56 protein-coding genes (2 of these 56 only partly in view) are annotated in these 54,466 nt (G+C 65.6%); 31 read left to right on the top strand and 25 right to left on the bottom strand.

The window, feature by feature from the left end:
* The 4 genes from WDJ57_RS07055 to WDJ57_RS07040 all read right to left on the bottom strand — a co-directional run.
* A protein-coding gene (locus WDJ57_RS07055; protein WP_338905110.1) for a zinc-dependent alcohol dehydrogenase crosses the window boundary here: on the bottom strand, window positions 1-392 show its beginning. Its footprint begins 712 nt before the window's first position; 392 of the gene's 1,104 nt are visible here — the first part of the coding sequence; its start codon is at window positions 390-392; the stop codon falls past the left edge of the window.
* A 38-nt stretch (window positions 393-430) separates the two neighbouring features.
* Window positions 431-823 carry a RidA family protein gene (locus WDJ57_RS07050; protein WP_338905109.1) on the bottom strand — a complete coding sequence of 131 codons (393 nt, stop codon included), beginning with the start codon at window positions 821-823 and terminating at the stop codon, window positions 431-433.
* A gap of 162 nt (window positions 824-985) precedes the next feature.
* Entirely contained in the window at window positions 986-2,662 is a 1,677-nt protein-coding gene (locus WDJ57_RS07045) for a thiamine pyrophosphate-binding protein (RefSeq protein ID WP_338905107.1), read from the bottom strand.
* Window positions 2,663-2,906: 244 nt separating this feature from the next.
* Window positions 2,907-4,565, bottom strand: coding sequence for an AMP-binding protein (locus WDJ57_RS07040; RefSeq protein WP_338905105.1), 1,659 nt, complete (start codon window positions 4,563-4,565; stop codon window positions 2,907-2,909).
* A gap of 157 nt (window positions 4,566-4,722) precedes the next feature.
* Between WDJ57_RS07040 and WDJ57_RS07035 the strand changes: the two genes are divergently transcribed.
* From WDJ57_RS07035 to WDJ57_RS07015, 5 genes are all read left to right on the top strand, one after another.
* Window positions 4,723-5,928, top strand: a complete 1,206-nt coding sequence (locus tag WDJ57_RS07035; protein ID WP_338905104.1) for a phenylacetate--CoA ligase family protein — start codon at window positions 4,723-4,725, stop codon at window positions 5,926-5,928.
* 69 nt (window positions 5,929-5,997) lie between these two features.
* Entirely contained in the window at window positions 5,998-6,414 is a 417-nt protein-coding gene (locus tag WDJ57_RS07030) for a cobalamin B12-binding domain-containing protein (RefSeq protein WP_338905103.1), read from the top strand.
* A 201-nt stretch (window positions 6,415-6,615) separates the two neighbouring features.
* On the top strand, window positions 6,616-7,476 hold the full coding sequence (locus WDJ57_RS07025; RefSeq protein WP_338905102.1) for a hypothetical protein: 861 nt from the start codon (window positions 6,616-6,618) through the stop codon (window positions 7,474-7,476).
* Between the two features lie 94 nt (window positions 7,477-7,570).
* Window positions 7,571-8,044 carry a nuclear transport factor 2 family protein gene (locus WDJ57_RS07020; protein ID WP_338905101.1) on the top strand — a complete coding sequence of 158 codons (474 nt, stop codon included), beginning with the start codon at window positions 7,571-7,573 and terminating at the stop codon, window positions 8,042-8,044.
* Between the two features lie 44 nt (window positions 8,045-8,088).
* Complete coding sequence (locus tag WDJ57_RS07015) at window positions 8,089-8,898, top strand: enoyl-CoA hydratase/isomerase family protein (protein ID WP_338905100.1); 810 nt, start codon at window positions 8,089-8,091, stop codon at window positions 8,896-8,898.
* Between the two features lie 2 nt (window positions 8,899-8,900).
* On the opposite strand, the gene WDJ57_RS07010 is transcribed toward WDJ57_RS07015, so the two are convergent.
* Both WDJ57_RS07010 and WDJ57_RS07005 read right to left on the bottom strand, forming a co-directional pair.
* Window positions 8,901-9,224, bottom strand: a complete 324-nt coding sequence (locus tag WDJ57_RS07010) for an EthD family reductase (protein WP_338905098.1) — start codon at window positions 9,222-9,224, stop codon at window positions 8,901-8,903.
* Between the two features lie 62 nt (window positions 9,225-9,286).
* Window positions 9,287-10,414 carry an acyl-CoA dehydrogenase family protein gene (locus WDJ57_RS07005; RefSeq protein ID WP_338905097.1) on the bottom strand — a complete coding sequence of 376 codons (1,128 nt, stop codon included), beginning with the start codon at window positions 10,412-10,414 and terminating at the stop codon, window positions 9,287-9,289.
* 114 nt (window positions 10,415-10,528) lie between these two features.
* On the opposite strand from WDJ57_RS07005, the gene WDJ57_RS07000 reads away from it, so the two are divergent.
* Both WDJ57_RS07000 and WDJ57_RS06995 read left to right on the top strand, forming a co-directional pair.
* Window positions 10,529-11,701, top strand: coding sequence for a thiolase domain-containing protein (locus WDJ57_RS07000; RefSeq protein ID WP_338905095.1), 1,173 nt, complete (start codon window positions 10,529-10,531; stop codon window positions 11,699-11,701).
* Window positions 11,698-13,122 (top strand): zinc ribbon domain-containing protein, encoded by a 1,425-nt coding sequence (locus WDJ57_RS06995; protein ID WP_338905094.1) that lies wholly within the window; start codon window positions 11,698-11,700, stop codon window positions 13,120-13,122. Before WDJ57_RS07000 ends, WDJ57_RS06995 begins: the two co-directional genes overlap by 4 nt.
* 6 nt (window positions 13,123-13,128) lie before the next feature.
* On the opposite strand, the gene WDJ57_RS06990 is transcribed toward WDJ57_RS06995, so the two are convergent.
* Window positions 13,129-13,914 carry an SDR family NAD(P)-dependent oxidoreductase gene (locus WDJ57_RS06990; protein WP_338905092.1) on the bottom strand — a complete coding sequence of 262 codons (786 nt, stop codon included), beginning with the start codon at window positions 13,912-13,914 and terminating at the stop codon, window positions 13,129-13,131.
* Between the two features lie 1,167 nt (window positions 13,915-15,081).
* On the opposite strand from WDJ57_RS06990, the gene WDJ57_RS06985 reads away from it, so the two are divergent.
* The gene (locus tag WDJ57_RS06985) at window positions 15,082-15,837 is read left to right on the top strand and encodes an IclR family transcriptional regulator (protein ID WP_338905091.1); all 756 of its coding nucleotides are present in this window, start codon (window positions 15,082-15,084) and stop codon (window positions 15,835-15,837) included.
* Between the two features lie 8 nt (window positions 15,838-15,845).
* Here the strand turns inward: WDJ57_RS06985 and WDJ57_RS06980 are convergent, their stop codons facing one another.
* Window positions 15,846-16,706, bottom strand: coding sequence for an amidohydrolase family protein (locus WDJ57_RS06980; protein ID WP_338905089.1), 861 nt, complete (start codon window positions 16,704-16,706; stop codon window positions 15,846-15,848).
* Between the two features lie 115 nt (window positions 16,707-16,821).
* On the opposite strand from WDJ57_RS06980, the gene WDJ57_RS06975 reads away from it, so the two are divergent.
* Window positions 16,822-17,211 carry a cupin domain-containing protein gene (locus WDJ57_RS06975; protein WP_338905087.1) on the top strand — a complete coding sequence of 130 codons (390 nt, stop codon included), beginning with the start codon at window positions 16,822-16,824 and terminating at the stop codon, window positions 17,209-17,211.
* Window positions 17,212-17,214: 3 nt separating this feature from the next.
* On the opposite strand, the gene WDJ57_RS06970 is transcribed toward WDJ57_RS06975, so the two are convergent.
* Window positions 17,215-18,150 carry a TIGR03619 family F420-dependent LLM class oxidoreductase gene (locus tag WDJ57_RS06970; protein WP_338905083.1) on the bottom strand — a complete coding sequence of 312 codons (936 nt, stop codon included), beginning with the start codon at window positions 18,148-18,150 and terminating at the stop codon, window positions 17,215-17,217.
* Window positions 18,151-18,285: 135 nt separating this feature from the next.
* On the opposite strand from WDJ57_RS06970, the gene WDJ57_RS06965 reads away from it, so the two are divergent.
* Together WDJ57_RS06965 and WDJ57_RS06960 are read left to right on the top strand one after the other, a co-directional pair.
* The gene (locus WDJ57_RS06965) at window positions 18,286-18,447 is read left to right on the top strand and encodes a DUF7559 family protein (RefSeq protein ID WP_338905080.1); all 162 of its coding nucleotides are present in this window, start codon (window positions 18,286-18,288) and stop codon (window positions 18,445-18,447) included.
* A gap of 37 nt (window positions 18,448-18,484) precedes the next feature.
* The gene (locus WDJ57_RS06960; protein ID WP_338905078.1) at window positions 18,485-18,919 is read left to right on the top strand and encodes a cupin domain-containing protein; all 435 of its coding nucleotides are present in this window, start codon (window positions 18,485-18,487) and stop codon (window positions 18,917-18,919) included.
* On the opposite strand, the gene WDJ57_RS06955 is transcribed toward WDJ57_RS06960, so the two are convergent.
* A complete protein-coding gene (locus tag WDJ57_RS06955) occupies window positions 18,916-19,167 on the bottom strand; it encodes a glutaredoxin family protein (protein WP_338905076.1) in 252 nt (83 codons plus the stop codon). The genes WDJ57_RS06960 and WDJ57_RS06955 overlap by 4 nt on opposite strands.
* A 102-nt stretch (window positions 19,168-19,269) precedes the next feature.
* Between WDJ57_RS06955 and WDJ57_RS06950 the strand changes: the two genes are divergently transcribed.
* Window positions 19,270-19,746 (top strand): redoxin domain-containing protein, encoded by a 477-nt coding sequence (locus WDJ57_RS06950; protein ID WP_338905075.1) that lies wholly within the window; start codon window positions 19,270-19,272, stop codon window positions 19,744-19,746.
* A 6-nt stretch (window positions 19,747-19,752) separates the two neighbouring features.
* Here the strand turns inward: WDJ57_RS06950 and WDJ57_RS06945 are convergent, their stop codons facing one another.
* Window positions 19,753-20,919: an acyl-CoA dehydrogenase family protein gene (locus tag WDJ57_RS06945; RefSeq protein WP_338905074.1), complete on the bottom strand. Its 1,167-nt coding sequence runs from the start codon at window positions 20,917-20,919 to the stop codon at window positions 19,753-19,755.
* A gap of 213 nt (window positions 20,920-21,132) precedes the next feature.
* On the opposite strand from WDJ57_RS06945, the gene WDJ57_RS06940 reads away from it, so the two are divergent.
* From WDJ57_RS06940 to WDJ57_RS06930, 3 genes are read left to right on the top strand one after another with little or no spacing between them, the layout of a single operon-like run.
* A complete protein-coding gene (locus WDJ57_RS06940; RefSeq protein WP_338905073.1) occupies window positions 21,133-21,630 on the top strand; it encodes a Zn-ribbon domain-containing OB-fold protein in 498 nt (165 codons plus the stop codon).
* 46 nt (window positions 21,631-21,676) lie between these two features.
* The gene (locus tag WDJ57_RS06935; protein ID WP_338905071.1) at window positions 21,677-22,816 is read left to right on the top strand and encodes a thiolase family protein; all 1,140 of its coding nucleotides are present in this window, start codon (window positions 21,677-21,679) and stop codon (window positions 22,814-22,816) included.
* Window positions 22,813-23,982 carry a thiolase family protein gene (locus WDJ57_RS06930; protein WP_338905070.1) on the top strand — a complete coding sequence of 390 codons (1,170 nt, stop codon included), beginning with the start codon at window positions 22,813-22,815 and terminating at the stop codon, window positions 23,980-23,982. The genes WDJ57_RS06935 and WDJ57_RS06930 overlap by 4 nt, the downstream gene beginning before the upstream one ends.
* 50 nt (window positions 23,983-24,032) lie before the next feature.
* Here WDJ57_RS06930 and WDJ57_RS06925 read toward each other — a convergent pair whose 3' ends face one another.
* A complete protein-coding gene (locus tag WDJ57_RS06925; RefSeq protein ID WP_338905067.1) occupies window positions 24,033-25,172 on the bottom strand; it encodes a lipoate--protein ligase family protein in 1,140 nt (379 codons plus the stop codon).
* A 236-nt stretch (window positions 25,173-25,408) separates the two neighbouring features.
* Complete coding sequence (locus tag WDJ57_RS06920) at window positions 25,409-26,779, bottom strand: ABC transporter substrate-binding protein (RefSeq protein ID WP_338905066.1); 1,371 nt, start codon at window positions 26,777-26,779, stop codon at window positions 25,409-25,411.
* A 278-nt stretch (window positions 26,780-27,057) separates the two neighbouring features.
* Here WDJ57_RS06920 and WDJ57_RS06915 point away from each other — a divergent pair, with 278 nt between their 5' ends.
* From WDJ57_RS06915 to WDJ57_RS06900, 4 genes are read left to right on the top strand one after another with little or no spacing between them, the layout of a single operon-like run.
* Window positions 27,058-27,918 carry a branched-chain amino acid ABC transporter permease gene (locus WDJ57_RS06915; protein WP_338905065.1) on the top strand — a complete coding sequence of 287 codons (861 nt, stop codon included), beginning with the start codon at window positions 27,058-27,060 and terminating at the stop codon, window positions 27,916-27,918.
* A gap of 3 nt (window positions 27,919-27,921) precedes the next feature.
* The gene (locus tag WDJ57_RS06910; RefSeq protein ID WP_338905063.1) at window positions 27,922-29,061 is read left to right on the top strand and encodes a branched-chain amino acid ABC transporter permease; all 1,140 of its coding nucleotides are present in this window, start codon (window positions 27,922-27,924) and stop codon (window positions 29,059-29,061) included.
* A complete protein-coding gene (locus WDJ57_RS06905; RefSeq protein ID WP_338905061.1) occupies window positions 29,058-29,846 on the top strand; it encodes an ABC transporter ATP-binding protein in 789 nt (262 codons plus the stop codon). The genes WDJ57_RS06910 and WDJ57_RS06905 overlap by 4 nt, the downstream gene beginning before the upstream one ends.
* Window positions 29,843-30,580 carry an ABC transporter ATP-binding protein gene (locus WDJ57_RS06900; protein WP_338905059.1) on the top strand — a complete coding sequence of 246 codons (738 nt, stop codon included), beginning with the start codon at window positions 29,843-29,845 and terminating at the stop codon, window positions 30,578-30,580. Before WDJ57_RS06905 ends, WDJ57_RS06900 begins: the two co-directional genes overlap by 4 nt.
* Here the strand turns inward: WDJ57_RS06900 and WDJ57_RS06895 are convergent.
* The 3 genes from WDJ57_RS06895 to WDJ57_RS06885 all read right to left on the bottom strand — a co-directional run bounded on the left by WDJ57_RS06895 (window position 30,577) and on the right by WDJ57_RS06885 (window position 33,742).
* Window positions 30,577-31,515 (bottom strand): amidohydrolase family protein, encoded by a 939-nt coding sequence (locus tag WDJ57_RS06895; RefSeq protein ID WP_338905057.1) that lies wholly within the window; start codon window positions 31,513-31,515, stop codon window positions 30,577-30,579. The genes WDJ57_RS06900 and WDJ57_RS06895 overlap by 4 nt on opposite strands.
* Window positions 31,516-31,621: 106 nt before the next feature.
* A complete protein-coding gene (locus WDJ57_RS06890) occupies window positions 31,622-32,383 on the bottom strand; it encodes an SDR family NAD(P)-dependent oxidoreductase (protein WP_380629428.1) in 762 nt (253 codons plus the stop codon).
* Window positions 32,384-32,509: 126 nt separating this feature from the next.
* Window positions 32,510-33,742: a cytochrome P450 gene (locus WDJ57_RS06885; protein ID WP_338905052.1), complete on the bottom strand. Its 1,233-nt coding sequence runs from the start codon at window positions 33,740-33,742 to the stop codon at window positions 32,510-32,512.
* 138 nt (window positions 33,743-33,880) lie between these two features.
* On the opposite strand from WDJ57_RS06885, the gene WDJ57_RS06880 reads away from it, so the two are divergent.
* Together WDJ57_RS06880 and WDJ57_RS06875 are read left to right on the top strand one after the other, a co-directional pair.
* A complete protein-coding gene (locus WDJ57_RS06880) occupies window positions 33,881-34,777 on the top strand; it encodes a branched-chain amino acid ABC transporter permease (RefSeq protein ID WP_338905051.1) in 897 nt (298 codons plus the stop codon).
* A complete protein-coding gene (locus WDJ57_RS06875; protein ID WP_338905050.1) occupies window positions 34,777-35,757 on the top strand; it encodes a branched-chain amino acid ABC transporter permease in 981 nt (326 codons plus the stop codon). The genes WDJ57_RS06880 and WDJ57_RS06875 overlap by 1 nt, the downstream gene beginning before the upstream one ends.
* A 25-nt stretch (window positions 35,758-35,782) precedes the next feature.
* Here the strand turns inward: WDJ57_RS06875 and WDJ57_RS06870 are convergent, their stop codons facing one another.
* From WDJ57_RS06870 to WDJ57_RS06860, 3 genes are all read right to left on the bottom strand, one after another.
* Entirely contained in the window at window positions 35,783-36,529 is a 747-nt protein-coding gene (locus WDJ57_RS06870; RefSeq protein ID WP_338905048.1) for an ABC transporter ATP-binding protein, read from the bottom strand.
* Complete coding sequence (locus tag WDJ57_RS06865; RefSeq protein WP_338905046.1) at window positions 36,526-37,236, bottom strand: ABC transporter ATP-binding protein; 711 nt, start codon at window positions 37,234-37,236, stop codon at window positions 36,526-36,528. The genes WDJ57_RS06870 and WDJ57_RS06865 overlap by 4 nt, the downstream gene beginning before the upstream one ends.
* Window positions 37,237-37,297: 61 nt before the next feature.
* Window positions 37,298-38,560 (bottom strand): amino acid ABC transporter substrate-binding protein, encoded by a 1,263-nt coding sequence (locus WDJ57_RS06860; protein WP_338905045.1) that lies wholly within the window; start codon window positions 38,558-38,560, stop codon window positions 37,298-37,300.
* Between the two features lie 219 nt (window positions 38,561-38,779).
* Between WDJ57_RS06860 and WDJ57_RS06855 the strand changes: the two genes are divergently transcribed.
* Window positions 38,780-39,181, top strand: a complete 402-nt coding sequence (locus tag WDJ57_RS06855; RefSeq protein WP_338905044.1) for an acyl-CoA thioesterase — start codon at window positions 38,780-38,782, stop codon at window positions 39,179-39,181.
* A gap of 9 nt (window positions 39,182-39,190) precedes the next feature.
* Here the strand turns inward: WDJ57_RS06855 and WDJ57_RS06850 are convergent, their stop codons facing one another.
* Window positions 39,191-40,219, bottom strand: a complete 1,029-nt coding sequence (locus WDJ57_RS06850; protein WP_338905043.1) for an LLM class flavin-dependent oxidoreductase — start codon at window positions 40,217-40,219, stop codon at window positions 39,191-39,193.
* 106 nt (window positions 40,220-40,325) lie between these two features.
* Between WDJ57_RS06850 and WDJ57_RS06845 the strand changes: the two genes are divergently transcribed.
* The 3 genes from WDJ57_RS06845 to WDJ57_RS06835 are packed head-to-tail and all read left to right on the top strand — an operon-like array spanning window position 40,326 to window position 43,499.
* Window positions 40,326-40,640, top strand: coding sequence for an EthD family reductase (locus tag WDJ57_RS06845; protein WP_338905042.1), 315 nt, complete (start codon window positions 40,326-40,328; stop codon window positions 40,638-40,640).
* Between the two features lie 58 nt (window positions 40,641-40,698).
* Complete coding sequence (locus WDJ57_RS06840) at window positions 40,699-41,859, top strand: lipoate--protein ligase family protein (RefSeq protein WP_338905040.1); 1,161 nt, start codon at window positions 40,699-40,701, stop codon at window positions 41,857-41,859.
* Window positions 41,856-43,499, top strand: coding sequence for an FAD-dependent oxidoreductase (locus tag WDJ57_RS06835; RefSeq protein WP_338905039.1), 1,644 nt, complete (start codon window positions 41,856-41,858; stop codon window positions 43,497-43,499). Before WDJ57_RS06840 ends, WDJ57_RS06835 begins: the two co-directional genes overlap by 4 nt.
* Before the next feature lie 99 nt (window positions 43,500-43,598).
* On the opposite strand, the gene WDJ57_RS06830 is transcribed toward WDJ57_RS06835, so the two are convergent.
* The 4 genes from WDJ57_RS06830 to WDJ57_RS06815 form a co-directional block, all read right to left on the bottom strand.
* Entirely contained in the window at window positions 43,599-44,774 is a 1,176-nt protein-coding gene (locus tag WDJ57_RS06830; protein ID WP_338905038.1) for an acyl-CoA dehydrogenase family protein, read from the bottom strand.
* Between the two features lie 73 nt (window positions 44,775-44,847).
* The gene (locus WDJ57_RS06825; RefSeq protein ID WP_338905037.1) at window positions 44,848-46,482 is read right to left on the bottom strand and encodes a class I adenylate-forming enzyme family protein; all 1,635 of its coding nucleotides are present in this window, start codon (window positions 46,480-46,482) and stop codon (window positions 44,848-44,850) included.
* 12 nt (window positions 46,483-46,494) lie between these two features.
* Entirely contained in the window at window positions 46,495-46,911 is a 417-nt protein-coding gene (locus WDJ57_RS06820) for a nuclear transport factor 2 family protein (protein WP_338905036.1), read from the bottom strand.
* Between the two features lie 69 nt (window positions 46,912-46,980).
* On the bottom strand, window positions 46,981-48,192 hold the full coding sequence (locus tag WDJ57_RS06815) for a cytochrome P450 (RefSeq protein WP_338905034.1): 1,212 nt from the start codon (window positions 48,190-48,192) through the stop codon (window positions 46,981-46,983).
* 179 nt (window positions 48,193-48,371) lie between these two features.
* Here WDJ57_RS06815 and WDJ57_RS06810 point away from each other — a divergent pair, with 179 nt between their 5' ends.
* On the top strand, window positions 48,372-49,553 hold the full coding sequence (locus WDJ57_RS06810; RefSeq protein WP_338905032.1) for an MFS transporter: 1,182 nt from the start codon (window positions 48,372-48,374) through the stop codon (window positions 49,551-49,553).
* On the opposite strand, the gene WDJ57_RS06805 is transcribed toward WDJ57_RS06810, so the two are convergent.
* Window positions 49,554-50,747, bottom strand: a complete 1,194-nt coding sequence (locus tag WDJ57_RS06805) for a cytochrome P450 (protein ID WP_338905030.1) — start codon at window positions 50,745-50,747, stop codon at window positions 49,554-49,556.
* Window positions 50,748-50,948: 201 nt separating this feature from the next.
* On the opposite strand from WDJ57_RS06805, the gene WDJ57_RS06800 reads away from it, so the two are divergent.
* The 5 genes from WDJ57_RS06800 to WDJ57_RS06780 all read left to right on the top strand — a co-directional run.
* Window positions 50,949-51,407 (top strand): MaoC family dehydratase, encoded by a 459-nt coding sequence (locus WDJ57_RS06800; protein WP_338905028.1) that lies wholly within the window; start codon window positions 50,949-50,951, stop codon window positions 51,405-51,407.
* 1 nt (window position 51,408) lies between these two features.
* Window positions 51,409-51,822 (top strand): MaoC family dehydratase, encoded by a 414-nt coding sequence (locus tag WDJ57_RS06795; RefSeq protein ID WP_338905026.1) that lies wholly within the window; start codon window positions 51,409-51,411, stop codon window positions 51,820-51,822.
* Between the two features lie 68 nt (window positions 51,823-51,890).
* Entirely contained in the window at window positions 51,891-53,216 is a 1,326-nt protein-coding gene (locus WDJ57_RS06790; RefSeq protein ID WP_338905024.1) for an aspartate aminotransferase family protein, read from the top strand.
* A gap of 132 nt (window positions 53,217-53,348) precedes the next feature.
* A complete protein-coding gene (locus WDJ57_RS06785) occupies window positions 53,349-54,134 on the top strand; it encodes an SDR family NAD(P)-dependent oxidoreductase (RefSeq protein WP_338905022.1) in 786 nt (261 codons plus the stop codon).
* An 82-nt stretch (window positions 54,135-54,216) separates the two neighbouring features.
* Window positions 54,217-54,466: the start of an electron transfer flavoprotein subunit beta/FixA family protein gene (locus WDJ57_RS06780; protein WP_338905020.1), read on the top strand. Its footprint extends 545 nt past the window's final position; 250 of the gene's 795 nt are visible here — the first part of the coding sequence; it begins with the start codon at window positions 54,217-54,219; the stop codon falls past the right edge of the window.

Raw genomic sequence — 54,466 nt, 5'->3', positions numbered from 1 at the left:
CAGATGCCCGCACCGACGGACAGCGAAGTCGTCCCGTAGATGAACCGCTGGTCGCAGATGGTGTACTCGCCGCGGGTACAGTGTTCGCAGACGCCACACGGCGCGAACGGCTCGATTGCGATGCGGTCGCCCGCGTCGACGCCCCATCGGTCGCCGGCGTCGGCACCGATCTCCTCGACGACGCCGACGGGTTCGTGGCCCAGGACGACGGGGTACTCGAAGAGGCCGCTGTCGTCCATCTCGCCGACGTACCGCTCGTAGTCGGCACCGCAGATACCACAGCCCTCGACGCGGACCAGCGCCTCGCCGCCGCTCACGCTGTCGGGCACGTCCAGGTCGCGCAGTTCGAGTTCCTCCGCGGCCGTCTGGACGGCGGCGCGCGTCGTCGTCATCGACGCCCCTCCCGCCGCCGGCGCACAGCCACCGGCATCTAGTCCTCCACGGGGACGTCGACCTCTATCTCGACGAGGTACTCCGGCCCCGCCAGTTGCTCGACGCCCAGCACGGTGTGGCAGGGATACGGCGCGGCGAACCGCTCCTGATAGACCTCGTTGTAGTCCGCGAAGCGGTCGTGGGGGTCGACGATGTGTGCCTTGACCTTCACCACGTCGTTCAGGTCGCGGTCGATTTCGGCCAGAATCGCCTCGACGTTGTCGAAGGCCTGTCGCGTCTGGGAGGTGATGTCCTCGCCGGCGAGGTTCCGGTCGCCGTCCATCCCGACCTGCCCGGAGATGTAGAACGTTCCGTCGGCGACGATCGCGTGGCTGTAGCCGTGTTCGGTCGAGTCCGGTGCTGACTCTGGATTGATGTGTCGATGCTCCATACTACCTCATTTCGGAGCGAGCCCAAAACGTTGCTGGTCATCGTCACCGTGGCACACTGTTACTGTCGACGACGCTCGGTGCCGACCGGGCGACCCGCCCGCGCTGTGTCACCCGTTGTGCGTGACGGCCCTACGGCTCGTGACCGCTGTACGTGACGCTCCCTACTCGTGAAAGGAGTCGTAGAACCGGTGTTTCACGTCCGGGTTCACCTTGCAGTCGACGACGACCAGCCCCTCCGGCGACGAGAGGTCGGGGGCGATGTCGTCCACGTCGCCGGGTGCCGTCACGGTGTGGCCCGTCGCGCCGAAGCCCTCGGCGACGGCGGCGATGTCCGGCGTCTCGACGAGCGCGGCGTCCGTGTACCCGTCGCGAGCGGCGAGTTGCTGGTACTCGGAGCCGAGGGCGTCGTCGTTCATCACGAGGATGACGGTAGACATTCCGTGGCGGGCCGCCGTGTTCAGTTCCTGGAGCGTCATCGTGAAGCCGGCGTCGCCACAGACGATGACCGGCGTGCGGTCGGTGACGGCCGTCGCCGCGCCCAGGCCGATTGGCAGTCCCATCCCCACCGCACCGAAGTCGATGGTCCAGATGTAGTCGTCGGGGTGGGCGATGGTCATGCCGTCGAGGACCCAGTTGACGAAGTGGCCGCCGTCGGTGACGAGCAACCGGTCCTCGGGCAGGTGTGCGTCGAACTTCGGAATCACGTCGCGCGGGTCGACACGTCCCTCCCTCTCCGGGAAGGTGCGCTGGTCGAACGGCGACGTCGTGGCGATTCGCCGCTTCCGGTTCGCGGTCCAGAACGCGTCGCCGAAGTCGATGTCACGTCGGTCGAGTTTCGCCCGCAGCGCGGCGGCCGTCGCCTTCGCGTCGCCGACGACGGGCACGTCGACCGGCGTGAAGCGACCGATGCTCGCAGGGTCGCTGTCGACGTGGACGACCGTCGCGTCGGCGACGAGTCGCCCGTCGTCGGTCGTGTGCTCGTTGAGGCTACAGCCGACGGCGAGGACGAACTCGCTCCGGGCGAGGAACTCGTTGGCGAGGTTCGTCCCGAAGGTGCCCACGAAGCCGATGCCGAAGGGGTGGTCGGCGAAGTAGCCCTGCGCCTGCAGCGTCGTCGCCAGCAGCGCGCCCGTCCGCTCCGCGACGGCGACCAGTTCCTCGCGGGCGTCCGCCTCGACGGCCCCCTCGCCAGCGAGAACCACCGGCGGCACGGTCGCGTCAGAGTCCAGGTAGGCCTCGACTGCCGCCTCGACGTCCGTCTCCGGGGGCGGACAGCGAGTCGGTGCCGCCGTCGTCTCCGGCGACCCCAGCGGCCCCGCCCGCCAGTCGTCGTCCAGTTCGACCGTCGCGTCGATGACGTCCCACGGAATCTGGACGGCGATGGGGCCGCCCTCGTGCCGGAGGCGGCGAACGACGTCGGCGAACGTGGGGACGAGCGTTCCGGTGTCCCTGACCGATTCGACAGCGCCGACCATCGTGTCGAGGTAGCTCTGCTGCTGGAAGGATTTGACGTCGCTCGTCGCCGACAGCGGCGTCTCGGGGACGACCAGGAGGACCTTCGAGCCCTTCTCGCGCGCGGTAGCGATGGCCGTTCCCGTCTGTGCGATGCCCGGCCCGCGGCCGATTGCGGCGACGCCGATGTCGCCGGACGCCCGCGCGTAGCCGTCGGCCATGGCGACCGCTGCCTGCTCGTGTCGCGCCTCGACGACTTCGATGTCCGCCGCCCACTCCGACTCGATGGTCGACGTGAGGCCCATGATGTCTTCGGCCATCAGCGTGAACACCGTGTCGACGTCCTGTGCGTCGAGAAATTGGATAATCGCGTCGTGTACGTGCATGGTGGGGGTGGCTTCGACCAGTCACACCGGACCGACACCTCGACAGCAACGTCGACACGACGCTCGTCAGTGGACTGGTATCGACTGTCTCCAACCCCCGGCCGCTACTTAGTGATTTCCCCGGTGGCGGCGGATGTGGCCGCGGCAATCTAGGTCGGTGCCTTCGACGGAATTGACGCCAACGTCGTGAGAAAGCGAACCTAGACGCCGTGGCCGCCGTCGACTCCCCGGATGCGACCCCGTCTCAGTCCTTCGTGATGGTCACGTCGGAGTCCTCTCTGTCCCACGTGTCCGCGGAGTTGCCCCACTCGCGGAGCTTGGCCTTCTGTATCTTCTCGTTTTCCGTCTTCGGGAGTTCGTCGACGTACTCCAGGTACCGCGGAATCATGAAGTAGGGCATCCGGTCGTTGCTCCACTCGATTAGCTCCTCGGGGCTCGCCGAGGCCCCTTCCTCGAAGACGACCCAGGCCTTGACCTCGTCCTCGCCGCCCTCCTCCTCGGCCGTTTCTCCGACGACGGCGACTTCCTGCACCGCAGGGTGTTCGAGAATCGGCTGCTCGACCTCGTAGGTGGAGATATTCTCGCCGCGGCGGCGCAGCGTATCGCCCATCCGGTCGACGAAGTAGAACCAGCCGTCCTCGTCGCGCCGGAGGCCGTCGCCCGTGTGGAACCAGCAGTTCTTCATCGCGTCGACGGTCTTCTCGGGCATCCCGTAGTAGCCCGGTGTCATGATGGACGGAATCGACGGCCGGATGGCGTACTCGCCCATCGTGCCGGTCTCGACGGGCTGGTCTGTCTCGGGGTCGACCAGGCGGACGTCGTAGTACTCGTCGAGGAGCAGGCCAGCGGCCCCCTCCGGTCGCTCGACGCCGTAAGGCGCGAGTACCGGCATGCACGTCTCTGTCGTTCCGATGACCTCGGTGGTGTACTCGATGCCGTAGCGTTCCTCGAACTCATCCTGGATGCCGTAGGCGGTCGGCGCGGCGAACAGACACCGGAGGTCGTTCTGGTCGTCGACGTCGCGTTCGGGTTGCTGGTAGACGAAGTCCATCATCGACCCGAGGAAGTTACAGACCGTCGCCCCGGTCTCGTTCAGGCGGTCGACCCACGCCGACGCGGAGAACTTCTCGAAGAGACAGACCGTCGCGCCGGCGATGAGCGCGGGGTAGACGACGAGCACCTGCGCGTTGCTGTGAAAGAGCGGGTTGCCGGTCATGTAGACGTCCTCGTCGGTCAACTGGACGAGGTTCCGGCACTGCTCGGAGAAGAAGTACTGGTGGGAGTACGTCTTCTGGATGGCCTTCGACGGGCCTGTCGTCCCCGAGGTCATGATGATGGAGGCCACGTCGTCGAAGTGCAGGTCCGCGTCGGGATTCGAGTCGTCGCCGGAGACGAGGTCGTCGTAGGCAAGCACGCCGAGGTCGCTGTCGCCGGTATCCTCGCTGGCTTCGTCGCCGAGGACGGCGACCCGCTCCAGGTAGTCCAGGTCCGCTTCCACGTCCAGCACGCGCGAGAGGAACGAGTCGTGGAAGACGCCGAACTCGGCCTCCGTCAGGTTCGCGACGTGGGTCAGCGTCCCCTCCTTGTAGCTGGTGTTGACGGGCACCTCGACCGCCCCGATCTTCGCTAGCGCGAACCAGAGATAGAGGTACTCCAGGGAGTTCGGCAGCATCAACAGGACGTGGTCGCCCTTCCCGATGCCGGCGTCGCGGAGTCCGTGCGCGAGCCGGTTGACGATGCGGTTCGTCTCGGCGAAGGTCACCGTCTCGTCGGTCGTCTCCCACTGGAGGAAGGTTTCGTCGGCGCGCTCGCGGGCCTGCGTCTCCAGCACTGTCGGCAGGAGCCAGTCCTCCTGGTCGTCCCACTCGAACGTAAAGTCCGCAAAATCGTCGTAGGTTTGCATCGTCGTACCACTCGACTGGCGAGCATATATAATCCACGACCGTCTAGCCGGGCGAGGGCCGCCGTCCGGTCAGAGACGCTCCTCTCGGAAATCTTGCATAGTGTTTAATGGGCGAAGCCGGGCTGTGTGTACACATGCGACACTGGACTGATGCGGCATGAAGCTCTACGAGTGCTACGGCCAGGAGACGTTCGACGCGCTGCAAGCGCAACTGCGACGGTTCGGTGACAACCCACTCTACGACGACGTCTTCGCCGAAGCGGGACTCGAAGCGGACGACGTCACTTCGTGGGCGGAGTTCCGGCAGCTCCCCTTTACGAAGACGGAGGACCTGCTCGACGACGTCCACGAGCGCCCTCCGGAGGGCTCGCTGTACGAACCCGGGTCGATGATATCGTTCACGCCGGCCGGCGACGAGCAACTGCCGGTCTTCGAGACGCCGCGGGACCTGGACCGCTACGCCGAGGTCCACGGGGAGATATTCGACCGCCTCGGCATCGAACCCGGGATGCGGGCGATGGTCGCGCTCAGCTACCACGGCTTCGGCACGGGCTATCTCCTGCATCGCGCCCTGGAGGACAACGGCGTCGAGGTCATCCCTGCCGGCCCCGGCGAGGCCGAACAGAAGGCCGCGACCATCGACGAGTACGACGTGGACATCCTCTGGGGGAATCCGAGTTTCGCGCTCGAAATCGCGGAGTACGGTGGCGAGGCGCTGGACGTCTTCATCGGCGGCGGCGAGCCGTTCACCAGCATCCCGGGGCAGCGCCAGCGCGTCCACGACGCCTTCGGTGACCTCCAGTGCGCCGTCGACTACTTCGGGCTCCGGCAGGCCTGGCCCGTCTCCGTCGAGTGCGCCGCCGAGTCGGGGCTGCACGTCATCGACGACTACATGATTGCCGAGATAATCGACCCCGACTCCGGCGAGGTGTTGCCGATGGGCGAGCGCGGCGAGGTGGTCCTGACACACGTCGACCGCGAGGCCGGCGGCCTGCTCCGGTACCGGACCGGCGACCTCAGCATGCTCGAAGCGGGAACCAGTCCACACGTCGACGGCTCGACCGTGATGATGCCGAAAGGCGTCTTCGGACGCACTGACGGGCAGCTGAAGATAAAGGGCGTGAAGGTCTATCCCGGCGGCATCCTGCTCGTGCTCGCGGGTATCGACGGCGTCTCGACGAACTACCAGCTCCGGGTGACAAGGCCGGAGAACACCGACCACGTCTCGCTCACCGTCGAGGGCGAGGCCGACCCGGCGCGTGTCCGGGAGGAACTCCACGAGCAACTGCTCATCACCCCCGATGACATCGAGTTCGTGGACGAACTCGGCGACGTGGTGCCGGTCGTCGACGAGCGATACTAGCCGGACCGCCGGGAGCCACGGCGCGGGTGACCGGTAGAATAATCAGCCTCTACCTCGACGAATCTGCACATGAGCGGCGACCAGACACAGCGGAGCACTCGGTGTTTGATTGCGAAGGTCGGCCTCGACGGCCACGACCGGGGGGCACACGTCATCTCGCGCGCCTTCCGGGACGCGGGCTTCGAAGTCATCTACTCCGGACTGCACCAGTCCCCCGACGCCATCGTCCAGGCGGCGGTCCAGGAGGACGTGGACGTCCTCGGCGTCTCGATTCTCTCGGGCGCACACGGCACGCTCGTCCCGAAAATCGTCGACGGACTCGACGACTACGGCGCGCTGGAGGACACGCTGCTCGTCGTCGGCGGCATCATCCCCGACGACGACCAGCCCGAACTGTTCGACCTGGGCGTGGACGCCATCTTCGGGCCCGGGGCGTCCATCGACGAGATGGTCGACTTCGTCCGCGAGAACCGCCCCGACCGCTGACAGGGGCACACTCGCAGACCGGCAGTACAGGGTGCAGGTCGCCTTCCGGCACCCGGCGCGTTCCGGTCTGGGGGTCCGCTTCGGGGCCGGGGTCGCCGTCTAGGTCGCTTCCGCGCGTGTCCAGCCAGAACGTTACAGAGAGCTGCCACGTCCCCTAATCTATTTATCTCTTGCTGGTGTCTTGACTGTCAAGGGGAGACTATGATACGTGGTAGCGCATTCCAGAACCTAGGCACAGTCATCGACGAACTAGAGGCCCAGGAGATGACTGTTCTCGATGTGGCAGCACAGCGCAGTTCGCTCGTCTCCGGCGGCGACCTGTCCGTGGAACTCACGGTACGCTTGAACAACCTCTCCGGAGTCGCGACGAACCAGAACGTGAAAATCGGTCCCTGCGACGCGGCGGACGAGGACGGCCAGGTGACGACGACGTTCGTGGTGGAGATTCCCGTCGACGGCGACGAGTCGGCCACCACGACGCTGTCGGACGGCCAGGAGTCGGCTGTCGGCGACGACGAGAGCGCCGCCGCACGGGACGCGGCGGAGTCGGAGCGGCCGGACGTCCAGACGCTGACCCAGCGGTCGGAGGAGAGCGACGGCGCGGACGACGTTCCATACTACAAGAACTACGACCTGCTCGCCGAGGTCTACGAGGAGTACGACACCTTCGCCGAGATGACGGAGGCCCTGGGCGTCGACGTCACGCCGGCGACGGTCCGGGAACACATGGTCAACCACGGGATTCACCCGACCTCGGACGAGAACGAGGACGACGAGGACGAGTCCGACGTGGACGCCCGCGACGACGCGCACTCGGTCACCATCGAGGCGGACGGCTACGGACTGCCGGACGGCGTCTCGATGGAGTCGCTCGTCGACGCCGTCCGCCGCTCGCGGACGCTGTACGAGACGCAGTCTGCACTCGGTCTCGACCGGTCGACGACGCGGACCATCCTGTGCGACCTCAACCTCCTCGACCTGGTGACCGGTCGCATCACCAACGGGGGCCCCACCGACATCGACGAAGTCGTCGAGCGCATCCACTCGGCGAGCACCGCCTGACCTGCCGTCTCTGCCCCGCCTGCCTGCTCGTTTACTGTTTCGTGTTGTCGACCCTGGGAAACACATTTGTCGTCAGGGACAGTCTTGGACGTGTATGAGTCTCGAACAGCGAGTGCAGCGACTGGAACACCGGGAAGCCATCAAGCAACTGCGCTACGAGTACGGCCTCTGCATCGACCACCAGCGGTTCGACGACTTCGTCGACCTGTTCACGACCGACGCGACGTGTACCTACGCCGGCGTCGGGACCTTCGAGGGCCACGACGGACTCCGCGAACTGGCGGAGGACTTCATCGCCGCGAACTTCGTCTACTCCTGTCACCTGTTCCACCACCCGACCATCGACGTCGACGGCGACACGGCCACGGGCACCTGGCTCCTGGAGGCGCTGATGGCCTATGACGACGGTCGGATGGAGTGGCGCCAGGGCCGCTACACGGACGCCTACCGGCTGGTCGACGGCGACTGGAAGTTCGCTTCGATTACGCTCGAATCCGAGGCGCAGGGGTACGACGAGTACGAACTGGTCGACCACGACGCCTACGGGCAGATTCCCCGCATCGGCTGACGGCGGGCAAGGTTCTTTGAGGGAGCCCCGACTGAGTGTAGGTGATGACACCCGAAGACACAGCAGCGGACTGTGAGACGATTGTTCTGCGAGCGGACGACCCGGTCGACCACGTGGCGACCGTCGTCATCGACAGACCGGAGGCGCGCAACGCGATGAACGACCAGCTACGCGACGAACTGAAGGCGGTGCTGGACGCGCTCGACGACTCCGACGTCCGCGCGGTGGTCCTCACCGGGTCCGCCGACACCGGCACGTTCGTCTCCGGTGCCGACCTGACAGACCTGCAGGACCGGTCGGTCGTCGAACAGCGCGCCTGGAGCAACCGGCGCAAGGTCTACGACGTGGTCTCGGAGCTGTCCAAGCCGGTCGTCGCGCGCATCAACGGCCACGCCTTCGGGGGCGGGCTGGAGCTCGCGCTCGCGTGTGACATGCGCGTCGCCGACGCCGACGTCCGCATCGGGTTCCCCGAAATCGGGCTGGGGCTCATCCCCGGCGGTGGCGGCACGCAGCGACTCCCCCGGCTGGTCGGCCAAGGGCAGGCGATGCGCTTGATTACGACCGGCGAGGCCATCACCGCTGCGGAGGGCGCGGAACTGGGCATCGTCGACGTCCTCGCCGACGACGAGTCCCTGGACGACGCGGTCGCGGACCTCGTCGGCGGCATCGCACAGCACAGCCCGCTGACGCTCGAATACGCGAAGGAGGCGGTCGCGGCGAGTTCGCGGCTCGACCTCGAGGCCGGTATCGAGTACGAGAAGGAGCTGTTCGTCCAGCTGTTCGCCACCGAGGACAAGGCCGAGGGCATCGCCGCGTTCCTGGAGGACCGCGAACCCGAGTGGACCGGGAAGTAGCGCTACTCCGTCTCGTCCAACTGTACGATCGGCTCGACGAACATCCGGTCGGCCGGCACCTGCGACAGGAAGGTCTTCGAGTCCTCGATTGCCTCCTCCTGCAGGTCGGACTCGCCCGCCTCCTCGGCGTCGGCCAGGCTCTCGAAGTACAGTTCCGCGATGCCGTCGTACATCGACTCCTCGGGGTCGACCGGGACCGAGGTGACGTACTTCTGCAGGTTCGGCATCTCCTTCGCCATCTCGACGTGCGGGCCGTGCCAGTGCTCCAGGAATTCGTCGTGTGTCATGTCCGCCTGCTTTTCGAGAAAGACCACGAGCTTGTACATCGTGTGCTACCGCACACCAAGGAGGGGTATAAGCGTTCCCCCGGCCCGACTGACGACCCCGCTCAGACGAGGTCCGGGAGGCCGGACTCCTTCATCACCGACGCGATCTGGTTCTTCTGGATCTCGTCGGTGCCGGCGGCGAGGCGGCGGCCGCGAGCCATCCGGTAGAGATACTCCAGCGGGTGGCCCTGCTGGTAGCCGTTGGCGCCGTGAATCTGGAGGGCTTCACTGACGATGTGCTCGGCCCGTTCCGTCGAGAACAGTTTCGCAATCGACGTGTCGAGGCGGTCGGGGACCCGACCCTGCTGGTGGGCGTTCATCGCCGCGCGGTAGGTCAGCATCCGGCCGGCTTCGAGTTCGGTGAGCATGTCCGCCAGTTTCCACTCGATGCCCTGGAAGTCGCCGATGGGCTGGCCGAACTGCTCGCGCTGCTGGGCGTAGTCCAGCGCCTTCTCCAGGGCGTTGCGCGAGAAGGAGTTCGCCAGCGTCGCACACCCCAGCCGCTCCCAGTTGAGCGCCTTGAGCTGGTCGACGAAGCCGTCCTTGCCGCGGGTGAGGATGTTCTCCTCCGGGACGTCGACGTCGTCGAAGCGAATCTGGCTCTGGGTCCCGCCGTGCATGTTGGTGTAGTGCTCCTGAATCTCGACGCCGTCCCAGTCGAACTCGATGATGAGCGAGCCGAGTCCCTCGGGATATTTCACCCAGACGACGGCGGCATCGGAGTGTTTGACGTTGCTGACCCATATCTTCTCGCCGTTGAGGACGAGGTCGTCGCTCACGCTGGTCCGCATCGACCCGACGTCGGAGCCGGATTCCGGCTCGGAGATGGCGATGGCGATGGCCGTCTCGCCGTCGATGACCGGCGGGATGTACTGGTCTTTGGCCTCCTCTGTCCCGAACATCTCGATGGCGCGGGGGGCGACCATCTGCTGGTTGTAGAGGAACTCGGCGGTGTCGGGGCAGACGCTCCCGACCGCCTCGATGCTGAGCATGGCCTCGAACTCGCCCATCCCGCCGCCGCCGTACGCTTCGTCGAAGTTGATGCCCAGAAAGCCCTGCTTGGCCAGCAACTCGACGTTCTCCCACGGGGGCTCGCCGTGCCACTCGAAGGCCCTGTCGGCGAACTCCTGTCGTGCGATATCCTCCAGCGCCGACAGCACCATCTCCTGTTCGTCAGTCAGGTCGAACATTGCTGTCCGGTAGTCGGAGCAGAGCATACAAAAAGCCATCGAGAGTGCGGGTTTTCCGGGCGGGACACCGCGACTGAGGGACAGGTTTACATTCCGAGGCGGACTCGCTCAACCATGCGCGACGCATATCTGATTGGCGCAGGGCAGAGTGACTTCGGTGCCTTTCCCGACGAGAGCTACCGGTCGCTGTTTCGCACTGCGTTCGAGGAGACGACTGCGAGCGTCCCGAAGGGCATCTCGCGGGACGACATCGACGAGGCGTACATCGGCATGGTGAGCATCGGCGGCCGACAGATCGGCCTCCCCGGCCCGGCCGTCACCGAACACGTCGGCCTCGACGGGGTTCCCTGCGTCCGCCTGGAGAACGCCTGCGCTGCCAGCGGGTACAGCGTCAGACAGGCGATTCAGGCGGTCAGAAGCGGGATGGCCGACGTCGCGCTCGCTGGCGGCACGGAGGTCATGAACGACCTCGGTCGGGACCGCGCCCGCTACTGGCTGGGGGTCAGCGGCGAGATGGAGTGGGAGCGCATGGCCGGGACCACCTTCTCGGGCGTGTTCGCACAGATTGCCAGCGCCCACATGGCCGAGTACGGGACGACCAGCGAACAGCTCTCCCACGTTGCGGTCAAGAGCCACGAACACGGCGCGAAGAACCCGCACGCCCATCTGGGCTACGAGTGCTCGCTCGAAGACGCCGAGTCCGCGCCCACTATCGCCGCGCCGCTCGGTCTCTACCACTGCTGTCCGATGTCCGACGGCGCGGCCGCGGTGCTGGTCGCCAGCGAGGACGTCGTCGACGAGTACACCGACGACCCGATTCGCGTCGCCGGTGCGGGCGCGGCCAGCGGCGGAATCGGCCTGTTCGAGCGCGATTCCTACACGTCGATTCCGGCGACCAGGGACGCAGCGGCGGCAGCCTACGACGAGGCCGGTATCAGTGCCGACGACCTGGACTTCGCCGAGGTCCACGATTGCTTCTCCATCGCGGAAATCGTCGCGTACGAGGACCTGGGCTTTTGCGACCCCGGCGAGGGCGGCGCGTTCGCCGAGAGCGGTGAGACCAGGCTGGGCGGGGACCTCCCCGTCAACACCTCCGGCGGGCTGAAGTCGAAGGGCCACCCCATCGGCGCGACCGGCGCGAGCCAGATGGTCGAGGTGTTCGAGCAGTTGAGCGGCCACGCCGGCGACCGACAGGTCGCGGACGCCACCGTCGGCCTGGCGCACAACATCGGCGGGAGCGGCGGTGCCGCGACCGTTCACATCCTCGAACGGGAGGGGTCGGCATGACGCCGGGCATCGCTGCCGCTGGAGCCTACGCGCCCCGGAGCCGTCTCACCGGCGACGCCATCGCGGACGCGTGGGGGCAGTTCAAGGCCGGCGGCATCGAGGAGACGGCCGTCCCGGGTCCCGACGAGGACGTGCTGACGATGGGCTACGAGGCGGCCCGGAACGCGCTTGACGCGGCCGCAGTTTCGGGTGCGGACGTCGGCTGGGTCGGGTTCGCGACGACGAACCCGCCGGTCGAGGAGGAGGCGCTGCTCCCGCGCTTCGGCGAGATGCTGGCGGTCCCGGAGACGGCCGAGACGACCATGTTCACGGGGTCGCTGACCGCCGGCGTGCGTGCGCTGCGGGCGGCCGCCCGGGCGGTCGACTCGACGGGGCCGGCGCTCGTCGTCGCCAGCGACGCGCCCCGCGGGGCGCTCGACGAGGCGCTCGAACAGGGTGCCGGTGCCGGCGCGGCTGCCTTCGTCGTGACCGCTGACGGTGCGGCGACGCTCGACGCGTTCGCGTCCGTCGCGGAACCGGCGGCCGGCACGCGCTTTCGCGAGCGCGGCAGCGACCGCTCGGCGGGGCTGGGTATCACGCCCTTCGACCGCCAGGCCTTCGAGTCGACCGTCACCCGCGCGCTGGGGTCGCTCGACTACGACGAGGCGGCCGTCGACGCCGCCGCCGTCCAGGCGACGGACGGCCGGCAGCCGTACCGCGTGACCGGCGCGCTCCCGGTCTCGGGGGAGGACCTGAAAGCACACGCGACCGTCCACACGCTCGGCGACACGGGCGCGGCGAGCGTCCCGCTCAGCATCGCCATGGCGCTGTCGGACGACGTGTCGGGCATCGTCGGCGTCGCCGCCGGGTCCGGTGCGACCGCGGAGGCGGTTGCCATCGACGTGACCGAGACCGTCCCGACCGGCGTCTCGCTCGACGGCGAGGTGGACCTCGACTACGCTTCGTACCTCCGCCAGCGCGGCGAGGTGACCGGCGGCGCGCCACAGGGCGGTGGCGGCTACGTCAGCCTGCCCGCGTGGCACCGCTCGCTCGCCCAGCGATACCGGCTCGAAGCGGGTCGGTGTCCGGCCTGCGACCGGCTGAACATGCCACCGCGCGGTGCCTGCAGCCACTGCAACGCGCTGGCGGAGTACGAGCCGGTCGAACTCTCGCGGACCGGGAGCGTGGAAGCCTCGTCGATAATCTCTCAGGGCGGTGCGCCACCCGAGTTCGCGGAACTGCAGGGGCGCTCCGGCGAGTACGCCACCGGTATCGTCGCCTTCGACGGGCCGGACGGCGGGTCGGCCAGTCTCCCGGCGCTGTTCGTGGAGGTCGACCCCGAGGACGTCGCCGTCGGGGACGAGGTGGAGATGACGATTCGCCGCATCTACACGCAGGAAGGCGTCACCCGCTACGGGTTCAAGGTCAGGCCGTCGGCCTGAGCGCGGTCACTCCTCGTGGTGGCTCGTGCGCGCGATGCGCGGGACGCCCTCGACGGTAATCGTCTCGCCGAGAACGTAACTCGCCGCCGGACTGGCGAGGAACTGCGCCACAGAGGCGAGTTCGTCCGGGGTCCCTATCTGCCGGTCGACTTCTTCCCTGTCGATGTCGTCCGCGCCGATTCCCTCCTGGCTCTCCAGGCCCTCCGTCGCGATGAGGCCCGGCATGATGCCGTTGACGCGGACGCCGTACTCGGCCCACTCGTAGGCAAGCGTCCGCGTGAGGTTGTTCATGCCGGCCTTCGACGCCGCGTAGTGGGCCATCCCCGGCGCGCCGTCGCGGGCCGCGACGCTGGAGATGTTGATGATGGTCCCTTCGCCCCGGTCGCGCATCTGCTCGCCGACGACCTGCGCGCAGTTGAACGCGCCGTGGAGGTTGATGTCGACGATGGTCTTCCAGCCGTTCTCGCTGATGTCCTCGAAGGGGGCGACGAAGCTCGCACCGGCGTTGTTCACCCAGACGTCGATGGGTCCGAAGTGGTCCGTCGTCGCCTCGACGAGCGCTTCGATGGCGTCCCACTCGGTGACGTCGCACTCGACGGCGAGCGCGCGCCCGTCGTGGTCGGCCTCGTTGATGGCCTCCGCGACGGGGTCGACGTTCTCCTGTGACCGCGAGCAGACGACGACGTCGACGCCGTCGCGGGCGAAGCGTTCTGCGATTGCGCGACCGATACCGGAGGACGACCCCGTGACGACGGCCGTCGAGCCACGGACTGTGAAATCTGTCGTAGTCATTCGCGAGCGAAGCTAACAGCAACAGACTTGTAAATCTATCTGGCCCCGGCGACCCCCCACGCAGGGGTGAAACGACCCGTTCGAGATTGTCGGAGGTCGTTCCTGGTGGCTGTCAGGTGGCTCGCCGACCCGAGTCAGGAAACACCCGTCGGCCACGCGGTATCACACCCGCGCCTGCCGTGGGCTGGGCCGGGACGTGTCGGCGAATTAGACATAATAAACCATGAGGAATACAACGCCGGTTGTTTCCATCGGTGTCTGCGGGTGGCCATCTTCGCGTGGACGTTCGACACAACATTTGCCGCGTTCCGGTATATCCGAACGCGTGGGCGGAATCCGGCACATATATATACTGGAAATGGGGCTGGGGGAAATTTTTGCCTCTGATTTTCTCACTTCACTGTCCTGTCGACCGTGGGCCGGGAGTGAAACCAGCCTTGCGGTGGCACTTCGCTTTCGAGTTCGAGCGTCTGGCAGCATTTGCCGCGGTATCTCGGTGTCGGGAAGGGCCGTCACCCCCAGTCCGGCCAACTCGGAAAATTTTGCCGGGCACCGCGAACGTCAGACCAGCAACCACCCCTTCGCAGGGGCGGGGCCGGGTGGAGTTCCTGCTCGACAGTCCCCACGGTGACTACCATATGTTTGTAATGGGGGGCGACTCGGGGAGTACACCTGTCTGAGCGTTGTTCGCCGCGGACGTCAGTTACAGACATACGACTGTAATGGGGTTCGTGACAGCTTGTCGCCCAGTGACAGGTCCGACCGTCGCGGGGGCGTGGGTCGTTTGTCACTGCTGTCTCCGGGTTATCCGAATCCCATTTCTGCACATATTCTCTCGATTAGTGGTCGCAAATCGGCCTATAGCTCGTGTCGCTCGCTTACGACCGCCAGATTTTCTCTCCGGCTACCCCGGAAGAATACTGTTGCGCGTTAGTGTGTGACTTGTTACCAAAATTGTCCAGGTTCGGATTTTGTCAGTAGACAGGTCTCAGCTGAATATCTGTATATCACACGATACGGCGCTATAGAGCATACTTCACACCGATTCTACGTGATTATTGTACATATATTCGAAAAGGGCGTAATTGACACCGGTCTCGGTCCTGACTCGTTACTATTCCGGCTATTTCGGATAGATTTATGAGACTCCACAACATGCCACAATCCATGAGCAACCGAATGCCGGTCAAAACGACCGAAGTCGCCTTCGGCGTCGTGGAGGCGTTGCTCGAACTCGGGGGGGCGAGGTTCACGGAACTGGTGGACCACATGGACATGCCCAAGAGCACGCTCCACGACCATCTCCGGACGCTGGAGTCGATGGGCGTCGTGGTCAAGACGGACAACGTCTACCGGGTCGGTTCGCGGTTCCTCGAAATCGGCGCCCAGGCGCGGCGGCAGCAACCGATATACGAGGCCGGCCGACCCGAGGTGGAGGACCTGGCGGAGGAGACGGGCGAGCACGCGAGTCTCTCCATCGAGGAGCGCGGCCGCGCGGTCCTGTTGCACGTCGCGAAGGGGGCCAACGCAGTCAATCTAGACGCCTACGCCGGCCGGCCGACCCCGCTGCACGCCAACGCGGCGGGCAAAGTCATGCTGGCGCACCTCCCCAAGCCACGCATCGACGCCATCATCGAGGAGCGCGGCCTGACAGCGTACACGCCGTACACCATCACCGACCCGACGCCACTCAAGCGGGAACTGGAGGAGATCCGCCGCCAGGGGTACGCGACGGACACGAACGAACTCGTCGAGGGGGTCAAAGGCGTCGCCGCACCCATCCTCGACCGCGGCGAGGTCGTCGGCGCCATCGCCGTCGGCGGTCCGGCGAACCGGATGCGCGGCGAGCGCTTCGAGGAGACGCTGCCCGACCTCCTGCTCAGCGCGTCGAACATCGTCGAACTCAACCTCACCTACGGGTAACCGCCGACCTAGAGGTCGAACAGGTCCCGTGCGTTCTCCGAGAGCAGTTTCCGCTCGACGTCCGCGCCGAGGTCCAGCGCCTCGACCTGGGCGAGCGTCTCCTCGTACTCCAGCACGGGGTAGTCGGTCCCGAAGACGGCCTTGTCCCTGCCGCGGGTGCGGATGAACTGGACGATGTTCTCGTCCCAGTACTTCGGTGCGTGCGCCGTCGCGCCGAGGTAGAGGTTGGAGTGTTTCCAGACGAGCGCTTCGAGTTCGGACGACCACGGCCAGCCGGTGTGGCCGCCGACGATTTGCAGGTCGGGGAAGTCGAGCGCGATGTCGTCCAGCAGAAGCGGTTTGCCCATCTTGCTCGGCATCTTCATCGCCGAGTGACCGACCTGCATCACGACGGGGACGTCGAGTTCGGCGCACTTCGCGTAGAACGGGTAGTACTGCCGGTGGTTGATGGGCCGGTTCCAGCCGTACGGTTCCAGCAGCGCGCCGACGAACCCGTGGTCCTCGACGTACTCCTCCAGCCTGGCGACCCCGTCCATCCCCTCGCGGGGATTGATGCCCGCCAGCCCCTTGATGCGGTCGGGGTACTCGCTCGCGACGTCGGCGACCAGGTCGTGGGGGACGTCTATCTGCATCCCGCCCTCCAGAGCGCCGAACTTGAGCGCGGGAATCAGCACCGTGTCGACGCCGTTTGCGTCCATCACGTCGACGAACGCGTCGGCGTCCATCCCCTTCTCGGGGTCGTACATGTCCTCTTTCCCGAAAATCCGGGCCGCGACGGTCTGTGCCTCCGAGTCGAAGTAAATCTCCATCCCCTCCCTGGTGAACAGGTTACACCAGATGTCGACGATGTCGCCGTCTGCCGCTACCATGGACCGCTCCCTCGCTGTTGCATGTTCCTACACGTCGGAGACGACTCGTTTAACCCTACCGGTGCGGGGCACCGACCGCGAGGTTTTATGACCGCGGGGGCAGAGTGACGGACGTATGTCCTACTCGAAAATCAACCTGGAGGAGGTCGACGAGAGCACACGCACAGACGCCGAGCCGGCGGTGAAGATGATCGGCTACGACCTCAAGACGCGCGGTGACGACCGGCCCAACGAGATGCGGTTCAACTACTTCTACTACGACGAGGGCGACACCGTCCGCCGCCACTACCAGAAGGAACAGGAGGAGATTTTCTTCGTCCTGTCCGGCCACGCTGTCATGGAGGTCGGCGGCGAGGAGTTCGAACTCGAACCCAACGACTTCGTGGTGGTCGACCCCGGCCCGATGCGCCAGATTCACGCCCTCGAAGACACCGAAATCTTCGCCGTCGGCGCACCGAACCTCCGCAACGACGCCGTCTTCGAGGAGGACTTGGACGAGGAGTGACGCTCAGAACGCGTCGATAATCTCGTCGCCGAACTGTTCCATCAGCCGCACCTGCTCGTCGATGTCGGTCGTGAAGAAGTCGACGATTATCCGGGTCGCACCGGCGTCCCGGTACGTTTCGACGTCCTCGACGATGTCCGCCGGTTCCCCGGAGAGGAGTCTGTCCGGGTCGGCGTCGGCGCTGAGGTTCACCGGCCGGAGCACGGCGATTTCCGGGTCCCCCTCGCGCTCGAAGTCCGTCCACGCGTTCATGATGCGGTCGCGTGTCCCCGCGACGTCGTCCGGGTAGTCCCACAGCGTCGACCAGCCGGTGCCGAACTGCCCGACGCGGCGGATGGCCGCGCCGGATTTCCCGCCGATCCAGACCGGGATGTCGTGGGCCGGTCGCGGGTGGAAGCCGACCTCGTCGAACTGGTAGAACTCGCCCTCGTAGCTCGCGATGCCGTTCTCGCACGCCAGCTCGAAGATTTCGAGGAACTCGTCGGTTCGCCGGCCCCGCTCCTCGAAGGGCGTGCCGAGCGCGTCGAACTCCGTCTTCATCCAGCCGGGTGCGACGCCGAAGTCGAAGCGGCCCTGCGAGAGCGCGTCGATGCTGAGGATGTTCTTCGTCAGAACGAGCGGATGTCGGTACGGCGCGGCGACGACGTTGGTCCCGAGGTCGATGTCGTCGGTGACCGCGGCGAGGTGGGCGAACACCTGGAAGACGTCGAAGACGCTGGTCTCCGTGTCGAACGGCGGTTCGCCGGAGGAGGAGTACTCGTAGTCGCTCGGAATCTCCTTGGGATAGACGATGTGGTCGCCGGCGACGACGACGTCGAACCCGCTGTCTTCGGCGACCTGCCCGCTGCGGCGGAAGACCTCCGGGAGGTCCTCGTCGGGGATGCCGTACGTGTTGCTCGTCGCCGAGAGCATCACGCCGAACTCCATCTCGTCACTCATCGGTATCGCCCTGCCCGTCGGTCTGGGTACGCGAACATATACAGTAGCGAATACGGTGGCTGGCAATTAGGTCTTGTGGTGCCCGGTACCACCCCAGTACGAGCCTTTAATACACTGACCCGTCGTATGGCTGGTATGCCGCGCCCACCACACGACGTGGTCTGTCACAATCCGGACTGTGCGATGGACATGTTCGAGGTTCACCACTCCCACGAGATGCCCGACGACGTCGGCGTCGACGACTACACGTGCCCCTACTGCGGCAGCGACGACCTGGAGGAAATCTGGCCCGAGTGACGCCGAGGTTTTTATCGGGGGAGCGCGAGAGACGACTATGGAGTTCATCGACGAAGACGACATCGAGAAGGCGGACCCGAAAGTCGTCCACGCCGACGACGTCCCGCTCGTCGACTTATCGGAGGTCGACGAGGTACACCCGACTGTCTCCATCCGTCCGGTCGACGAGGTGTTAGACCTGGGGGAGATGGCCGCGAAACTCTGGTACTTCGAACCCGGCGAGGAAGTCGGCTTCCACGCCCACCCCGAGGAGGAAGAACTCTACTACGTCATCGAGGGGGAGTTCTCGCTGAAGCTGGGCGACGCCGAGGACCCGGAGTACGTCACCGTCGGGCCGGGCACGTTCTTCGCGGCGGGGCCGTACGAACCCCACGGGCACCGGTGTGTGGGCGACGAGGACGGCGTCGTGCTGGCACTCGGCGCGCCGGCCGACGCCGGCGACGACGTCATCGACCCCCACGACCTGTCCTAGTTCGCCTGATCCCCGTAGGACGCGTCGAGGTATTCGAGGATGCGGGCCGATTCGGCCATCGTGACGCCGTACTCGTCGTCGACCAGCACGGGCACCTGGCGCTGCCCGGAGACCTCCTTCACGCGGTTGCGCCGGGAGTGCATCGCTTCGACCCAGATGCTGTGGTAGTCGATGCCCAGTTCGTCCAGACGGTCGACCACCCGCTCGCAGTACGGGCAGCCTTCGAGGCGGTACAGTGTTCGGGACATTCGTGTTCCCGTTGTTCACAGCCCCTCAAAAAGATGTCGCGGGGCGCGAGGGCCACGTCGGTGTGGGGAATACTTATACGCTCGCTCGAAGTACATCGTCGCATGCCTCCCGAAAACGGCGAGACTGCGCCAGGTTTCGAAGCGCTCCTCTGTGACGGCGAAGTGTTCGAGGACACCCACGTCGACGACGCCCTCGGCGACCGCGGTGCCGTCCTCTACTTCCAGGGCTTCGTGTTCAGCGCGATTGCACGCCACTGGTGGAAACGCTTCGATCGCGGCGGGTGGGACGAGTTCGATGGCGTCCCGGTCGTCGGCGTCGGCCGCGACGGACCCTTCGCACAGAACGCCTTCCTGCGACGCATCGACAGCCCGTTCAGCGTCTACGCGGACGTCGACGGGTACGTGACCGACGAGTTCGACCTGCGCATCGAGCGCGACGGGATGGCTCACGTCACGACGCCCCAGCGGTCGGTGTTCGTTCTCGACGCCGACCGCGAGGTGCAGTACCGCTGGATTTCGCCGGACACCGTCTCGCCGCCGCCCGTCGACGAAATCGAAGACGCAGTTGCAGAACTCTGAGCCGGGCTATTCGTAGAGGTGTCTGGCGATGACCGACCGGTTGACCTCGTTGGTCCCCTCGTAGATCTGTGCCCCCTTCGCTTCGCGCATGTACCGCTCGACGGGGTAGTCCGTCGAGTACCCGCGGGAGCCGTGAATCTGGACGGCCTCCGTCGCGGCCTCCATCGCGGCGTCCGAGGCGAACGTCTTCGCGATAGCGGCGTCCTGCGTCACGCGCTCGCCCTCGTCTAGCCGGGCCGCGGCCTGGTAGGCGAGCAGGCGGGCGGCCTCAAGGTTCATTTTCATATCGGCCAGTTTGAACGAGACGCCCTGGAACTCGCGGATGGGCTGGTCGAACTGCTCGCGCTCGTCCGCGAACTCCGCGCTGGCGTCCAGCGACCCCTGCATGATGCCGACGCCCTGTGCGGCGACGCCGATGCGCCCGAGGTCGAGCGCCTCCATGATGTACCGAAAGCCCCGGCCCTCCTCGCCGACGAGGAACTCCTGTGGGACGCGGAGGTCGTCGTACTCGATTTCGCTCTCGATGACCGCGTCGCCCTCCATGCAGGGGATGTCCCGGACGACCTCGAAGCCGTCCCGTTCCTGCGGGTTCGGGACACCGATGATGCTCACGTCGTCGTGACTCCCGGTCTGTTCGGTGCGAGCGACGACGAAGACGAGGTCGGCCACCTCGCCGTGGGACGTCCAGACCTTGTGTCCGTTGAGGACGTACTCGTCGCCGTCCTTCTCGGCGGTCGTCTCCAGGTTGTTCGCGTCGCTGCCGGCCTGGGGTTCGGTCAGGGAGACGGCGGTAATCTGGTTCTCGGTGAAGATGTCGGTCAGCCACTCCTCCTTCTGCCAGTCGTCGGCGAACTTCTCCAGGGTGTTGCCGATGAGACCACAGGACAGCGAGACGACGCCCGCTGGAATCTTCCAGACCCGCGCCAGTTCCTCGACCGCGATGACGAAAGAGCGGTGGTCCAGGCCGGCCCCGCCGTACTCCTCGGGGACGGTGACGCCGTAGAGGCCGGCGTCGCCGAGTTCGTCGATGACGTCGACGGGGAACTTGCCGCGCTCCTCGTAGTCGTCGACGAGCGGTTCGATTTCGGTTTCGACGAACGACCTGACCCGGTCGCGGAAGTCGTGGTGGTGCGGTTCTAGACCGATCGTGTGCCGCGTAGTAGAGTCTGTCATCGGTAGTCAGTGATACCGATATTTACGGTACGACGCGCTTATACCTTTTGTCGGGCGCGACCCCGCCACCGCCGCTCTCGCCGGCAGCGACGCGGCGACCGCGTCCGGTCTCTGCAGGTCTGTGGCCGGTCTAGGTGGTCGGTGGCGCGCGGGTGGAAAACCGCCCTCGGGGCAACCTTTATTTCCTTCGACTGAAGAACTACGGTGAGACGTATGGATAACGAACTTGACGAGTCGGTCTCTACGGAAGAGGTCAATCCGGAGTACAAATATCCCTTTCACTGGGACCTCGACTTCTCGCTCAACATCGGCGAGGTCAACAGACGGTTCTTCGACGAACTGGAGGACAAACGGATTATGGGGACGAAATGTCCGGAGTGCGGTGACGTCTTCGTCCCGCCCCAGTCCGTCTGTGTCGAGTGTTACGAGAAGACCGACGAGTGGGTCGAAGTGGAACAGAAAGGTGTACTCGAGAGCTACACGGTCTGTTTCTTCGAGTTCCGGAAGATGCCCGAACCGCCGTATATCACGGGGGTCATCCGCGTCGACGACTCCGCAATCTGTATGATGCACTTCATCGAGGAGATCGAGTACGACGAGCCGATGGAGTTGGTCGACAAACTCGAGAAGGGCCAGGAGGTGGAACCGGTGTGGTCCGACGACCGCAACGGCGACATCTTCGACATGGACCACTGGCGCCTGGCGGAATGAGGTGGATTCAGCATGGACACAACCCACCCCACGGAGGGGGCGACGGATGACTGAGGTAGCGATTGCCGGGTACGCGACGAGCGGATTCACCGGCGAGACGGACAAGTCGGGCAACGAACTGGTGCTGGAGACGAACATGGCGGCGCTGGACGATGCGGGCGTCACCCACGAGGAACTGGACAGCGTGATGTTCACCGGCCAGGACCCCTACGACGGGGCCGCCATCAGCGACGGCCAGAAGATAGCCACCAGCGCGGCCTACCGCAAACCGATTATGCGCCTCCAGAGCGGCGGCGGCGCGGCGGTTCACCAGGCCCGGGCGAAGATACGGTCCGGGAAGGCCGACGTGGTCACGGTCGTCGCAGCCGACTTCGTGACCGCCGACCCCACGACCCTCTCCTGGAGTTCCCAGGAGGCGCTGTACCACCGGCCCTTCGGCATGAACAACCGCAAGTCCTACGGCTTCTTCACACAGAACTACCTCGACGGCACCGACGTGACCCGCGAGGACCTGGCGGCGACGGCGGCCAAGAACTACGAGGCGGCCGCCGAGAATCCGACCGCCCACCGGCAGGAGGCCTTCTCGACCGAGGAGGTACTCGACTCTGACCCGGTCGTCGGGCCGCTGACGGAACTGATGCTCGGGCCGATGTCCTACGGCGCTGCCGTGCTGGTACTGGTCAACGAGGACGTCGCAGCGGAACTCGACGACGTTCGCGGCTGGGTCACCGGAACCGGCCTGGCGACGGCCAAGTACAAGTACCGGGAGATGGCTGACAGACTCCACCAGCCGACGCTGCGGGACGCCGCGTCGGCCGCCTACGAGGAGGCAGGTATCGCACCGGACGACGTCGACGCCGCGGAGATGGCGACCCACGCGCCGTCCTTCGAACTGCTGGGGTACGAGGCACTCGGCTTCTGTGACGACGGCGAGGGGCCGTCGCTCGTCCGGGACGGGACGACGGCCATCGACGGGTCGCTCCCGGTCAACGCGTCGGGCGGCCCGGTGGCGACGAGCCCGCCGAACGCCGGCGGCGTGTACCGCGCCATCGCCGCCTGTCAGCAACTCGACGGCGAACTCGGCCAGCAGACGGCCGAGCGCGTCCTCCTGTGGGACAACGACATGCACCTGGGTGAGCCGGCCCGGACGGACGCCGTGCTCGTCCTGGAGGGGGCACCAGCATGACCCGGAAGGCTGGCGCAATCGGCGTGGGCTACTCCGACCCCGAGACGTTCACCGACTACCGGCTGTCGACGATGTCCAAGGAGGAGCAGGCCCACGAGGCGATTACGGCGGCCCTGGAGCACGCCGACGCCGACCCCGCCGACATCGACGTGGCGCTGTTCTGTACGGTCGACGGCTTCGAGGGCACGTTCCGCGTCGAGCGTACGCTGGAAGTGATGGGGATGGGCAACGACATCCCGGTCATCAGCATCAACACCGGCGGCACGGCCGGCGGCAGCGGCGTGAAAGTCGCCTACGAGTACCTCGCCTCGGGTGAGTACGACACGGCGCTGATCTACGGCTCACCCTCGTTCGACTCGGTGGTCGAGGCCCAGCCCGTGATGAACACGAACGCGGACCCGCTGTTCGAGCGGAACTTCGTCACGGCCATCCAGATGGGCGCGCTGCCGAGTTCGGGCTACATGGAGATATCGGGGGCAACGCTGGAGGACTTCGCGAAAGTCGCCGCCCAGAACTACCAGAACGCGGCGAAGAATCCCTATGCCCACCGCAACGAGGGCAAGACGGTCGAGGAAGTGCTCGACTCACCGATGGTCTGCTGGCCGCTGCGGCGCGCGATGACCTGTCCGGTCTCGTCGGGCGCGGCGGCGATGGTCATGGCCGAGGAGGAGACCGCCTACGAGCACCGCGACAATCCGGTCTGGGTCGAGGACATCGACTCCATCTCGAACACCTTCGAGACGGGGCCGCGGACGATGGACTGGTTCCCGAAACTCGAGACGCTCGCCGACAGAATCTACGAGCGCCAGGACATCGACGACCCGCTCGACGCGTTCGATGTCTGCGAGACGTTCAACCCCTACATCCCCTTCGAACTGATAGAGTACGAGGCGATGGGCTTCTGCGAGAAGGGCGAGGGGAAACACCTCATCCGCGACGGCGTGACCGCCCGCGACGGCGAACTGCCGGTCAACTGCTCGGGCGGGACGCTCGCGACGAACTCCGGCATCTGCGCGTCGCTCTCCCGGCACACCGAGGTCGTCCTTCAGCTGATGGGCGAGGCTGGCGAGCGCCAGGTTGCGGGGAACCCGGAACTGGGGCTGGCGCAATCCTGGGGTGCAAACCTGGGGCAGTTCCAGCAGATGTGCGTCTTCTCGGCGGACTAGGTCCTCGACTGCTTTTTATCGATTCGAACGTAGCGCCACGGAACGACCGCTCAGTCCCGACCGAACTCGGACACGGGGCCGAGGTTCTCCCGTGCCCGAATCAGAGGCTGGAGGAAGTCCTCCGGCGGGAGCCACGGCATCTCGAAGTCGTCGGCCTCGTACTCGGTCTCTATCGCGGCGAGTAACGCGTCCTCGTCGGTGATGGACTCGCCGACGACGGCGTCGTTCAGCCGGTCGACCGCCTCGTATGCGGGTTTGTGGTACATGTCGCCCGTGAACTCCACGTCGCGGATGGTGTCCTCGGCGTCGACGAGGACGCTCACCTTGATGAGTTTCCGTCCCTTGTAGGCCACCTCTGCCACCCGGTCCCCGTCGGCGGCGTTCTCGAAGACGCGGCTCGTCGAGTAGTGTTCGAACCACTCGGCGGACCCGTAGTACTCGCGGTGTTCGGCCAGCGCCTCCCGTTCGTCGTCGCTCAGTTCGCCGTCCTCGACCGTTCCGTCGACCAGGTCCGCGAGGTTCTCCGCCCCCTCGGCCATGATGGCGTCGACGTCCGCGTCGGGCGCGACGTCGGAGAGGGAGGTCATCCGTCCGGCCGCGCTGTCGGTCTCCTTGTCCTCGAACTTCTCCTCCGGGAGCTTCAGCACCTCGTCGATGAGACCGAACACGTCCGGGTCGAACGTCCAGTTGATGAGGTTCATGAACACGCCCCAGACGCCGTTCTGGTAGCCGGCCCCCGAGACGCCGACTTTGGCGTACTGTCCGCCCTCCTCCTCGGGTTCGAGTTCGATGTCGCCGCCGTCGCGGTAGACGGCATCGGAGACGCCCGCGTCGCGCAGGGACTGCGCCATCGCCTCGCCAGCCAGGTCGATGTACTCCGTCATCGTGTGCTCGCCGCGGTCCTGGAAGAACATGTAGAGGACGGGCGTGTTGTCCCCCTGGAAAAAGCCCGTGCCGCCGCTGACGTTGAACCGACGTCCGTAGGCGACTCCCGCCTCGTCGGCGCGTTCGCGGTCGATGAGCGACGCGTCCTCCACTGGCCCGAGTTCGAGAAAGAGGTCGTCGTCGAACGTCCACTGCATGACCGTGGGCGGGGCCTCCCCCGCGGCGACGCTGTCGATGAGCGTCCGTTCGAGTGCGGGATAGCTGTCGGGCTCTATCGTCTGGTCGAGTTTGCGAACTGTCGTCATGGGTCCGTCACCCTAGACGAGGCTACTTCAAAAATACTTGATGGAGGGCTGGCCGCCTAGGTCTGATATCGTCAGCGATGCGCGTGGGCGAGCGCGCGAAGCGATAGTGTTCAGGACACCCGAAACTCCCGGAGACACGCAGAAAACACGCCCACGAATCGACGCGAAAAATACACCCGGGACGACGGAACGACGGGACGTCGTGACTGGAGTCGACTGGAGTCAGCGGGACTGTGTCAGTTGTCGATCCACGGCGGCGAGACGTAGTCGCCCTTGTCGACCCGGTCGGGCCAGAGACCGACCTGCGTGGGTTCGCCGTCGACTTTCTGCCACTGCATCACGGGTGGCTGGACACCATCGGGCCCGTAGATGGGGTCGTGGACGTACTCCTCGCCCTTGTCGGCGTAGTCTATCTGACCGGTCGCGCCCTCGAAGTCCAGGTCGTCCTCGATTGCCGGCACGAGGTCGTCCGTGTCGAGGGACCCGGTGGCCTGGACGCCCTCGAAGAACGTCTGTGCGGCGTCCCACATCGTGTACGCCTGGGAGTGCGGCGGCGGGCCGCCGTACTCGTCGCGGTGTGCCGAGATGAAGTCCTTGGTCGTCTGGTTGATTTCGAAGCCGGGGCCGCTGCCGGGGATGTACGACCAGACGTGCTCGACTGCGCCGTCGGTGTTCTCCCACTGGTTCGGAATCGCTGAGAAGATGTCCGCGCCGCCCAGCGAGTAGTTTGGCTTCTGTTTCGCCCACTGGATTTCGAGGCCGATACCGCCCTGCGAGAGGAACGAGTACATCAGGTCGATGTCCTCCGACTCGCCCTTGTTGAGGATCGGCGAGAAGTCCTTGGTGTCCGAGGAGAACTGCTCGGTGAACACGACCTCCACCGAGTCCGGCAGATTGTCGACCGCCGTCTCCCAGATCTCCTGGAAGCCGGTGATGTTCTCGATTGCCAGCCCGATACGCTCGAAGCCCCAGTCTTCGAACTTGGCCTGGGCGTGCTGGCCGAGGTTGTACCCGAACTGGTAGGAGTTCGGCATCGCCCGGAACCAGGTGCGGTTGGTCTCGTAGTTCTCGTTGATGCGGTCGTTGATTTCGGTCGTCGACACACCACCGGCGACGTGGACCTTGCCGAACTGCTGCATCTCGTCGAAGACGGCCAGTCCGGGCTCGCTGCCGAAGAGTCCGATAGTCGCGTCGACCTGCTCTTCGAGCATGAGTTCGCGGTAGGCCTTCCGGGCGGTCGCCGGGTCGAGCTGCGAGTCCTTCACCGTCAGATCTACCTCTGCACCCAGGAGACCGCCGTTGTCGTTGACCTGCTTGACGGCGAGTTCGGCCGCCTGCTGCTGTGCCGTCCCGCCGGCGAAGTTCCCCGGCAGGGGGGCCAGTGCACCGAGCTTGATCGGACCGCTGATGTTCCCGCCCCCGGTCGAGCCACCGTCGCCGCTCCCGCCGTCGCCGCCATCGCCGCCGTCACCACCGTCGCCGCCGCTGCTGCAGCCAGCCACCAGTGCGAGTGCGCCGGTCCCGGTCGTCGCCAGGAACTTTCGGCGGTTGAGTTGCCTCCCCGTAGTGCGAGTTTTGTCAGCACTGCCTCCGTCAATATTTGACATACAATACCGATAGGAATCCCCTCCTACAAAAATGTATGGAGGAATCGTATCGTCGTCTAGGCACGGCTCCGGCGACAGCGCCGGCAATTTCGCCGTTCGGTTCCTCGCGCCCGCACGCGCCGTCGTACCACCAGTTCGCATCCGCCGTGAACCAGTCGGGAGTGTCACTGAACAGGGCTGGTCGGTCGGTCTCGACCCCGGGACGGCTGCCCGCCAGTCGCGGGACGTCGCTCCGGCTGACAACAAGTATTAAATAGGTCGGGAGGCACGAGTTGACCATGGTACAGGTCACCAATCTAGTCATCAGTGCACTCACTCTGAGTGCGCTCTATGCCCTCGTTGCAATCGGGTTCACGATGATCTTCGGCGTGGGTGATATACTCAACGTTGCTCACGGAGCAGCGATTATCCTTGGTGGGTTCGCAGCCTTCTACACGGTGTCGCTGCTCGACCAGAGCATCTGGCTGGGGTTAGTCTTCGCCATCGTCGTTCCCGCTGTCTTCAGCGTGGGCGTGTACAAGGTATTCGTCAAACGAATCGAGGACGAGATATTTATCGTCATAATAACACTCGTCATCCTGTTGCTCACAGAGAACATCTTCCTGTTCGTCGAGGGGACGAGTTCGAAGGTCATCCCCGACCTCTTCCCCGGGCAGACCGAGATCGCCGGGATAACCCTCCAGAACAACTCGGCGTTCCTGTTCCTGTTCTCGTGGGCGCTCATCCTGGGTCTCATCGTCTTCACCAACCGGAGCTGGATCGGCCGGGGCATACAGAGTCTCAGCATGAGCGAACGAGGGTCGAACCTCGTCGGCGTCAACACGGAGCGCACGACGACGTACACCTACGCGATTGCCGGCGGGCTGGCCGGTCTCGCCGGCCTGTTCTTCGGCATGTCGCAGTCGGTGTCCTACAACATGGGGCTCGACCCGCTGTTGCTCGCGTTCGCAATCGTCATCCTCGGCGGGATGGGGTCGATCAAGGGGAGCGTCGTCGGGGCCTACATCATCGGGTCGCTGGAGACGGTCACCACGACACTCATCGACGCACGGATGACCGGCATCATCTCACTGGCAGTCATGTTCCTCGTGATAATGATTCGACCACACGGGCTGTTCGGCCGTCCGGGGGAGGAGTAACGAATGAGTTCGGACCAACGCACCCTGTCTCTCGACCGGCTCAGCGAGGTTCCGGTTCGCTACTGGCTCGGGTTCCTGTTCTTCGTCGGCCTCGCCGTCCTGCCGACGCAGATTGGAACCCTCGACGTCCTCACGATGTCGGCGGCGTTTTTCTTCGTCGTCTTCGTCATCAGCTGGGACTTCGTCTCGGGCTACACGGGGATGGTCAGCTTCGGCCACACGCTGTTTTTCGCACTCGGTGGCTACACCACGGCCATCCTGAACCTCGACTTCGGCGTCGACCCGTTCCTCGGCATCCTGGTTGGCGTCACCATCGCCGCAGTGGCCGGCCTGCTCATCGGGTTCCCGGCACTCCGCATCGAGGGGCACTACCTCGCACTGTTCACCCTCCTGCCCCCGCTCATCCTGCTCCGGATGTTCCAGCTGTTCCGGGAGGAGACCGGCGGCACGCGGGGCCTCCCGAACCCGGAGAACCTCATCCAGATGGACAGCTTCGTCGCGACGGCGGAGGCGAACTACTACCTCGCGTTCGGGTTGTTCCTCTTCGTCTTCTTGCTCACGTTCGTGATTACCCGGTCGGACACCGGCGAGATATTCACGGCCATCAAGGAGAGCGAGGACGCGGTGTCCAGCGCGGGCATCAACCCCGACAAGTTCAAGCTCTACGCGTTCACGCTGAGTGCGGCACTCGGCGGCCTCGGGGGTGCCGTGTTCGTCCACACGCCCGCTGGGAGTCCGTCGCCGACCCAGTTGCTCGACCTCGTCGTCATCATCGAGGTGCTTATCGCCGCCATTTTCGGCGGGTTCGGCACCATCACGGGCTCGGCCTTCGGCGGCTTCTTCTTCTTCTGGGTCACCGACTGGTTCGAGGGCCTCGACTACCTCGTGCCGGTGCTCGACGTGCCGGTCACCCAGGTCGACGAGGTGTTGTTCTTCCTCATGATGCTGGCACTGCTGATGTACCTGCGCGAGGGCGTGCTGCCGTGGGCGACGCGCAACGGCAGACGGGTGTTGAGTTACGCCAGAGGCGGCGACCCCCAGGCCGTCACTGACGGCGGGCGCTCGCGCCTCGACGGCGTCCTGGAAACGTACCGCGAGAGCTACGACGACATGAGAGACCGATTCAACGGGAGGAACAGATGAGCACCGATTCACCACAGACCACGGCTGCGACGGACGTGTCGGCGGACGCGGAGACGATTCTGAAAGTCGAGAATATGACGAAGCGGTTCGGCGGACTCACTGCCGTCTCGGACCTCTCCTTCGACGTCTCGAAACAGGAGATACTCGGGTTCATCGGCCCGAACGGCGCGGGGAAGTCGACGACGTTCAACTGCATCTTCGGGACGTTCAAACCGACGAGCGGCACCGTCCGCTTCAACGGCGAGGAGGTCACCGCGCTGCCGGCACACACGATGGTCCAGAAGGGAATGGCCCGCACCTTCCAGACGTTCCGGCCGCTCCCGGACCGCGACGTCCTCTCGAACGTCGAACTGGCGAACGTCTCCAACAAGCTGGTGACGCTCTCTGGGCTGTTCGGCTCGACGGCGGCGGAGGCGGCGGACATCTGCGAGCGCGTCGGCCTCGGCGACGACATGCACAAGATGCCCGACGAACTGCCCCACGCCGGCATGATTCGCCTCGAAATCGCGCGGGCAATCGCCACCGACCCGGACCTCCTGCTGGTCGACGAGCCCTTCGCCGGGCTCTCCGGCAAGGAAGTCCGCGGCCTCTCGGAACTCTTCGAGAACCTCCGCCAGGAGGGCATGACGCTCATCGTCGTCGACCACAACATGCGCGGCCTGTTGAACCTCATCGACCGGGCCGTGGTCATCAACTTCGGCGAGCGCATCGCCGACGGGAGTCCCGAGGAGATCAAGAACGACCCGACGGTGCAGGAAGCGTACCTCGGGGGGTCGGAGATATGAGCGGCCAGACGACGAAAACCCGGGCGGCGGGCGACTCCATCGTCGAAGCGAGCGACATCTCCGTCTCCTACGGGAAGGTCAGGGCGCTCCGCGGTATCGACCTCACTATCGACGAGGGCGAAATCGTCTCGCTCATCGGACCCAACGGGGCCGGGAAGACCACCTTCGCGGACACGACCGCGGGCTTTCTCCCCTACTCGGGACAACTCTCCTACAAGGGACAGGAGGTCGGCGACGTCGACCAGTCGACCCTCGTCGAGGACGGGATGATATACTGCACGGAGAAGCGCGACCTGTTCCCGTTCATGGACGTCGAGGAGAACCTCACGATGGGGGGCTACCGGAGCCGCGACACCGTCGACGAACTGCTGTCGTTCGTCTACGACCTCTTTCCGCGGCTCGAAGAGCGCCGGTCCCAGGAGGCCCGCACCATGTCGGGCGGCGAACAGCAGATGCTCGCCATCGGGCGGGCGCTCATGGGCGACCCGGAACTGCTCATCCTCGACGAACCGACGCTGGGGCTCGCACCGGTCATCATCGACGACATCAGCGAGGCGCTCGACCCGATTCAGGACCGCGGCGTGACCATCCTCCTCGCGGAGCAAAACGTCACGTTCGCGCTGAACCACGCCGACCGCATCTATCTGCTGGAAAACGGTGAGGTCGCCAAATCCGGACCGGCAGACGAGATGAAAGGCGACACCTACATCCGCGACACCTACCTCGGCGGCTAGAGGCCGAGCAGCCGGTCGGCGTTTTTCCCGAGTAACTGTTCGATTTCGGCATCCGAGAACGTCGGTGCTGTCTCCCTGTCCGCCAGCGACTGCACGTTCTCTATCCACTCCTCTTTCGGGTGTACCGGGTCGAACGCCGGGTCGTCGGTCCCGAAGTGCATCCGGTCGCTCCCGACGGCGTCCATCAGTTTCCGCACGGCCGTCGCGAACTCCTCGGGGTCCTCCTTGCAGCGTTCCTGCCAGCCGGAGATGTCCACGTGCAGGCGGGCGTTGACCTTCGAGCGGGCGACGGCGTGGAGCTCCTCCCACCACTCGAAGGACATGTGCGCGGCGACGATGTCGAGGTCTGGGAAGTCACTCAGCACCTCGTCGAGGTTGCTCGGGTGGGAGTACTTGCTGTACAGCGGGGCAAAGATTGGGCCGGTGTCCGTCAGGACAGGGACGTCGTGCCGGCGGGCAATCTCCAGGAGCCGGTAGGTCTCCTGGTCGTGGTGATAGAACCCCGCCGTCGGGTGCAACTTCAGGCCGTCCATGTCGAGGTCGGTGAAGGCCGTCTCGATGTGGTCGGCCGCGCCGGGGCGGCGGGGGTCGATGGTCGCGAACGCGGAGATGCGGTCGGGGTGGTCGTCGCGGAAGGCGGCAATCGTCCTGTTGACCTCCTGAATCGGCGTCTCGGGGTCGCCCAGCCCGACGCCGAAGTCCACGCCGAAGACGTTCTGGTGGTCGATGCCGGCCTCGTCCATGCGTTCGAGCAGCGCCTCGCCGGTCGGATCCCAGTACGTCGGCAGGTACGACTCCCGGATGCGCTCGGGGTCGACGGTCTTGCCCTTCTTCTCGTTCTCCCGGACGGCGATGTCGACGAAGGCGTCCCAGAACCGCTCCGGGAGCCAGTCCTCCGCCCACAGGTGCGAGTGGATGTCTACGATGCGTGGCATGCGTCAGGTGCAAGGTGACGCTATGCGATTGAAAGTGTTCCGGTGGCGTGAACCCGACCGGCAAGAAGGGTGTGAGAACTGGGGCGGAACCGGACTGGTGCGCGCCTCAGGGCTTGATGAGGAACCCGCCGTCGACGGGGAGCGTGACGCCGGTGATGCGCGCGGAGAGGTCCGACCCGAGGAACAGCACCGCGTCGGCCAGGCGCTCCGGCTGGCCCTTTCCCTGCATCGCCTCGGAGACCTCGAAGCGTGTGACGCGGTCGGGTTTCTGCTCTGCGGCGCGGTGGTGCATCGGCGTCTCGACGATGCCCGGCAACACCGTGTTCACGCGGATGTCGTCCTCCGCGTACTCCATGGCGGCGACCCGCGTCATGCCGTTGACGCCGGCCTTCGTCGCGCTGTAGGCGCTGCGACCCATGACGCCGGAGTCGGCCGCAATGGAGGAGGTACTGATTATCGACCCGCCGCCGTCGGCCAGCATCGCCTCGATGCCGTACTTGATTCCCATGAAGACGCCCCTGAGGTTCACGGCGACGACCTGGTCGAAGGAGTCCATGTCGTAGTCCGCGAACGTCGACAGCGGGCCCTCGATGCCCGCGTTGTTGAACAGGACGTCGATGCCGCCGTACTCGCTGACCGCCGTCTCTATCATCTCCTTCACGTCGTCTTCCTCGGCGACGTTGGTCTCGACGAAGGTCGCCTCGCCGCCGTCGTCCTCGATTTCGTCGACCGTTGCCTGGCCGGCCTCGACGTCTACGTCCGCCGCGACGACCTTCGCACCTTCCTCGGCGTACCGCAGCGCCGTCGACTCGCCGATTCCGGAGGCTGCACCCGTGATGACTGCGACCTTGTCCTGGACTAGCATGATACTCGTCTACGGAGTGAGGCGGGACCCGCTTATAATTACCTCCGCCTCGCTGGACTAGGTCCGCACGGCCCCGCGACAGGGCGCACACTTCTGGTGTGCGACAGTCCGGTGCACGCCGGCCGCCGCTCACGTGGAGACCGAGAGCGGGAGCGATTCGAGGCCGTAGACGTTGCTCCCGTAGAAGGGCTCGAGTTCGTCAGTGGCGATGTCGACGGTGTCGACCCGGTCGAGAAACGCCGAGAGCATGATTTCGGCCTCCATCCGCGCGACGGGCGCGCCGAGACACGTGTGGGGCCCCCGGCCGAATGCGAGGTGTTTGTTCGGCTGACGGGTCGGGTCGAACGTCTCCGCGTCGTCGAACTGGCGTGGGTCGCGGTTGGCCGCGCCGAGATGCGCGACGACGAAATCCCCCGCGGGAATCGTCTCGCCCTGCAGTTCGACGTCCTCCGAGGTCTGTCGGCGGATGACGTGGACGGAGGTGCGGTAGCGAAGCACCTCTTCGACGGCGCGGTCCATCGGAATCGACCCGTCCTGGAGGTCGCCGACGATGTCCTGGTCGACGAACGTCCAGATGGCGTTCGTCAGGATGTGGCGGGTGGTGACGTTCCCAGCGAGCAACAGGAACAGGCCGAAGTTGTACATCTCCTGGCCGGTCAGAATCCCGTCGCCGTCCTCGATTATCGTCGTGACGAGGTCGTCTTTCGGGTTCTCGCGGCGTTCGGCGACGATGTCGGCGAAGTAGTCGGTCATCTCCTGGTGTACCTCGACGCGTTTCTCGTGGGCCCGCTGTTTAGCCTCCGGCGTCCGCTCGTCCGGGGCGGCGACCAGGTCGTCCGACCAGGTTTTGAACTGTTCGCGGTCCGCCGGTGGCACTCCGAGAATCTCCGCGATGACAGTGACCGGGAAGTGCCAGGCGACGTCGTCGACGAAGTCGATTTCGTCCGTGCCTGTGACAGCATCTGCAACGAAATCCTCGGCCATATTCTCGAAGGTCTCCTGGTACCGTTTCAGATAGCCCGGGCGGAACACGTCGTCGACGATGCCACGGAACTCGGTGTGTGTCGGCGGGTCGACGCTCGCCAGCGTGTCTGTCGTCTCCGTCTTCTCGTTGGCGTTGAGCAGCATGTCGATGGTGTTCGTCGCGCCGCTCTCGGAAGAGAAGGACCCGTAATCCGAGATGACTCGCTCGACATCGTCGTACCGGAATACGTCCCAGACGTGCCGTTCGTCGTCGAAGCGAACGGGTGCGTTCTCTCGCATCTCGTCGTACCACGGATACGGGTTCAGTTGTCCCTCGTCGTCGGCGACGCCGTCCGGAATTTCGAATGCACCACGTTGGCCTGGTTTCGAGGTGTCCATGCACCGGTATACGCAACTATCGATAAAACACTTTGCTACGGTCTGCCACGGCCACCCTCGGCGGTGCTGCCACCTACAGGCTCTAGGTAGCGGTCCACCCTCGACTGGTCGGAGGAAGGTCTATAAGCGGTAAGCGGTATGGTCTCTAACGACATGGCCGAGTTGAGCGTCACGCTTCAGGTACTGGTAAACGGGATTATGGTGGGGTTGTTGCTGGCCCTGGCGGCTGTCGGGCTGTCGCTCGTCTTCGGTGTGATGAAGGTCGTCAACGTGGCCCACGGCGAGTTCATCATGCTCTCCGCGTACGGGACGTTCTGGCTCTACACCTGGTGGGGGATCAACCCGCTGCTGGCCTTTCTCCCGCTCGTCGCGCTGGCGGGCCTCGTCGGCTACCTGCTCTACGGCGGGTTGCTAAGCAGAATCATGGACAGGGAGTCGCTGGAGAACGATTCGCTTCTGATTACCTTCGGAGTGAGCATCATCCTCATCAACGTCGCACGGCTCGCGTGGGAGCCGAACCGACGGAGCTACCAGTTCCTCGTCGGGAGCTACGAGTTTCTCGGGGTGCGCTTTGGCAAGTCGCTCCTGCTCGCTGGCGCCTTCGCGGTGGCCCTCTACCTAGCGGTCTATCTCGTCCTCAACCGGACGCAACTGGGGCGGGCGATTCGGGCGACCGCACAGAACCGCGAGCAGGCGACTCGCGTCGGTATCGACGTCCGAAATATCGACGCGAAGACGTTCGTCCTCGCCAGCGTCCTGGCAGCCAGCAGCGGCATCCTCCTCTCGATGTTCCGCTCGATTACCCCGAACATGGGCTTCGAGTTCGTGCTCGATTCCTTCGTCGTGATGATTCTGGGTGGCCTCGGGAGTTTCTTCGGCGCGTTCGTCGGGGCGATTCTCTACAGCAGCGTCGACCATCTAGGCGGCCACCTGTTCGACATCACGACGGGCAACATCCTCGCGCTCAGCATGGTGTTCGTCGTCCTGGTGTTCTTCCCCAGCGGACTGTTCGGCACGCCCGGGAGGCGGGACTGATGAACGTCCGGTCGCTGTTCCAGCGGATTCCGGAGCGCCGTCCGTTCAACAGGCGTCGTCTCGCGCTCGGTGGCCTGCTGGTGCTCGGTGGTCTGGCGGTTCCGATGCAGGGCAGCAACTACCTGATGACGGTGTTCTCCATCGCGTACTTCTACGTGGTCCTCAGCGAGTCGTGGAACCTCATCAGCGGCTTCACCGGCTACCTCTCGTTCGGCCACAGCATGTTCATCGGCATCGGTGCGTTCACGACGTTCATCCTCTTCGGCGGCTACGGGATTCACTGGGTGCTCGCCTTGCTCGCTGCGGGAATGCTGGCGGCGGCGTTCGCCCTCCTCGTCGGGATTCCGTCGCTGCGAATCAAGGGCGTCTACTTCGCTATCGCAATGCTCGTCCTCAACGAGGTGGCGAAACTCGTCGCCGAGGGACCGCTCGAACCGCTGACCAACGGGACCCACGGCCTGACGGTCTTCACCGGCCCGAGCGTGGAGGTCGTCTACTACTCCCTCGGAATCCTCGCGGTCGTGACCGTCGTCGTCTCGACGTTAATAGTCAACAGCAAGGTCGGACTCCACATGCGCGCCATCCGCGAGCGCGAGCACGTCGCCGAGTCGATGGGCATCCACACCACCCGAACGAAGCTATTCGCCTTCGCGGTCAGCGCCTTCTTCCCGGCTATTGCCGGCGGGCTCTATGCCTTCACCATCTCATACATCGACCCCAGCGTCGTCTTCGACCTGCGCTTCACGCTGGAGATGACGGTGATGACTATCATCGGCGGCATCGGGACCATCGCCGGCCCGCTGGTCGGCGCGTTCGTCTTCGGACTCCTCTCGGAGGTGCTCGTCCTCAGCGCTCCCGAAGTCTTCCAGATTGCACTCGGGACGTTCCTCATTCTCGTCGTGCTCTTCAGCCCCGGAGGCCTCTACGAGGTTGCGACCTCCACCCGCGTGCAGCGGGTCGTCGACCGGATCAGACCCTGACAGAAGCAGGGCTGCGAACCGTCATCTACGGTCTCGATTCCGCCTCGCCACCGAGGTACAGTTCCCTGATGCGAGGGTTCTCCAGCAGCGCCGCCGCGTCGTCCTCCAGTTCGATGGTCCCGAGTGCGAGGACGTAGCCGCGGTCTGAAATCGACAGCGCCTGCCGTGCGTTCTGCTCTATCATCAGGAACGACGCCCCGTTTCGGTTGAGTTCCTCTATTTTGTCGAAGATGTCCGACTGGACGACCGGCGCGAGGCCCGCAGACGGTTCGTCCAGCAAGAGGACGTCGGGGTCGACCATCAGCCCCATGCCCATCTCGAGCATCTGCTGTTCGCCCCCACTCAGCATCCTGGCGTCGACGTCGATGCGCTCTGTCAGCGCCGGGAAGTGCCGACAGACGCGGTCGACGGCGGCCTCGATTTCGCCGTCGTCGAGGGTGTACCCACCCATAAGCAGGTTCTCGCGGACGGTCATCTCGGGGAAGATGTTGCGCCCCTGTGCCTGGTACAGCAGCCCCGCGTCCAGCAACTCGTGGGTCGCCTGTCCCGTGATGTCCATGCCGCGGTAGTAGACGTTGCCGTCGCGTGGGGCCAGCGAGCCGCCGATTGCCTTCAGGAGCGTGCTCTTCCCGGCCCCGTTCGGGCCGATGATGGTCACGATCTCCGTCTCCTCGACGGCGAGGCTGACTCCCTTGATAATGTCCTCGGCGCTCCCGTAGCCCGCGCGGACGTCGTCGAGCCGAAGAATCGGGTCCGACTGGTCGCCGCTCATGCGGTCTCACCGAGATACGACGCGAGTACAGTCTCGTCGTTTCTGACCTCCTCGGGCGTCCCCTCCGCGATGAGTTGCCCCTCGCTCAGCGCGAAGACGTAATCCGTGAACTCCATGATGGCGTTGATGTCGTGTTCTATCATCACGAACGTGGTGCCGCTCTCGTGCATGTCGTCGAGGTCATCGAGGACCGTCTGCTGAAGCGTCGGGTTGACGCCGGCCAGCACCTCGTCCAGCAGCACGAACTCCGGCCGGGTCATCAGCGTCCGGACGAGGCCGATGACTTTCTTCTGCCCGCCGCTGAGGTCGCCTGCCGGCTGGTCTCTCGTGTGCGCCATTTCGAACTGTTCCAGGAGACCGTCGCCGGTCCGCACACCCTCTTCGAGCCGCCCGGGCCAGGCCGCGAGCAGGTTCTCGATGACGGTCATGTCGTCGAAGACATCCCCCTCCTGGAAGGTTCTGGCCAGCCCACGCTCGGTAATCTCGTGGGCCGGCACGGTCGTTATCGGCGTTCCATCGTAGACGACCTCCCCCTCGTCGGGCCGCTGGACGCCGGAAATGAGGTCGAACAGTGTCGTCTTTCCGGCCCCGTTCGGCCCGATGAGCCCGTACTTCCGGTCGCTCTCGAAGCGGATGTCGACGCTGTCGACGGCCGTCAGGGCCCCGTACCGCTTCGTCACGTTCTCGATGGACAGTGTCGGTGACATGGTTTGGACTGGCACCACCAGTGTGTGTTCGTTCGGGGTCGACTCTTCTGTGGCACGCCGTTCAGACACCCCAGTCCGGCTTCGGCCAGACGACCTCGTCGGTCGTCGCCTTCCCCTCCGGGAAGAGTATCTCCTTGGTGCCGCTTTGCCACTGGCTCGTCAGCCAGTCGTACCCGACCTGCCGATGCTCGTCGTTCACTTCGAAGGTTCCGGTCAGCGTCCCGTCGATGGCGTTGCTCTCCAGATAGTCCCGGACGGCCCCCTTCTCTGCTGTACCCGCGCTCTCGACTGCTTTCTGGTAGGCCTGGCCGCTGGAGTAGCCCAGCGCGAAGTGGAACGTCGGCTGCATCTGGAACTCCTCGACGTAGGCGTCGATAATCTGTGTCGCAGTCTCTGTCTCCAGGTCGGTGCTCCAGGGTGCGTGACCGAAGATGCCGTTGACGTTCGCTCCGATGGTGTCCTGTAAGCTCTCGCCCCCGGTCGTGACCCCCGTGATGTGGTCGGGGTCGAGACCCTGGTTGATGAGCTCGCGAATGGCGGCGAGCGTGGTCCCGCCGTAGGTGATGAGATAGACGGAGTCAGGGTCGTACCCGACCATTTCGCTGACCTGGGTCGAGAGGTCCTCGGCACCGAACTGGTTCGTCCACGTCTGGTGGTCGATTCCCCTGGCGTCGAGTTCCTCCTTCGCGCCCTGGGCCTCCAGTTCGTGCACCGCGACGTCTGTTCGCAGGATAGCGACCTTGCTCGCACCCTCCTCGGCGAGGAGGTCGGCGTCCGGCCCCCAGCTGGTGCCGGCCATCGGGTAGCCCATGAACGACCACTTCTTGTCTGCGGAGAATATCGACGGGCTGCTGGCCATCGGGGCAATCATCGGCACGCCGAACTCCTCGACGGCTCCCATGACCGCAGCGGTCACGCCGGACGAGAACGGCCCCAGAATCGCGTCGGCGTCCTGCTGTTCGATGACGCGCTGGACGGTCTTGACGGCGTTCTCCGTCTTGCTCTGGTCGTCCTGCATTTCGAGGCGCACATTGCGCCCGTCGATGCCGCCGTTCGCGTTGACCTGTTTCTCCCAGAGCCGGTAGGAGTTCCCGACGTGTATCGCGTTGGTCGAGAAACTCCCGCTCAGGGACATCGACGCACCGACGACGATTTCGTCCGTCGAGCCACCGCCGGTCGTCCCGCTGCCGCCGTCGCCGCCATCGCCGCCATCGCTGCCGTCGCCACCGCTCCCACCGTCGCCGCCGTCACCGCCCGAGCAGCCTGCGATAGCAACCGTCCCGATGCCTGCCACACCTCTGAGATACTGTCTCCTGTTAACCATTGTCTGAGCGCCTCGGACAGAGATGGATGTGAACAATTGTTATACTTTCGGGTGGATTGGCACGGCAGCGCCGCTGAAACGCCGATTTTGGCCTAGTGGTGGCCTACGGGGTCGCCTAGGTGTCCCGGGGCCGACGCGGTGGAGCGACAGGGCGGACCAGCGGGGCGACAGCACACCGGAACACAATCCCTTTGCACCGCGGTCGTCTCCCTCCGACAGATGCCCTACGAGAGCACCTGGACGATTTACGCCGGCGACACCGACTACTCCGGTCGCATCTACACCCCGGTCGTCATCGACTACGTCATCAAGACCCTCGGTGAGTTCCGGGGCGGCGTCGGCTTTCCGAACGAACGCTTCGAAACTGGCCCCGTCGTGCCGCCGGCGCGGCACATCGACATCGACTACCTGGGCGCGATTCGCGTCGACGACGACCTGACCATCGCGCTGACCCCGACCATCGGAGAGACGTCCGTGACGCACGCGTTTACGGGGACTGTCGACGGCGACCCCGTTTTCGAGGGCGAACTGACGGTCGTCTACATCGATACGGAGACCGAAGCGCCAGTGCCGGTGCCCGAGGAACTGGTCCCCGAACTGGAGCGAATAGCCGGGCAGTGAGGGCAGCACTCAGGTAATCTGCGGGACGACCTCTTGCCCGAACAGTTCGATGGAGTACTTGAAGTCCTCGTAGTCGAGGCTCGGGAAGGCAGCCTGGTAGATGAAGTGCATGTCCTCGCCGAAGATGTCCTTGTACTCGTTGATCTTTTCGGCCATCTCGTCGGGGTCGGAGTAGAACATCGCGTTGGCGTCGTAGGCGTCGTGCAGCGCCCGCGGGTCGTCGATCTGGCCGGCCTCGTAGTACCAGTCGCCGTACTGGTCTTTGAACTGCTGCCAGTGCTTGCCGACGACCTCCTCGGGGTCTTTGCGGTCGTGGAGGAAGCCGCAGTTCCAGAGCACGAGTTGCTGGTCGTCGCGGGGTTTGTCGGCCTCGTCGACGGCGTTCCAGTAGACGTCGGTGCAGTTTTCGGCCATCTCCAGGCCGGTCAGCGCGCCGACGGAGTAGCCGTCGCCGATGCGGGCGGCCCGCTCGACCGCGGGTTCGGCGAACCCGCCGAGGACGATGTCGGGGCCGCCGTCCTGTTCGGGCTTGGGCGTCACGTCGACACCGTCGAACTCCCAGGACTCGTCGAGTCGGTCGTGGCCGTCGTGGACGAGCGGTTCGTCCCGCCAGGCTTTGCGGAGAATCTGAACCAGGTGGTGTAGTCGGAGCGGCCGTTCCTCCAGTGGCACGTCCATCACGTCGAACTCCTCGACGCGATACCCGTTGGCGACGCCGAAGGTCAGTCTGCCGTCGGCGATGTTGTCGACGACGGCCAGGTCTTCGGCGAGTCGCACCGGTTGCTTGTACATCGGTCCGAGCGCGACGTTGCTCCCGATTTCGATGTCGTCGGTCGCTGCGGCGAGCGCAGCGAGGAAACTGGTTACGGACGGATTGTACCCGCCGTCGGTGAAGTGGTGTTCCGATACCCAGACGCAGTCGAAGTTGTTGTCCTCCGCGACCTGTGCGAGGTCGAGCGATTCCTGATACAACTCGCTGTGTGACCTGTCGTCGTCGGGGTGCCTATCAGCCGTAAACGTGCCGAGTCCAACGTCCATGTGTTAACTCTCCGTGTGACTGGACGACCCGCTGACACATATAACTATGCGCAGTGAACACATACCACACATTTAAGAAGCTGTCAGATGATGTGACGATTGGACCATGAAAGTTGTCTACCTGGCGAAAGGCGTCGAGGACATGTCCCACGAGGAGGTACTGGAGTACTGGAAAAACGACCACGCGGAAATCGTCGAGGAGCTTCCGGGACTCCAGAAGTACACGCTCGGTGAGCCGCTACAACCGGAGGAGGTGGAGTGGGACGGTGTCGCGGAACTCTACTTCGAGTCGCCGCAGGCGATGCAGGAGGCCTTCGAGTCCGACGCCGGACAGCGAATGCTCGAAGACGGGCCGAACTTCACGATGGAATCTCCCCAGATAAACATCCCCTGCGAGGAGGTCGTGCTCTACGAGGAGTGAGTGACGGGAACGGCCTGGCAGAAGGTTTAATGTCGAACCACGAAAGTGTCTAGCCGTTATGGTACGACGTATCGACGTTTCCGGGGAGACTGTCGGGTACTGGGCCGCCATGGACGAACTGATGGCAAAGCAGATGTACGACGGCACGTTCGAACCGACCGTCGTCGTGATGCACTGGGACGCGGACACTCCCTGCCTAGACCTCGGGACGTACGAGGACGCCGCCCGCCTAGACGTCGACCTGGCGCGCGAGGAGGGGTTCGCCGTGGGCCGGCGCTACGCGTTCGCCGGCGGAACGGCCGTCCACACGCCGGATTTTCCGAACTACATGCTCTACTACCGCGCCGAGGACACGGACATCGTCACCGAGGCCGACCGGAGCGGCTACGCCAACGTCGACGCGCTGGAGACGGTCGGACTCGAAGCCGAGTACGACTCCATCGGTGACGTGGAAATCGTCAAAGACGACATGAAGGTGAAGGTCATGGCCGGGTCGGCCGCGACCTACCACCACTCCGACCTCTGGGTGTCGACGGACTCGGTCATCTGGGACTTCCCGCCCGAGGGGCGGATTCTCGACGAGGCGCTGAGCGTGCCGCCGGAGAAGTTCGAGGACAAGGACACCGACACGCTCACCGGGCGGATGCAACCGCTCTCGGAGGTACTCGACGAACTCGGCGTCGAGACGACCCGTGAGGCCATCATCGACGAACTCGTGGCGGAGAACGTCGCGGCGACGATCGGCGAGGACGCCGAGGTCACGCAGGCGGAGTGGTCGGACGAGGAGGCGGCGTTCATCGAACGCCTCGCACCCTACTTCGAGACGGACACCTGGATAAACCGCGTCTCCTCGACGCGGATGTGTCACAACGTCGACCCCGACTTCGAGTTCGGCGAGGCCGCCTACAAGGCGCGCAAACTCATCAACATCAGCCTCGTGCGCGACGACGACGGCCTGATTCACGACATCACGATCTCCGGCGACATGTACGTCCGGCCCCAGCCGACTGCCACAGCACCCGGCATCATCGAGACGCTCGAATACGAACTGCGGGGGCTGGACCCCACCGACGAGGCGGCGCTCGTCGACGCCGTCGCCGAGGTCTTCGACCGGCCGAACCACGAAGCGCCGGGCATCGACCCGGAACACGTCGCAGACCCCATCGCGCGCGCCGCGGAGAACACGGTTCCGGTCCGCGAGCATCTCGAGGCGCAATGACGGCCGACGGAGACGCCGAGCGGGACGTCGTGGTCGTCGGGTCTGGCGTCGGTGGTATGGCCTGTGCGGTGACTGCTGCCGTCGAAGGAAACTGCTCGGTTACCGTGCTGGAGAAGGCACCCGTGCTAGGTGGGTCTAGCGGGCTCTCAGGGGCGCAACTGTGGGTGCCGGCGAACCACCTGATGCAGGCCCGCGGCATCGACGACTCCGTCGAGCAGGCCGTCGCCTACCTCGGCGACCTCGCGGGGTCGTTCTACGAGAACCCCGGGGCAGCACGCTGGTTCGCCGAGCACGCCAGCGAGGCCATCACGTACTTCGACGACGTGGCCGACCTCGACGTCCAGATCATCGAGGGCATCCCGGACTATCACACGGACGCGGCGGGAGCCAAAGCCGGCGGGCGTTATCTCGAACCGGAACCGCTCGACAGCGCGGCGGTACCGGACTGGGCGGACCTCCCCGATTCGCCGCACCTGCCCGGCGGCGTGACGACGACAGAGATTCTGGCGTGGGGCGGCGCGCTCACGCCGGGTTCGTGGGACTGGGACACGATACAGCAGCGCCGCGCGGACGGCGTCGTCACGATGGGCACCGCGCTCATCGGCTACTTCCTCCGGGCGGCCGATGCACACGACGTCGACGTGCGGACCGACGCCGGCGTCACCGGCCTGCTGACCGAGGGCGACGCGGTCGTCGGCGTCGAAGTCGACGGCGACGACGGCCCAGAGCGCGTCCTGGCGCGCGAGGGCGTCCTCCTGAACACCGGCGCGTACGACTGGAACGAGGCGATGGTCGAGAACTTCGAGGGCACGCCCGCCGACGACGTGGTGTCGGCCGCGATGCCGACTGCGACCGGCGACGGCCTGCGCATGGCCGCACTGGAGGGCGCGAAACTCGGCGTCTACCCGCCGGTCGGCGGCGCGAAGGGATTTTTCATCGAGGTGCCCGACCGGGAGTTCCTCGGGGCGCCGCTGTATCGCTACTGCTACAACGTCGGGTTGCCCCACGCGCTGGCAATCGACAGCGACGGCGAGCGGTTCTGTGACGAGTCGTTCTACCCGAAACAGGCGGGCGAGTTCTACGACCCGACCGGCGAGTACGAGTCGTTCCCTCACTACATGGTCTTCGACGAGACCTACCGCCAGACCTACGGGCTCGGGAACTACCGGCCCGGGACCGACTACCCCGAGTCGTTCCTCGCGGGGTCGGCCGACAGCCTCGCCGGGCTGGCCGACCAGCTCGACGTCCCCACGGGCGCGCTCGAATCGACGGTCGACCGGTTCAACGAGCACGCACGCGAGGGTACCGACCCCGACTTCGGCCGCGGCGAGAACGAGTGGGCTCACGTCTGGTGTGGCGACCCGGACCACGAGCCCAACCCGAACCTGGGGCCGCTCGACGACCCCCCGTACTACGCGGTGCGGCTGTACGTCGGCCTCTCCAGCATGAGCAACACCGGACTGGTCACCGACCGCGCGGGCGCGGTTCTGGACTGGAACGACGAACCCATCGACGGCCTCTACGCGACGGGGTCGGTCACGGCCCCCGTCGAGTGGGGCGTCGGCTACCAGAGCGGCCTCCAGAACGCCCGGTCGCTGACCTACGGCTACCTCGCCGGCCTCGACATGGCGGAAAAATAGCGCTGCGGCGCTGCTTTTTCATACTGTCGGCTATAAGCGCGTGAAGATTTCCGCCACCCAATGGTGTCGAAATCCTTCACGTAGTTATAACCAACAGTATCAGTCGTTGTACGACCGCGGCAGGCCCAGGGAGTGCTGGCCGATGTGGTTGAGAATCATCTCCTCGGAGACGGGCCCGGTGCGCTGGTGGCGGGCGACGCCCCAGGCGGCCGAGATGCCCATCTCGGAGCTGGCGGACATGCCGCCGTGGGTCGTCATCGACGCCTCGCAGGCCTCCCAGGCGGCCTTGCAGGCGAGGTAGTTCGCGACGTTCGACACCTCGCCGACGTCGCCGACCTGGTTGTCGTACTGCCAGGCAGCCTTGCGGAGTTGCGTGCGGGCCGACTCCATCTTGGCGTGGGACTCGGCGAGCGGGTGCTGAATCGCCTGGTGGGCGCCGATGGGCTCCGACCAGACCTCGCGGTCCTTGGCGTACTGGACGGCCTTGTCCAGCGCTTCCTTGCCGGCACCCCACGCCGACAGCGCCGCCGTGATGCGCTCGACGTTGAGCATGCCGAACATCTGGTACATCCCCTTCCCGACCTCGCCGAGCACCTGGTCTTCGTCGACGCGCAAGTCTTCGATGAACAGGTCGTAGGTCGGTTCCGTGTAGTAGATGTCCAGCGGAATCTCGCTGTACTCGATGCCGTCCGCCTCGGGGTCGACGATGAACATCGTGATGCCGTCGAACTTCGAGTCGGCCTCGTCGAAGGGCTTCGTGCGGGCGATGAGCAGGAGGTGGTCGGCGAAGTCCATCCCGGAAATCCACTGCTTGCGGCCGTCGATGACGTACTCGTCGCCCTCCTTCTCGGCCATCGTGGAGATGCGCGAGGAGTTCAGCCCGGCGTCGGGTTCGGTCATCCCCAGCGCCCAGACGTCCTCGCCGTGGGCGATACCGGGAATGTACTCCTCTTTCTGTGCCTCCGTCCCGTTCTCGACCAGGCTGATGCCGCCGAAGACCGTGCTCATGGTGAACCGGAACGTCGTCTCCCACGCGTGGCCCTCACACAGCGCCTCCATGATGACGACCGTATCCAGCAGGTCCAGTCCCTGGCCGCCGTACTCCTCGGGCAGGGGTGCGCCGAACCAGCCGCCGGCAGCGAGGTCCTCGAAAATCTCCTCCGGCGGGCGTCGCTTCTCGTGGACGTCCTGCCAGTAGTCGTTGTCGTAGTCTGCTGTAATATCTCGGACCGCACTCTTCATCATCTCGTGTTCCTGGGAGAGACCGAAGTCCATAGCAGTCACCGGAGAGTTGTGCCGAAAAACAATAAGCGTTTGTCGTGGCGATTCCCGGCGGCCGGTTGCGGTCTCACACCTCCCGGACGCGCTCGCTCTCCTCGACGTCCCACTCCTCGATTTCCGCGCGGACGATCTTCCCCGTCGCGGACCGGTCGAAGGTCCCGGGGTCGACGAACTTGATGTAGTGGGGAAGCTTGTAGCGTGCCAGGTCGGCCTCGACGAGGTCCATCAGTTCGGCGCGGAGCGCGTCGGGGTCCTCGACGTCGGTAGCCCCGACGACGGCCCGGGGCACCTCCCCCCAGTCGGGGTCGTCCGCACGCACCACGATGACCTCCTCGACGGCGTCGTGAGTGATGAGGAGCTCTTCGAGTTCCGCGGGGTAGACGTTCTCCCCGCCCGGCTTGATGAGGTACTTCCGGCGGCTGACGAAGCTGTAGGTGCCGTCGTCGTGGCGCTGGAAGACGTCGCCGGTGCGGAACCAGCCGTCGCGGAAGTCCTCCCCGTTGGCGTCGGCGTTGCGGACGTACCCGCTACACAGCGACGGCCCACGGACCGCCATCTCGGCCTCCTCGGCGTCGGTCTCGTCCCAGCGGTCGTCGACGAACGTCACGTCGATGAACGACGTCTCGTGTTTCCGCAGCACCTCCTCGTCGGGGGCGACGCCGACGGGAATCTTGCTCCCCGAGGCCGCGTGGCCGTCCTCTGCCGCGCCGTAGGTGTTCTGGAACGGGGCGTCGAAGGTCTCCGTGATGCGCTTGATGCGCTCCGGTTCTATCATGTCCGGGAGCGCGCCCATCGTCCGTATCTCGGGGAAGTCGTCGGGGCCGAGGCCGCGCTCGTCGACGTGGTCGGCCAGGCGTTCGACGACGCCCGGGACGAGAAAGAGCCAGCTGATGGGTCGGTCGGAGTCGCGGACGACGTCGGTGATGCGCTCCGGGTCGAAGCCGTCGATGGGGTAGTAGGTGCCACAGTGGACGGCGGTGAGTCCAATCCAGGTGACGCCCGCCGGGTGGAACATCGGCCCCCAGGCGGGGTAGTTGTCGCCGCGGTCGAGGCCGTAGTCGATGGTTATCTGGACGACGCGGCTCAGAATCGCGCGGTGGCTGACGACGACGCCCTTCGGGAGCCCGGTCGTCCCCGAGGTGTTGAGGACGGCAAAGCCCTGCTCGGGGTCGACGCGCTGGTCGGGCAGCGGGTCGGTCGCCGCCCCGCTCTCGACGAGGGTGTCCAGCGAGACGTCACCGTCGCCGTCGTAGCCGGCGACCTCCGGCGTGGCCTCGCCGTCGGCGACGACCCAGTCGGCCTGCTCGGTGAAGCGCTCGGAGACGAAGAGGACGTCGGGGGTCACGAGGTCGGCGCAGTGGACGAGTTCCTCGCGTTCGAGTCGCCAGTTCAGCGTCGCCAGCAGGCACCCCAGTTTCGCGCAGGCGTAGGCCAGTACCACCGTCTCGCCGCGGTTCTCCGAGAGCACGGCCACGGTCGATTCGCCGGGTACGGCACCGCGGTCCCGGAGTGCGTTGGCGAGGCGGTCGGAGCGTTCGTCGAGTTCGGCGTAGGTCAGTGCCAGGCTGCCGTCGTCGACGGCGACGCGGTCGGGGTGCATCCGGGCGGTCTTGCGGAGCTGGTCGCCCAGCGTGAACGAGCGCGACTGCCGGACGAACGATTCGGTGTCCTCCAGGCCGAGGTCGAAGTTGTAGTCAGTCATATCGAGCGCCGGTCAGACGTGATAGCCCGCGGTGTCGTGTTCGATGCCCATGTCCATCGCCGAAATCTTCCACTCGCCGTCGACCCGGCGGTACTCGTCCTCGTACCAGCCCATGACGTGACCCTCGGAGCCGTCGGGCGCGACGTAGAAGACGAGCATGTACCACTTCCCGGTGGCTTCGTCCCCGTCGAGTTCTATCTCGGGCATCTGGACGGTGTGGAGACTGAACTCGTACTCGACGTTGTCCCGCCAGTACTCGTAGACCTCCTGCGCGCCGTGTCTGTCGCCGGCGCGGTACTTCACGAGGGCGTCCTCGGTGAAGATGTCGTGGGCGCGCTCGTAGTTCTCGTAATCGATGGCGCGGCTGTACGCGCCTCGCAATTCGTGGATTTCGAGGCGGTCGAGCGCCTCCCGTGCCGGGTCACTCATAGCTCGAATAGCTCTCGACAGCGTCATAAACACTTCGGGGCCGGGAGGGCCGTCTAGGTGGGGGCGGCGTCAACTCCGGACGCGAATCGGTAGCTGCCGCGGGCCGTATATCTCGGAGCTGACGAAGGGGTCGATTTCGTCAGCAGTGACCTCCCAGCCGTCGACGCGGTCCAGGAACTTCTCGAAGAACACCCGCGCCTCCATGTTCGCCAGCGGCGCACCGAGACAGTAGTGGATGCCCTTGCCGAAGGGAATCGGCTCTCTCTCGTAGGTGCGGCCGGGCCGGAACTCGTCGGGGTCGTCGAACACCTCCGGGTCGCGGTTGGCGGCGCTGAGCCAGCCGACGATGCGCTGTCCCTCCTCGATTCGCACCCCCGCGATTTCGGTGTTCTGCGTCGCGATGCGCTTGCCCGGCATCACGGGCGACCGGTAGCGCAGGACCTCCTCCAGTGCGTCCATCAGCGGTATCTCGCCGGTCTGCAGGTCCTCGACGATGTCTTCCTCGTCGAACGTCCAGACGGCGTTGGCGAGGTACTGCGTGGTCGTGACGTTCCCCGCGATGAGCAGCATCGAGAGGTTCGCCAGGACGTTGCTCCGGTCGACGAGGTCAGACTCCCGCTCGGACCGGATGTGGTTCATGATGATGTCCTCCATCGGACTCGCCTCCCGGCGGTCGATTTCGGCCTGAAACAGCTCCTGGAGTTCTCCCATGGCCTTCCCCTGTTTCTTTTCGAGTGCTGCGAACGCCTCGGGGCTGTTGTCCTCGGGGGCCGTCGCCAGCGTCGCCGACCACTTGCGGAACGTGTCCATCCTCTCCGCGGGGACGTTCAGCAACTCGGCGATGATCAGAATCGGGAGCGGCTTGGCGAACTCCTCGACGAAGTCGATGTGGTCGTCGCCCGCGAGCGCCCCGTCCAGCAACTCGTCGACGCGGGCCTCGATTTTCGGCCTGTAGCGCTCCTTCAGGAAGCCCGGCTGGAAGTAGTCCTGTGCCATCCCGCGGAGTTCGGAGTGAATCGGCTCGCCGGTGCTCAACAGCGAGCCGTTGATGTAGGACGTGTTCCGGCGGGTGAACCGCTCGTGTTGGGTGATGGACTCGACGACGGCGTCGTAGCCGACGATGTCGTAGGTGTCCCGCTGCGGGTCGTAGCGCAACGGTGCCTCCTCGCGTATCTCGGCGAAGAACGGATACGGGTTCAGCTGGCCCTCCCTGTCGGCTATCTCGTGGGGAATCCACGGTTTCTCGCCGCCAGCCTCGCCACGCTCGTCAGTCTCTGACATACTCTACGTCGAGACAGTGAGTTAATAAATCTACTTCCTAGATGGGTCTCGCGCCGCTCTGGGCGTGCGTGTCCCCCGACTAGACGCGCGTCGGCGACTCCACCCGCGCGTCGGCGACTCCACCGGTGCCCCACTCGCACGTGCGACTCTTTTATGTTCGCCGGGAGTGGGGCTAGCCCGTGGGAGACGAACAGAACGACGGCCGCCGCCGCACGCTGTACGTTCTCGCGAGTGGCAACTTCGCGCAGTTCGGCACTCGCATCCTCATCGGCGCGCTGGTGCCGTTCATCCTCATCGACTTCCAGACGACGAAGGCGAGCATCGGCCTGGCACTCACCGGGATGTGGGCCGTCTACGCGCTGTTCCAGTTCCCCAGCGGGGTACTGGCCGACCAGTACGGCGAACGGCAGTTGCTGTTGCTCGGGCTGTCCGGCTCTGCCGTGGGCGTCGTGCTGGTCGCCGTCGCGCCGTCCCTGCCCCTCTTCGCCCTGCTCTTGCTCGTTCTCGGGGCCGGGACGGGGCTGTTCTACCCGCCTGCCTCGGTCCTCGTCACCCGCCTCTACGACGACCACGGCGGCGCAATCGGGACGCTCGCCGCGTTCGGGACGTTCGCAGGGCTCGTCTACCCCGCGGTCGGCGGGCTGGCGGCCGAGCACGTCGGCTGGCGCGTCGTTCTCGCGCTCACGGCGGTGTTTACCGGCGTCGTCATCCTCACCACCGCACGCGTCGTCCCCCGTGTCCCGCCGGTCAACGACGGAACCGCACTCCGGGACAGTATCGACCTCGGCGAGTACCGGGCGCTGCTCGCCCGTCCCGCGCTGCTCTATACGATTGCGATGGCGGTCGTGTTCATCTTCACGTTCCAGGGACTCTCCTCGTTCTACCCGACCTTCCTCTTCGAGTATCACGGCATCGACCGCGGCGTCGCCGGTGCGATGCTGGGCGGGGTTCTCGGCGTCTCCTCGGTCGCCCAGCCAGTCGCCGGCCGCCTCTCGGATTCCTTTTCCAGAGACGGCATGCTCGTCGTGAGCATCGTGCTCCTCGTCACCAGCCTCACGGTGTTGCTGACCGTCCAGTCGCTGGCGGGCGCGCTCGTCGGCTCGGTCGTTCTCGGCACAGGCCTCTCGTTCCCGGGGCCGCTGCAGGCCCGCTTCATGGACTTGCTCGGCGAGTCGGAACGGGGCTACGGCTTCGGTCTCGTCAGGACGGTCTACATGTTCCTGGGCGCGTCGGGAAGTGTCGCGGTCGGCACGGTGGCCGACGCGAGCGGGTGGATACCTGCCTACAGCCTCGTCGCGGGACTGCTCGGTGTCTGTCTCCTCCTCATCCTCGGTAACCGACTGTTCGCGCTCGGTCTGTAGTCAGGTCTGGAGCGTCACCGGCAGTTCCGCCGCGCCGTAAATCTCCGGGCTGAAGTACGGCTCTATCGCGTCGGTCGCGAGCGACGCCCCTTCGATTCTGTCCAGCAATTCGTCGAACAGCGTCTCCGCCTCCAGGTTCGCCAGCGGCGCGCCGAGGCAGTAGTGGATGCCCTTGCCGAAGGGAATGGGGTCCTCGTGGTAGGTCTGGGTCGGGTCGAACTGCCCGGGGCGTTCGAAGGCGTCCTCGTCGCGGTTGGCCGAACTGAGCCAGCCAGCGACGAGTTCGCCTTCGGGAATCTCGACGCCGCCGAGTTCGGTGTCGCGCTGCGTGATGCGCTTCTGTGGCATCACCGGCGTCCGGTAGCGCAGCACCTCCTCCAGCGCGTCCCCGAGGGGTATCGTCTCCCCCTGCAACTCCGGGATAGTGTCCTCCTCGATGAACGTCCACAGCGCGCTGGTCATGTACGCCGTCGTGGTCACGTTGCCGGCGACGAGCAGCATGCCACAGCAGGCGACGGTGTTCTCGCGCTCGATGCGGTCGTACTCTTTCTCCGCCTGGACGAACTTCGTGATGAGGTCGTCTTTCGGGGTCTCCTCGCGGCGCTCGATGGCGTCGTGGAAGAAGTCGTAGAGGCTGTCGATGGCAGCCATCATGCGCTCCTGGACTGCCTGTTTGGCCTCCTCGGTCGGTTCCGAGGGCGCGCCGATGAGCGACGTCGACCAGTCCCGGAACATGTCCATCTTCTCGCCGGGGACGCCGAGAATCTCGGCGATGACGAGTATCGGGAGCGGTTTGGCGACTTCCTCGACGAAGTCGAACGAACCGTCGCGGGCGACGGCGTCGTCGACGAGCGCTTCGACGTGTTTCTCGACGGCCGGGCCGTAGTTCTCCTGGACGTACGACGACCGGAAGTAGTTCTCCGCCATGCTCCGCAATTCCGTGTGAATCGGCGGGTCGCGGCTCATCCACGCCCCGTCGAGGAAGGAGGTCCCCTCCTTGCCGAAGCGCTCGTACTCGACGGTCATCTCGACCACCTCGTCGTAGTGGAAGACGTCGTAGGTCCCGCGCGTCTCGTCGTAGCGGACCGGTCCCTCCGCCCGCATCTCTCTGAACCAGGGATACGGGTCGCGCTGGCGCTCCTTCGTTGCCAGTTCCGACGGCATCACAGCGAGTGCTCTGCTATCGTTTCCCATACACCGACTCCTGTTCCAGCTGTCATCAACGTACCGCCGGCGTAGGTGACCTGCCCGTTGACCTAGACGCGCACGCCGCCCGAGCAGCCCCAGGTGGCGAAAGTCCGTCCCGGCGGCCGCCGGCCACTCGCCCACCACGACGTACGTCCGGTCGTCCCCCTTCCGGACACGTTTAAGACGGTGACGCCCGACGCTCCGAGCATGGTAGCCAGCGAGCTAGCGGGAACGGAAATCCCGGGCGGGGAGTTCGAGGTCGAGGGCTGGAAGGCGCACCTCTGGGCCGACGCGACCCGCGAGGACGAGGATGCGTTCCGGTACGACGAGGACGCCGAGGCGAAAGGCGAGCCGGGCCAGCTCGTGCCCCACTCGATGTGCCAGCACATCGTCTTCGAGGCCACCGGCGGCATCGAGGCGACGATGAGCCGACTCACGGACGACTGGAAGAGCGGGGCCGCACTCGGTGGCCTGCGCGTCGACTTCCACGGGCCGATAGAGACGGCGACAACGTTGCGCGTCGAGGGAGAGATAACCGACGTGGTGGAGAAGGAGGGCTCCTCCGGCGGTCTCACCATCGTCACCCACGAGTACGCCGTGTCGACGGCCGACGGCGACCCGGTGTACGACCTGGCGGCCGACATGGTCCTCATGGAGGACGCCTGAGATGGGGTTCGACGACCTCTCCGTCGGCGACGAACTCGTGACGACGGTCGAAGACCTCCGCGGCGAGGACATGAAACTCATCGCGGCGCTCCTGCAGGACCCCTACCCGCCACACTACGACCCGCGGCGCGCCGAGGAACTCGGCTACCCGGGACTGCTCAACCAGGGGCCGGCCAACCTCGCCTACATGCTCCACCCCATCCTCCGCGAGGCGGCCGCGCCCTCGCGTCTGGAGAGCTTCGACACGCGATTCCACGCGATGGTGTTCGAAGGCGAGACGGTGACGGCGACGGCGACAGTCGAGGCGACGACGCCGGAGAGCGACGGCGGTGGGCTGGTCGAGTTCGCCGTGGAACTCACGAAGGAAAACGGCGAGACGGCCGTCGACGGGACGGCGACGGCCCGCTTCGACTAGGCGGACGTCTCCGCGTCGCGTGTCAACGTGACCCAAGAGTTAATACCGGATTCACCCCTTGCTGGCGTATGAGCAGCCAGCGAGAGCACGAGGAGTCGGCAGACCTCATCGAGCGCGCGAAGCGTGTGACACCCGGCGGTATCAACTCGACGTCGCGGACGCAGATGATGGAGGACCGGGACGGGAACCCGGTCTGCTTCGAGCGCGCGAGCGGTGCGGAGGTAATCGACATGAGCGGGAACCGCTACATCGACTACAACAACGCGTGGGGGCCGATAATCCTCGGGCACTGCGACGAGGACGTCGACGAGGCGGTCGCGGCGGCGAGCGAGCGACGGGACATCGTCGGGATGAGCACGAGCGAACTCGAAGTCCGCGCGGCCGAACTCGTCGCCGAGCGCGTCCCGAGTGCCGACAAGGTGCAGTTCGGGACGACGGGGTCCGAGGTGGTCGCCCACGCGATTCGCACCGCCCGCGCGGAGACCGGCCGCGAGAAGATAATCAAGTTCCAGGGCAACTACCACGGCTGGTACGACCCGGTCGCGCTGAACTACATCTCCGCGCGGGAGAACCTCGGCCAGCACGACGTCATCACGACCGGCCTGCTCCCGGAGGCGACCGAGGAGACAATCGTCCTGCCGTACAACGACCTCGACGCCGTCGAGGCGGCCTTCGAGGAACACGCGGGCGAGATTGCGGGCGTCATCCTCGAACCGGTCGCACACGACATGGGCTGTATCCCGCCGGTCGACGGCTACCTCCAGGGGCTTCGCGACCTGACCGACGAGCACGGGGCCTTGCTCATCTTCGACGAGATAATCACGGGCTTTCGCCACGGGATGGGCGGCGTCCAGGAACGTGAGGGGGTCGTCCCCGACCTGACGACGATGGCGAAGGCCGTCGCGAACGGGTACCCGGTCTCGCTGCTGTGTGGCAGAGAGGAGTACATGCGCCAGTTCGGCCCCGGCGAGCGCGGCGGCAGCGTCTACTTCGCGGGCACCTACAACGCCCACACGGCCGGCATGGCAGCGGTCGTGGAGACCATCACGCAACTGGAGGAACGCGGCGTCCACGACCGCTTCGACGAGGTGCGGACGAGACTCGCCGACGCCATCCGCGACCACCTGGCAGACGCCGGAGTCGAGGGGTTCGTCCAGGAGTACGGCGGCATCTTCGCGACCTACTTCGGCGAGGGCCCGGTCACGAAGTACCGCGACCTGCTCGACCTCGACGACGAGCGCTTCACCGAGTACCGCTGGGAGATGATAGACCGCGGCGTGTTGATGGTCTCGAAGTTCCCGCGTGCGAATCTGCTGAACGCGAGCCTCACCGACGACCACGTCCGGGAGACCATCGAGGCGGCGGGCGAGGCCATCCGCGCGGTGTCGGACTGAGCCGACCGGCACAGTACACGGGACACGGAGGCGGGCGACCGTCTCCCGGCCGGAATCGACTCCGTCGAGGCGCGCCCGGAACCGCTCCCGACCGCCGGTGCAGATAAGAGCACAGGACTGCAACCCGCCGCTATGCCGACCTCACAGTTCAGCGTCGCCGACCGGACGGCGGTCGTCACCGGCGGGTCCAGCGGTATCGGCCGCACAATCGCGGAGCGGTTCGTCGCCGACGGCGCGAACGTCGTCATCTGCTCGCGGGAGCAGGCGCGCGTCGACAGCGTCGCGGACGACCTGCCCGACGATACCGCCGGTGCTATTCACCCAGTCGAGTGCGACGTGCGCGACCGGGAGGCGGTCGACGCGCTCGTCGATGCGGCCGTCGAGGCCTTCGGCGGCGTCGACGTCCTCGTCAACAACGCCGGGACGAACTTCGCCAGCGAGTTCGACGACATCAGCCCCAACGGCTGGGAGACGATTCTGGACATCAACCTCACGGGCACCGTCAACTGCCTCCAGGCGGTCGGCGCGGAGATGCGTGCCGGCGGCGGGGGAGCCGTCGTCAACCTCTCCAGTTTCGTCACGCACTTTCCCTCGCCGCGCCAGAGCCACTACGGCGCGGCGAAGGCGGCCGTCTCCCATTTGACGGGAACGGTCGCCTACGAGTGGGCCGACGACGACATCCGGGTCAACGCCGTCGCGCCCGGCGTCGTCCTCACGCCCGGCGTCGAACACGTCCTCGACAGGGACGTCTCCGACGTGCCGGACAGGGGGACCGTCGACCGGCAGGTCGGCTATCCCGAGGAAATCGCGGACCTCGTCCAGTTCCTGGTCAGCCCCGCGGCGTCGTACGTGACCGGCGAGGTGGTCGATATCAGAGGCGTCCCCCAGTCTCTCAACCTCGACGACCGGTTCCCCTAGTCGCGACGGAACCGGCCACCGGCTGACGGTTCTGAACCCCGGAAACGCAATATTTAATCGGAACGGACACGGCCTCATTGATGTGAAAGTGCTAGTCACAGTCAAGGAAGTGGCAGTCGTCGGTGACGAGTTCGAACTCGACGGACTCGGCATCGACGACCGGTATCTCACCTACGAACTCAACGAGTGGGACGACTACGCCGTCGAGGAGGCCGTCCAGCTCGCCGAGGCCGGTGACGACGTCGAAGTCGTCGTCGCGACCATCGGGCCCGAGCGCAGCGAGGAGACGGTCCGCCAGGCGCTCGCGAAGGGCGCCGACCGCGCCATCAGAG

It is taken from the genome of Salinibaculum sp. SYNS191, from assembly GCF_037338445.1.
Lineage (GTDB): Archaea > Halobacteriota > Halobacteria > Halobacteriales > Haloarculaceae > Salinibaculum > Salinibaculum marinum.
Note: the sequence above shows the minus strand (reverse complement) of the source record. Positions and strands in the feature narration are given on the sequence as shown.

Excerpts from the sequence above, each read along its gene's own strand:
- WDJ57_RS07050 (WP_338905109.1), bottom strand. The coding sequence starts at position 823 with ATGGAGCATCGACACATCAATCCAGAGTCAGCACCGGACTCGACCGAA.
- WDJ57_RS07045 (WP_338905107.1), bottom strand. The coding sequence starts at position 2,662 with ATGCACGTACACGACGCGATTATCCAATTTCTCGACGCACAGGACGTC.
- WDJ57_RS07040 (WP_338905105.1), bottom strand. The coding sequence starts at position 4,565 with ATGCAAACCTACGACGATTTTGCGGACTTTACGTTCGAGTGGGACGAC.
- WDJ57_RS07035 (WP_338905104.1), top strand. The coding sequence starts at position 4,723 with ATGAAGCTCTACGAGTGCTACGGCCAGGAGACGTTCGACGCGCTGCAA.
- WDJ57_RS07030 (WP_338905103.1), top strand. The coding sequence starts at position 5,998 with ATGAGCGGCGACCAGACACAGCGGAGCACTCGGTGTTTGATTGCGAAG.
- WDJ57_RS07025 (WP_338905102.1), top strand. The coding sequence starts at position 6,616 with ATGATACGTGGTAGCGCATTCCAGAACCTAGGCACAGTCATCGACGAA.
- WDJ57_RS07020 (WP_338905101.1), top strand. The coding sequence starts at position 7,571 with ATGAGTCTCGAACAGCGAGTGCAGCGACTGGAACACCGGGAAGCCATC.
- WDJ57_RS07015 (WP_338905100.1), top strand. The coding sequence starts at position 8,089 with ATGACACCCGAAGACACAGCAGCGGACTGTGAGACGATTGTTCTGCGA.
- WDJ57_RS07010 (WP_338905098.1), bottom strand. The coding sequence starts at position 9,224 with ATGTACAAGCTCGTGGTCTTTCTCGAAAAGCAGGCGGACATGACACAC.
- WDJ57_RS07005 (WP_338905097.1), bottom strand. The coding sequence starts at position 10,414 with ATGTTCGACCTGACTGACGAACAGGAGATGGTGCTGTCGGCGCTGGAG.
- WDJ57_RS07000 (WP_338905095.1), top strand. The coding sequence starts at position 10,529 with ATGCGCGACGCATATCTGATTGGCGCAGGGCAGAGTGACTTCGGTGCC.
- WDJ57_RS06995 (WP_338905094.1), top strand. The coding sequence starts at position 11,698 with ATGACGCCGGGCATCGCTGCCGCTGGAGCCTACGCGCCCCGGAGCCGT.
- WDJ57_RS06990 (WP_338905092.1), bottom strand. The coding sequence starts at position 13,914 with ATGACTACGACAGATTTCACAGTCCGTGGCTCGACGGCCGTCGTCACG.
- WDJ57_RS06985 (WP_338905091.1), top strand. The coding sequence starts at position 15,082 with ATGAGCAACCGAATGCCGGTCAAAACGACCGAAGTCGCCTTCGGCGTC.
- WDJ57_RS06980 (WP_338905089.1), bottom strand. The coding sequence starts at position 16,706 with ATGGTAGCGGCAGACGGCGACATCGTCGACATCTGGTGTAACCTGTTC.
- WDJ57_RS06975 (WP_338905087.1), top strand. The coding sequence starts at position 16,822 with ATGTCCTACTCGAAAATCAACCTGGAGGAGGTCGACGAGAGCACACGC.
- WDJ57_RS06970 (WP_338905083.1), bottom strand. The coding sequence starts at position 18,150 with ATGAGTGACGAGATGGAGTTCGGCGTGATGCTCTCGGCGACGAGCAAC.
- WDJ57_RS06965 (WP_338905080.1), top strand. The coding sequence starts at position 18,286 with ATGCCGCGCCCACCACACGACGTGGTCTGTCACAATCCGGACTGTGCG.
- WDJ57_RS06960 (WP_338905078.1), top strand. The coding sequence starts at position 18,485 with ATGGAGTTCATCGACGAAGACGACATCGAGAAGGCGGACCCGAAAGTC.
- WDJ57_RS06955 (WP_338905076.1), bottom strand. The coding sequence starts at position 19,167 with ATGTCCCGAACACTGTACCGCCTCGAAGGCTGCCCGTACTGCGAGCGG.
- WDJ57_RS06950 (WP_338905075.1), top strand. The coding sequence starts at position 19,270 with ATGCCTCCCGAAAACGGCGAGACTGCGCCAGGTTTCGAAGCGCTCCTC.
- WDJ57_RS06945 (WP_338905074.1), bottom strand. The coding sequence starts at position 20,919 with ATGACAGACTCTACTACGCGGCACACGATCGGTCTAGAACCGCACCAC.
- WDJ57_RS06940 (WP_338905073.1), top strand. The coding sequence starts at position 21,133 with ATGGATAACGAACTTGACGAGTCGGTCTCTACGGAAGAGGTCAATCCG.
- WDJ57_RS06935 (WP_338905071.1), top strand. The coding sequence starts at position 21,677 with ATGACTGAGGTAGCGATTGCCGGGTACGCGACGAGCGGATTCACCGGC.
- WDJ57_RS06930 (WP_338905070.1), top strand. The coding sequence starts at position 22,813 with ATGACCCGGAAGGCTGGCGCAATCGGCGTGGGCTACTCCGACCCCGAG.
- WDJ57_RS06925 (WP_338905067.1), bottom strand. The coding sequence starts at position 25,172 with ATGACGACAGTTCGCAAACTCGACCAGACGATAGAGCCCGACAGCTAT.
- WDJ57_RS06920 (WP_338905066.1), bottom strand. The coding sequence starts at position 26,779 with ATGTCAAATATTGACGGAGGCAGTGCTGACAAAACTCGCACTACGGGG.
- WDJ57_RS06915 (WP_338905065.1), top strand. The coding sequence starts at position 27,058 with ATGGTACAGGTCACCAATCTAGTCATCAGTGCACTCACTCTGAGTGCG.
- WDJ57_RS06910 (WP_338905063.1), top strand. The coding sequence starts at position 27,922 with ATGAGTTCGGACCAACGCACCCTGTCTCTCGACCGGCTCAGCGAGGTT.
- WDJ57_RS06905 (WP_338905061.1), top strand. The coding sequence starts at position 29,058 with ATGAGCACCGATTCACCACAGACCACGGCTGCGACGGACGTGTCGGCG.
- WDJ57_RS06900 (WP_338905059.1), top strand. The coding sequence starts at position 29,843 with ATGAGCGGCCAGACGACGAAAACCCGGGCGGCGGGCGACTCCATCGTC.
- WDJ57_RS06895 (WP_338905057.1), bottom strand. The coding sequence starts at position 31,515 with ATGCCACGCATCGTAGACATCCACTCGCACCTGTGGGCGGAGGACTGG.
- WDJ57_RS06885 (WP_338905052.1), bottom strand. The coding sequence starts at position 33,742 with ATGGACACCTCGAAACCAGGCCAACGTGGTGCATTCGAAATTCCGGAC.
- WDJ57_RS06880 (WP_338905051.1), top strand. The coding sequence starts at position 33,881 with ATGGTCTCTAACGACATGGCCGAGTTGAGCGTCACGCTTCAGGTACTG.
- WDJ57_RS06875 (WP_338905050.1), top strand. The coding sequence starts at position 34,777 with ATGAACGTCCGGTCGCTGTTCCAGCGGATTCCGGAGCGCCGTCCGTTC.
- WDJ57_RS06870 (WP_338905048.1), bottom strand. The coding sequence starts at position 36,529 with ATGAGCGGCGACCAGTCGGACCCGATTCTTCGGCTCGACGACGTCCGC.
- WDJ57_RS06865 (WP_338905046.1), bottom strand. The coding sequence starts at position 37,236 with ATGTCACCGACACTGTCCATCGAGAACGTGACGAAGCGGTACGGGGCC.
- WDJ57_RS06860 (WP_338905045.1), bottom strand. The coding sequence starts at position 38,560 with ATGGTTAACAGGAGACAGTATCTCAGAGGTGTGGCAGGCATCGGGACG.
- WDJ57_RS06855 (WP_338905044.1), top strand. The coding sequence starts at position 38,780 with ATGCCCTACGAGAGCACCTGGACGATTTACGCCGGCGACACCGACTAC.
- WDJ57_RS06850 (WP_338905043.1), bottom strand. The coding sequence starts at position 40,219 with ATGGACGTTGGACTCGGCACGTTTACGGCTGATAGGCACCCCGACGAC.
- WDJ57_RS06845 (WP_338905042.1), top strand. The coding sequence starts at position 40,326 with ATGAAAGTTGTCTACCTGGCGAAAGGCGTCGAGGACATGTCCCACGAG.
- WDJ57_RS06840 (WP_338905040.1), top strand. The coding sequence starts at position 40,699 with ATGGTACGACGTATCGACGTTTCCGGGGAGACTGTCGGGTACTGGGCC.
- WDJ57_RS06835 (WP_338905039.1), top strand. The coding sequence starts at position 41,856 with ATGACGGCCGACGGAGACGCCGAGCGGGACGTCGTGGTCGTCGGGTCT.
- WDJ57_RS06830 (WP_338905038.1), bottom strand. The coding sequence starts at position 44,774 with ATGGACTTCGGTCTCTCCCAGGAACACGAGATGATGAAGAGTGCGGTC.
- WDJ57_RS06825 (WP_338905037.1), bottom strand. The coding sequence starts at position 46,482 with ATGACTGACTACAACTTCGACCTCGGCCTGGAGGACACCGAATCGTTC.
- WDJ57_RS06820 (WP_338905036.1), bottom strand. The coding sequence starts at position 46,911 with ATGAGTGACCCGGCACGGGAGGCGCTCGACCGCCTCGAAATCCACGAA.
- WDJ57_RS06815 (WP_338905034.1), bottom strand. The coding sequence starts at position 48,192 with ATGTCAGAGACTGACGAGCGTGGCGAGGCTGGCGGCGAGAAACCGTGG.
- WDJ57_RS06805 (WP_338905030.1), bottom strand. The coding sequence starts at position 50,747 with ATGGGAAACGATAGCAGAGCACTCGCTGTGATGCCGTCGGAACTGGCA.
- WDJ57_RS06800 (WP_338905028.1), top strand. The coding sequence starts at position 50,949 with ATGGTAGCCAGCGAGCTAGCGGGAACGGAAATCCCGGGCGGGGAGTTC.
- WDJ57_RS06795 (WP_338905026.1), top strand. The coding sequence starts at position 51,409 with ATGGGGTTCGACGACCTCTCCGTCGGCGACGAACTCGTGACGACGGTC.
- WDJ57_RS06790 (WP_338905024.1), top strand. The coding sequence starts at position 51,891 with ATGAGCAGCCAGCGAGAGCACGAGGAGTCGGCAGACCTCATCGAGCGC.
- WDJ57_RS06785 (WP_338905022.1), top strand. The coding sequence starts at position 53,349 with ATGCCGACCTCACAGTTCAGCGTCGCCGACCGGACGGCGGTCGTCACC.